This window comes from Enterovibrio coralii (genome assembly GCF_001559595.1).
Lineage (GTDB): Bacteria > Pseudomonadota > Gammaproteobacteria > Enterobacterales > Vibrionaceae > Enterovibrio > Enterovibrio coralii.
Genome location: NZ_LNTY01000018.1, coordinates 1 through 57,671, shown reverse-complemented (window position 1 = coordinate 57,671; position 57,671 = coordinate 1). Strand labels below are relative to the sequence as shown.

Sequence of the window (57,671 nt, the reverse complement as noted above, 5' to 3'; positions counted from 1 at the left end):
TCATACTTTTATTTGGGGCATCATTTGTCCAATCATGTTCGCCAAACAATGCACTCAGCGTGGTCGACTTACCGACGTTTTCCGCACCTACCATTAAGATATTGAGAGACTCAGAAGACAACGCGGCAATGCGTTGTTGAATACGTATTTTGTAGTCATCTTCGATGGTGGTAGAAGCACTGATGTGCTGGCTGACTTCAGCGAAAAAAGACAATGCGTGAGGCTGAACCTTTGCCGTATCACCCTTATCTTCCTTCATTAACGCCCTAAAAATTTGGGTGTCTACGTTGTTTTCCATGTGCATGGTGGTGGTTCTCCTCTTTGCTAGATTCACTGCTGAACCGGACACCTTTCCACTATATGCATGTATTGGCAGCCAAGACTGTCTCGCACTTGATAGAGACCGTAAGTTTTTCTGACTCTGCGTTATAAGGTATTGAAGTCTCTGAGAGAGGGAATTCGATGCCTGATGAAAATGAAAAAGCCCGCCAACGCGGACTTATCAAAAAGCACTAAAACTATAAGGAGGTGGGCTCCATAAAGAGCACTGGTTTTCCTGCTTTGACCTCTTTTTCTTGGTAGATCACCCAGTCAATTCGAGCACCATCGGCATCGTACAGCTCAAGGGTATCACCATTGTTGTTTAACTGAATCACACTAAGGTGCTGAACATGAGAGGCACCCGGCGCAAGTTTGGTGATAGAAAGTTGTTCGCGCTTACTGGCTCTATCAACCAAGGTCCAGCCTGTCATATCAATCTCATTGCCTGACAGGTTAATCATGCTCACCCATTCATTTCCTGCATCCACACCATCTGGATTGACCAAGGCAGCAATGAGGTAAACGTCTACATCATCATCGCGAATTGTCTTTCGAGTTTGCCCTGGCGAGATAATGTCTTCGTTTCGCGTGATCTCAATGCGTTCTGGTGTATCAACCACATTCATCGGATTACCGTCCGGTTGATTACTGAAGAACAAAGGATTGGCCGAATACATTTTCGGGTCAAAGATCAGCCCAGTCAGTTCTTCCACTTCCATCAAGCTGGTTTGATACACCACATTGTCATAGCCAACACGCCGAGATGCCTGTTTATCACGAAGTGCCTCGCGGTCTTGGTATTGGATAAAGGCGCGAACTTCCAACTCTCCTTCTTGATTCACGAACGCCAGCACCTTGAAAAAGCCCGCAGGAACCCGAGCGATAGGTAAACCATCTGGCGTAATTGAACGGTCGGTGTCGCCATAAATGCAGCCGTTGAAGCTCAGAACTTTTCCATCCTGTGCATCTTGCAAATTGCGGGCGTACTCTTCGAGCGAGAGCCATTCATCTTGATTGAGGTTGGCGTGTTGCAGCGCGGCATTGGTGTAATAAAAGGTTTCGTTCGCATTACGTTGCGCTTCGGTTTGCGTCTGACCAAATCCCGCCGTAGAGCGTCTAGCCAGATGACCTCGGTCGTAAGGATTTTGGTAATAGTACTCAGGACCCAGCACATCAAAATCATCGAACCTATAATCCATTCGCCATTTTCCGCGCCGCTTGGTGGATTTAAACAACGTCTGGTCAAACTGGAAGGCCACCACGGCAGCAGAACGCTTATCTTCATCAGCGTTGATCACAATGCTGAAATTGGGATAGTCGGCTATGTAGCCTTCTCTTAATTCGTCACTCCTTGCGACAGTCATGCTGAGATTTGAAGACAACTTGGGAAATTCAATGGTGAAACCATTGAGAAAATGCGGGTTGTAGCCTGTCATGAAATGTCCTCTACGCTGATTGAATTAGCCATACACGGCAAGGCTTAACCAGCGTAGAAGAGAAGTGCTGAATTTCGGTGACGGTCCGATGATAAAATGGCGTTGTCCAACTTATTTGTCAGATTTCCCAAAAAGTTACGTCACCCAATGTCGAGCTTGAGAATCAGTCTTCAGTACTGCACTTCACGCTGGATTCAAAGCAGGTGCCATCTTTTTCGGCACACTTTTCTAGGACACGCCCTTTTGCTTCTGCTTTGGTGTAGCCAGTGCCGTAAATACCACCTGCTCTCAAGTCGTCAAGGTAACATCCCCAGCGACTAGAGATTGAAGAATCGCCTTGTTCTCGCTCTAGCTGCCGTACTCTTCGTTCTAACTGCTTCACTTGTCTTTGCAGTTCACGAATTTCCTGACGTACCGAGTTATTACCTAAAAAATTTTCTTCCTCAAAGGCATAGGAAGAACTGGCCGCAAATACCGCAACCACTGCAATGATTATCTTAATCGTTTTCACAACGTCCTCACCCGATAACTAAACAAACCGCTTCTATCTTATTCCCATCGAGATCTTTTATATACGCTGCGTAATAGCCATCCCCATATTCAGCGCGGTATCCGGGTGCTCCATCGCATTTCCCACCCTGTTCAATCGCTGCTTGATGGAAGGCATTCACCGCCTCTTTCGAAGGCGCGGTCAAAGCGATATGTACGCCGTTTCCTGCACTCGCTTTGCCGGCATACGGTAAGCCAACCCAAAACTCGAACTGAGCCCCATACGCGGCAGCAACTCCCTCAATCGTATGGGTGCGAGAGACGGAAAGAGTTTCCATGACAGCATCGTAGAAACGCATGGCGGATTGAAGATCTGACGTTCCGACTGAAACATGATTGAGCATTTCCTTACCCTTATTCAATATTCACCAATTTGAATATTATCGCCAAAATACTGTTTATAAAAACAGTTATAATACGCTAATTCGTTGTGAAGTAAGCCGAAGTTTTGTTTGTATCATGGATTATTGATGACTCTGTAACCAAAACGACACACGCCGAAAATAGGTTGTACGCGCCCAAGTTAATAAGAAGTAGGTATGACTATGAGCGTACGCCAAAGGTTGCTGATCGCATTTACGTTATTCATTGTGTCGACGATAGGGTTAGCTAGCATGGCTCTCTGGATTTCGTCACGATCTTCCGATTCCTATTCGACGTACATTAACCAACAACTACCGGAAGTGTGGACCTTGATGGCGTTGGAGCGAAATCAGCGCACACTTGTGACGCTGTCACAAAAAGTGAAAGCGCAGTTGTTGTTTTGGAGTGAGGTTGAACAACAGTTTGAGCTTTTCAAAGTTGATTATGCGTACACCTGGAACGCCATTGACCGCTACCCCGAGCTTGCTGCTTGGCACCAACAGCATATTGGTGAGAAAGAAAAGCTCGATTTATACATAGAGAAGTTTGAGAAAACGATAAAAGACAAAAGCTTCTATGATGCAGGTCGCCTTGTCGATTTCGACATGTATCCCGCTGTTGATCCGTTACTTGCCTCTATTGATGAGAAGCTTGCCGACAGGCAAAAGCACGCTCGACTGTCTGCGAACAACTTGATCTCATTTCTCGACAATCAATCGTCTGTGATTTATGTCGTTGGAAGCTTGGCACTTGCGCTGTCCGTGGCTCTGATGCTTTGGCTCCGCAGAACCGTCATTGTAAGGCTGAACAATATTTCCCTTCAGCTTACAAATATCGATGTTAACTCTGATCTGACGGTAAGAATTAACGATAAATACCGCGATGAAGTGAGCGCAGTTGCAACCGCATCTAACAATCTCCTCGAGAAATTCAGTACTTTTGTCACGCACATCCAAGCGCGTTCTGGTGAGCTTGCTTTGCAGTCTGACACGCTTGATACCCAGCATCGCCATGTCTCAGACATCAATGTGAATACACAAAACCAAATCACCGAAGTCGCGCACTCACTCACCGTGATGGAAAGTGCTACATCGGAGATTGCGTCAGCAATGACAAATACCCGCGAATGCATCAGCAAGTTGGCAATAGACAACGAAGAGCTAACCTCTCAAATGAGCACGACGCAAAAATCCATCTCGCACAGCGTAGAAGCCGTCAGTAGCGTCGAACTCACCATGGACAGCCTTAAAGTTACCAGTGAGAAAATCGCGAAAGTGATGGGCGTTATCGAAGACATTGCCGAGCAAACCAACCTGCTCGCTTTGAACGCCGCGATTGAAGCCGCCCGTGCGGGTGAATACGGCAGAGGGTTTGCCGTTGTTGCAGATGAAGTGCGAAACCTCTCACTCAGAACCTCTGAATCAACAGGTGACATTCGCAACTGGATCAATGATTTGCTCAATCAAGTGGAGAAAGCAAGCAAACTCCTACAAGACACAAAACACGCAAGCGAAGAAAACCAAACCGCGGGTATCCAATTGCAACACTACTTGGCCGAGATGAACCGCACCTTCGCTGGGCTTGAGCAGTTGAGCGCAGAAGTGGAAGCGGCTTTGTCTTCACAACATCAAGAGCTTGGACAATTAACAGAAAGACGCCGCTCGCTGAAACACGACAGCCAATCACTCACCGAAGCCATTTCAACCACCAGCAATGTGAGCAGCCAACTGAGCACCCAATCTTCAACGTTAACGAAGTTGATCGAGCAGTTTAGAACGACGGAATCTCGTGCTGTCGCTTAAGCAAAAAGCCCAGAAACTCGCTGGGCTTTTCTTCTTTCAGACACAATGATTTGTCTGTTAGCAATGGATTTGCATCTTCGCCACACCTATCAAGGCTTCCAAACCAGCCTCGACTTTCGAACGCGCACAGCCAAGATTTAGTCGGACATATCCTCGTCCCATCTCGCCGTAGACACTGCCATCCATAATGGCGACGTTAAAGTGCTCAATCAGGTCCTTTTGAAGTTTTGCCATATCCAGATTCAGTGATGTTAAATCTATCCAGCCCAGATACGTGGCATCAGGCACGTGGTAGTTCACTGAAGGGAAAGCTTCTTTCAGTCGCGCACTCACATACTCATGGCTTTCACGCACATACGCATTTAGAGAATCCAGCCACTCTTCACCTTCATTGTAAGCCGCCATCATGCCAATCACACCAAGGATAGAGGGAGAAGACAGCCCATCCACTTCTTTTAACTTGAACAGGTAGTCATTGCGTGCTTTCTCATTAGGAATAAACGCATAAGCACCATTTAAAGCTGGAATGTTGAATGACTTCGATGCTGAGGTCACCAATGCCCAACGCTGGTCCATGCCGAAGCCCAGAAACGGTGTGTGCTTTTTAAATACAACATCCATATGAATTTCGTCAGAAATCAGTGCCACATCATGCAAATCACAAAGCTCTGCAACGCGTGTTAACTCATCACGCGACCAAACACGTCCGGTTGGATTATGCGGGCTGCAAAGGAGGAAGATTGTCGTGTCTGCCTGTGAGAGCTGCTCTTCTAACTGCACCCAGTTGATTTCCCAACCGTCAGCCGTTTTTAGCAGCGGGTTACGAATACAACGTCGGCCTGAACCTTCCACCAACTTATCAAACGCATCATAGGCCGGAGTCTGGAACACCACGCCATCACCTGCATGGCTCCACTTCTCAATTAACTTTGCGATGATGTAAATCACCGATGGCCCATAGACAATAGTGTCTTTATCAATCAGGGCATCAAAACGGCGTTGGTACCAGCTCTCAATCGCACCTTTAAAATCGTCATGATTCCAACGGCTGTAGCCCAATACAGGGTGCTCAAGGCGCGCTTTCAGCGCATTCATCACGGCTTCTGGTGCCGCAAAGTCCATGTCTGAAATGGTAAATGGCAGCAATCCCGCTTTGCCGAATCGGTCCTGAACATAATCCCACTGGGTGCAATAGGTGCCCATGCGATCAATTGGGGTATCAAAATCTATTTTGCTCATGAGTCTTTCAAACCTCATCTGAAACAGGAAAACCCTCGGGCCAATTAAGTCTCCGAGGGTTTAAAAGGGGGAACCGAGAGCTTAGCTCGCTGTCGCTGAAATCAATGCCTGCATTTCATTTTTAACCAAATGCACCTGCGTACCGATAACCACTTGTAGGTTGTGCGCATCAAGCTTCACCACACCCAGTGCGCCGTAAGCTTTTAGCTTCTTATCATCAACCAAATCCATGTTCTTCACTGACATACGAAGACGTGTAATGCAGTTATCCAGTGAGGTGATGTTATCTTTGCCACCCAGTGCCGCAAGGATAGCTGCGCCTTTGCCTGATTCATTGATGAATGCCGCTTCCAGCTCAGAATCCACCTCTGCAGTGTCTACTTCACGACCCGGCGTTTTCAGGTTGAACTTAGTAATGGCGAACTTGAACACCGCGTAGTAAACCGCAAACCATACTGCTGCTACAACAGGGACCAGATACCATTTGGTTGCTGTGCCTTGCAGTACACCGAAGACCAAGAAGTCGATGATGTTGCCGTCAGTGTTACCGATGGTCACATCCAGCAGACCCATCACCATGAAGCCAAGGCCGGTCAGGATTGCGTGGATGAAGTACAGTGCAGGCGCAACGAACAGGAACAGGAATTCCAAAGGTTCTGTAATACCGCCAACCACACATGCAACCACACCTGAGATCAGAAGTGCTTTAATCTTGCTGCGGTTTTCTGGTTTCGCACAGTGGTACATTGCCAGTGCCGCACCAGGCAGACCACCCAGGAATGCTGGCATCTTACCTTGAGACAGGAAGGCAGTGACTTCTGGCGTAAAGCCTGTTGTATCAGCACAAGACAGCTCTGAGTAGAAAATGGTCAGTGCACCAGACACTGTTTGGCCACACACTTCCATGGTGCCGCCCGCTTCAGTAAAGCGAACCAGAGCCACCAGAATGTGGTGCAGACCGACAGGAAGAAGAAGACGCTCACCAGTACCGAACAGGAATGGACCGAAAGCGCCAGCACCTGCAATCAGATTACCAATGCCGTTGATACCTGCCGCGAAGTAAGGCCATACGAACGGGATCAATACACCCACAACACCCAGTGTGATAGCTGAGATGATTGGAACAAAGCGCGCACCGCCGAAGAATGCTAATGCGTCAGGCATCTTGAAGGTGTAGAAACGCTGGTGCAGTTTCGCAACGATGATACCGACCATCACCGCGCCCAGAATCCCCGTATCGATTGATTCGATGCCGATGATACTTTTCACGCCGTACGCTTTGCGCTCAACGTCATCACCCAGTACACCGTTCACAGTAAGGAAGAAGTTAATCGCCAAGTTAAACGCTGCGTAGCCAACGAAACCCGCGAACGCTGCAACGCCTTTTTCTTCACGCGCCAGACCGAGAGGGATAGCAATGGCGAACATCACTGGCAGATAAATGAATGCTACCAAGCCAATCTTGGTCATCCACATAAACAGATATTGAAGCAGGGTGTTGTCTAAAAAGGGCATTGCTTCGCGAACTGCATCACTCGACAGTGAGCTACCTACCCCAAGCAAAATACCTGAGAACGCCAGCAATGCGACTGGCAGCATGAAGGTTTTACCTAGGCTTTGCAGAAATTCCCACATGGTGGTTTTTGTTGCTTTAGTTGTCATTACAACTCTCCGAATCATGAGAACATGACAGATGCGCGAGACGCTTAAATTAGAAAGCACCCTGCGCGGCATTTTGTGTTTCCGGGGCGGATATTATGCAAATAAAATTTTGATAAAACGTTTTATCAAAACAATTGTGATCTGCACACACACAGCAAAACCATAATTTTGATCTGGTTTAAATTTTGGGAATTTATCAGTATCCTTTACAGGTAAAACGTTTTATCAAGCGTAAACTGATGATTCTCTCCCCCGCCGGTTTAATATCCTTTTTGACATCACGCTTTGGGGGCATACAGCTTTAAGGAAGGCTCTTGAAAAAAGTGACCATCACGGATGTGGCCGAGCACGCTGGCGTATCTGTTACCACGGTATCCATGGTTCTAGGCAACAAAGGTCGTATCTCCCCGGATACCATCGAAAAGGTCAATAACGCTGTTAATGCGTTGGGGTATGTCCGTAATCGCGCTGCGGCAAATCTTCGATCAAACAGCAGTGAAATTATCGGCCTTATCTTAAAAGACATCAGCGACCCGTATTACGCGCAAGTAGCGGCAGGCCTTTGTGAGGAAACAGAAAAGCAAGGCTATATGGTGTTTCTGGCGCAAAGCGGAGATGACGAAAAATTCGAGCAATGCATTTTGACCATGGCGCGTCAGGGTGTCGGTGGTATTGCGTTTTGTCCAACCAACGAAAACCAGCAAGTTAACGCAGAGGCGCTTAAAGCTCACAATCTGCCACTGGTTTGCATTTCACGCGCTTCACTCAATCAGCCAATTGATTATGTCGGCCCAGACAACGCAAGTGCCGCAAAACTCGCAACGGAATACCTCATCAACCAAGGTCATCGCCGAATCGCCTACGTTGGCGGAAAAAGCAGCTCTTTGTGTCGCGCCGAGCGCGTTGGCGGCTACTGCAGTACCTTGATGCAGTTTGGCCTGCCGTTTAAGCCAGAGTGGGTGGTTGAATGCGATGCGGGTCAAGCTCCCGCGGCAAAAGCGGTTGAGGAACTGCTGTCCAATCATCCGCAAGTGACTGCGGTACTTTGCCATTATTCGTCCACGGCAGTAGGTGCTGTCCACGGCGTACATCGTGTTGGCGGCACGGTTGGCAAAGACAATATCTTCAACAAACAAATTTCGATTGTGGGTTTCGATGCAGTGCAGGAAGCGGAGCTCACGGAGCCACCGATTGTATTTGTGAACTCTGATGCCAGAGAGATCGGCCGCCAAGCTGCTCTTCGTCTCATTGAGCAATTAGAAAAAACCGATGGTACGAGCAGAAAAGTGATTGTTCCACCGCAACTGGTTAATAACGACTAAATCAAAAACCAAAGCGATAAAAGCACGGCAAGAACAAGCTGTTAGTGACCCGGAAGTTGATTTCCTGTTAGTCTGTTTCTAGTCAACTTTCAGGTGGTACTCTCAATGCGTAAAGATTTGTTCTTCAGTCTGGACCTCAATTTACTGAGAACATTTATGGTGCTTTGCCAAGAGCTGAATATGCGAAAAGCCGCAGACAAGCTTTTCGTCACGCAGCCCGCGGTCAGTCAGGCATTAAAGAAATTGCGCTTCCATTTCAATGATGAGCTTTTCACCAAATCACGAAACGGCCTCAAAGCGACACCGTACGCAGAGGAACTGTTTGCCCGATTGAAACCGCATCTGGATGGTTTGAGTGCGGCATTGAATGAGTCATCCGAATTTGACCCTGCAACCATTAATCGTCCACTGCGTATCGCCTTAGCCCCTCAAGTGCTATCTACCCTGGCGGGACGTCTGGTCACGCTGCTGAAAGAGAAAGCCCCGGGCATTGAGCTTCAGTTAGTGAACTGGAATCGCTCAACCTTGGATGAATTGATACAAGGCGAAATTGATTTTGGTATCAACTACGAGCTGGCTTCTACACCGAAAGAAGTCATGACCGAAGCTTTGATTGCCATTCAATCTGCTGTCATCGTGCGTACCGAACACCCGGTTAATCAACCAACCGTGACGCCTCATGATTTGGAAGGCTATGAGCTTGCTACCTTGATTATTCCTGATTGGAACAACAATCAATCATTGGCGGCACAAGTCATGGAGCAGCTTGGTTTGTCCTATTCCATTGGCTTTAGTTCTGAATTACCTTCCGCCATTTTGGACGTCGTCCAACAAACGGACATGTACTTCCCTTCTCATCATTTGTTCCCCATTGAGAGGTTCCCAAACCTACGCATGATGGATGTCGAAATTGACTGTGTTCCATCGACCTATGATGTACTCGGCTACTTCCATCAGAAAGACAGAAACAGTGACTTCACTCACTGGCTAAAAAGCCTTCTGGTTGACGCGTTGGAACAACAGAATCACTAATTACCACCTGGATAGACAATCGCACCAATAAGCATTGCTTATTACTAAGATAACGACGTCTATTTAGATTACAGTTACTTAGCTCCGTAAACTTCCAATCAATCGATAAGGAATCACGGAGTGCTTAGCACTCTCTTTCAACGAATGGATGCTCTTCGCTGATTGAACAATATAGAGAGCTAATTTTATGAAAAAGACTGTACTTGCAATGTCTGTTGCTACCCTTTTCTCCGCTGGCGCGATGGCAAATAACATCAATGTAGATGTCGACAATAGTGTGCCGCACATTCCTAACAATGGTATTGAATTGCCCGTTGATCGCCCAATGCCAGACAATACGCCATCTCGTCCAGAACCTGTGGATCCAAGCTTTGGCGTAAAACCTGACAGCAATGTGCCAGACCGAGACGGCCCGAACTACACACCAGAACGCCCGCAACCTGCGGATCCTGATTTTGGCGTAGATGTTGACTCAGCACCTGACCGCCCACAACCAGCAGACCCTGACTTCGGCGTAGATGTCGATTCAACACCTGACCGTCCAGAGCCGGTTGACCCATCTTTTGGTGTAAGCACACCAACAACCGGGGATTTGGTTGCCGACCTTGAAAAGCAGATGAATCACCGTTTTGATGAAATGTCAGAGCACATGGATGGTATTCGTGCTGGTCTGCACGCAGTGACTAACGCAAGACCGTTTGTCACACACGGTGAGTTTGCGGTAGGCGCAGGTATCGGTTTTGCTGGCAGCAAGGAAGCACTCGCGCTGGGCGGGGCATATGGTTTAACGGAGAAAATCAGCCTGTCCGGCACCTTCCACTATGAAACCTCTGGCAAGATTTCAGGCTCAGAAGTTGCCGGTGGCATGGGTATTCAATACAAGTTTTAGGCTCAATCAGCGCCTACGCCCCGGGAGACCGGGGCTTTCTCGTTTGACTTTTCACTAATGCGAGATTGAAAAAAGGTGATAGCATGCTCGCCTCAACGATTCACTGTAAACACGAATAAATGAATAACGAAAACCCAGTGCTCAACGACGTATTTGTCGCGTTCCAAGTCATTCCCCGTCTCAAAGAAGGCAACAACTTTGAAGTTGTCGATAAAGCCATTGATGTCGTCAAAGCCGCGAATGTGCCCTATCAGGTAGGTGCAATGGAAACCACGATGAAAGGCGAACTTAACCACCTGCTTGAAATCGTGAAGCAAGCCCAACAAGCGTGTTATGACGCTGGTGCGCTGGAAGTGATCACCAACATCAAGATCCATAGCAAAACAGAAGCCGCCACCGACACCTTCTGCACCTATGACCGTGGTGTTACCAAAGCGAACTATATGTTTGTCGATAAGTAATGCCATTTGTCGCCATAGCGAACATCGCTATGGCGGTAACGTCTCCTTACCACCAACTGTTTTCACTGCACTTCACCCAACCCCCTAAAAACGTTAAGATCCAAAGCCTGTTAACCGATGTAATGACACCAGTTTGGAACTATTTAATCTCTCCTGTTTGGGCAAGCCGCTTCGCTTAGAAGGCTCTATGGCTGGCTGGCAACAACTCTATTGGGACAACCAGCTCGTTTCTCAGCTAGCAGCAACTGCAGATAGCGAAGAAGCGAAAAACCACTCTTTTCAGCTTACCGCGGATGATCAAATTATCACTGTGGATGTGACATCCTCCGTCAACTGGCAGCCGTTCTTGGTGGAATATCAAGTCAGCGTTAACGGAGAAGTTGTCGAGTCTGGCTCTCGCAATGAAAAAGATATTGAGCGACAGCAGCCTGTCGTAACACCGCAAGTAAAACCGAAACTCAGCTTGATTGGTCTGGCTTCACTCGGTCTCAAACTCTTTAAGAGTGCCAAGGTCATTAAAGTGGTCTTGGCAGGTGCTAGTTTTGCCGCCTATTCTTGGCTCTTTTCTTGGCAGTTTGCACTGGCACTGATCGCTTGCTTGGTCGTTCACGAATACGGGCATATTCGTGCCATGAAATACTTCGGTATGAAGGTGAAAGGCTTTTATCTGATTCCGTTTATGGGCGGACTTGCGCTGTCTGATGAAAAAATAAACACGCGCTGGCAAGATGTCGTTATCTCCGTCATGGGACCGACATTTGGTCTGTTTATGTCGCTGGCTGCCATGGTGGCATATTGGGTGACAGGCAATGTCTTCTTCGCAGGACTGGCCACCTTTAACGCCCTCCTCAACCTGTTCAATCTGCTGCCTATTCTACCTCTCGACGGCGGGCACATTTTGAAAAGCATCAGCTTTTCCATGAACAGTATTGCGGGTCTGATTGCCTGTATCGCAGGTGCTGCAATTGGGGTGTTTGTCAGCTATGCCTTTGGACTGGCTTTGCTGGGCTTCTTGCTACTCATTGGCAGTGTCGAAATCATCTTTGAGTGGAAGTATCGTCATCACACGCACTTGCTTCCTCTCAACCGCTACGGGCAAATATTCAGTACCGTTTGGTATTTCGCCACGGTGGCAGCACTTGTCGGCGTGATCATCTACTTCGCGTCAAAAGGTGACGACATGTTGGCTTTGCCATTGATGATCCTGCAAAGCTAAACGCTTTTCCTACCAAAAAAACACCGGCCAAGGCCGGTGTTTTTGTATCCCGTGTATTAGCTTGTCAAAATGCCAATGTCCACAACAAGAAAATGTTGAGCGACAGAACAAACAGCACCACAACAATACCGATATATGTGGTCAGTTTCTTGTTCGCAAACTCTCCCATCAAGCTGCGATTATTGGTAAACATCAGCAGCGGAATGATGGCGAGTGCAATCCCGAAACTCAGAATCACCTGGCTCAGTACCAATATCTGGGTAGTGTTTACGCCCAAAGCAATCACCACAAACGACGGCACCATGGTCACCAGGCGTCTAACCCAGAGCGGGATCGAGAACTGAACAAATCCCTGCATCACCACGTCGCCCGCTAATGTGCCAACAACTGTCGATGACAAGCCTGAAGCAATCAAAGACAAGGCAAACAGATGCGCTGCGAAATCACCCAAAAGTGGCGTTAACGTCATATATGCTGTTTCAATCGACGCAATGTCTTCACGGCCAGCTTGGAAGAATACCGCGCCTGCCATCGCCACAATGGCAATGTTTACAAAGCCAGCAACCACCATGGCCACCATCACATCGAGACGTGTCGAACGGAGGCGATAGGCTTTAGACAGCCCGTAATCATTTTTAAAGAGTGCTGAGTGCAGGTAAATAACGTGCGGCATGACTGTGGCACCCAGAATGCCCGCGGCAAGATACACCTGTTCTGCGCTATCTAAGGTCGGCTCAAACAACCCTTTGACGACTGCACCTGTCTCTGGGTGCGAAAAGAACAACTCAACGACATAAATACCAGCGACCAATAGAAGTAATGAGCCAACCACCAGCTCAAGCGGCTTCTGGCCACGCTTATTCAGTGCCAAAATGACGATGGTCGCCACAGCGGTGATCATCGCGCCTTCCATCAAACTCACACCGAACAGCAACTGGAAGCCTACCGACGCACCAATAAACTCAGCCAAGTCTGTCGCAATTGCGATGAGTTCAGCCTGAATCCAGTAAAGTCGTGTTGAAAGCTTGTTAGGCAGGCGGTCTCGAAGGTGTTCGGCAAGATTTTTACCCGTCACTATCCCCAACTTGGCAGAGAGATATTGGATCAGCATCGCCATTAGATTGGCAAATAGCACAACCCACAAGAGTTGGTAGCCATAAGATGAACCGGCTTGAATGTTTGTGGCGAAGTTCCCAGGGTCGATGTAAGCAATCGCCGCGATGAAGCAGGGCCAATCATCAGAAGTTTTTGACGCAGGAATCTGTTTCCTGTCTTTTCAGAAGGGGTTTGTTCGTCTGACATATGAGCTACAACAACCTGAGTGATGGGAAAAACCTAGGTGCTCACTCTATGTTGTTCAACTCAAGACTACCAATCGGTACGACTTATCGAATCAATTCTCAAAAGGCCGACAAATTCTAAAATTACGGTTCAGACCACGTTTGATATAAATTCCGCTTTTCACACGAAGGGGAGCACTTAAACATGTAAAATCCTTCGACAGTTGCGCGCTTGCGAAACTTAGCGACTTATTCGCTAGGCATTTATACCCTTGATTTATAGATATAATCACCTCAACATTCGAATACTCACTTAACCAATGATTTTATTAAGAATATTAGGTGATTCTTAATCACGAAATGGCCATTCTCAATCTGGCGACTTATCGCATCGAAATACCCCTATAAACTGTGCTCATACTTTTCACCTCCTTTTGTTCTCATCTATGAGTCATCTCGTTTATGAGACATTTTTTACTTCACAGATACACGTATCTTGGGATCTCAAGGAAGCGTGAATTGGTTTGCAAAAAACAAATCCAGTTCTGAAGTAAGTAAGGGGATACACATGAAAAAGTCGACGTTAGCAACATTGGTGCTTTCAACCGTTTTTGCGCATCAAACCTACGCTGCGTGTCTAGGTAACGTTTACTCTTTAAATGCGGGTCGTGGCGACGTGGGGATATTGGTTGATGTTCAAGAAACCAATAAGTTCACGGGGGTATACAATGGCAGCCGCGCACTTGCGGTATCGCGAGCTGAATTCAGCGCATCGGCAATGACGTATGACAGTATCAATAATCGCATCTACTATGTGAGTGCGCCTCGACCCAAAACCTACCATGTTGAAGGCTTAGAGAATTTTGTCAGTGATGATGAATTTAATAATCTCAGCTTTCACGGAGCGACTTACGATCCCGTCCAACTTGCTTACTATGACCCTGACACAAAGACTCACACGATTGTAGGAACAGTGCCTGCTGTTTTCAGAATGGCGTTCAATGCTACCACAGGACAAATCGTCGCTTCGGACAACATGAAAATCTTCTCGATTGATCCTGCATCAGGCACGACAACGCCAATCGCAGATTTTGACTCGGGCCTGATTAGTGGAGGCTTCACGTCTTGGGGCGACTTCATTTATTACAAAGGAGAACTGCTGTTTGTCAGCAATACGCGCACCTTTGTGATTAACGAATCAACAGGCGCAGCTACCATCAAAGCGTTTCACTACATCGACTTTGTCACTGGTGCCACCTTGGACCAAAACGGGCAAATGCTTGTTGCAGCCAAAAACCAAAATGTCACGGGCAATATCAACAGCACCTGGCTTTGGCGCCTTAATCCCGCCACTGGCGAAAAAGCGTCTGTGGGCTTAATACCCGCAAGGTTAAGTGCACTCGCGACGAACACGCAAGAGGACCATACCTGTTATCCGCCAACGGTCTTCCCGAGTGAGAAAGTGAACGACGTAGGCAGTATCACCACAGCCAATGTCGAAGAAGGGCAAACAGCGACCTTTACGGTGAACTTTGATAAAGACACTGCCGCAGCACTCGACATCAATCTGCAGCTTAACAATGGCAGCGCGGTAATCAACAGCGACTACAGTGGCTCTGTCACTATCGAGTTTGAAGATGGCACCTCAACAACGGCGAGCTAAGCAGCACAGGGACCAAAGTAAATGTGCCTGCGGGTAACGGTTGGTTAAAAGTGAAAGTGAATACCATTGAAGACTCGACGTTCGAAAACAACGAAACCTTCTCGCTCAAAGCTTGGTTTAGAGACGATCAAAGCGATGTGAAATCCGCAACCGTCACTATCACGAATGACGATTATCAAGTGATGCAACTGCTCGGCAACCCAGAGATGAACTATCGCGGTGTGTGGGGCGAAATTGAAAACGGCCTGAACGCACGAAACCTCAATCACAGCAATGGCTCCTACAACTTTAACTGGGCAGGCCAAGGACAAGGTGCAGCAGTTTATCAATACTTCAATGTTGTTCCTGGCCAACAGTACTCGGTTCAGACAAGATTCTGGGCGCAAAACAGCGGTACTGGAGGCACACATGGTGGTGAAGTCAGAATCACCAATGGTTACAACAACAGCACGATCACTTCTAGAAGCTTCTCGCTGCGTGAAGGTAACTCGACCAATATCAATTTCAACTTCACTGCACCGTCGAACGTGAATTACTTGCGGATTCAAATCACTAACACCAGCGTGTCTTGTTGTGTGGAGAGCACGGATTTGAACGTCGACTACGCACGCGTGACGGGTCCTAAGCCTTAATCTATAGGTTAAAACCGACAAACAAAGCCACTCATCTTGAGTGGCTTTGTTTTTACGTCACGCTCACCTCATCCACCCAATCAATACACCGCACTGTAACTGGAAAATATTTGCACAGACTAAGCGATATTTGCTTCGCATTTTTTTGCAATCGATATAGTATGCGCCACCTCCATTTTTCTGGTGAATTCAAGCGATGACTCAGGCATCCACTGCCCTTTATTCTGATTTGTCTGGTTACTACGATTTGATGTGTGCGGACATCAACTATCAATCACAAAGCGACTGCGTACGTCGACTTCATAAACTGTTTGGTAATGAAGCAAACGCCACTTGGATCTCGCCTGTGGTACGGGCCCTCACGTGCGCTTTTTCTTGGACAGTGGTTTTGAAAGCAATGGTCTGGATTTAAACCAACCTATGCTTGAGTTGGCGAAGCTTCGCTGTCCGGAAGCTGAGTTCTCTTTGCAGAATATGTGCGAATTTTCAGTTGATCAGCCCTATGATCTGATCACCTGTTTCCTCTATTCAATTCACTACAGTGGCAGCTTGGAAAACCTTGAAGCGGTTGTTAAAAATGCCCATGCAGCATTGAAACCAGGCGGTATGTTCTGCTTTAACGCTGTCGCGAAAAACATGATCAACAATGACTCTTTCGTGGCGCATAGCGTGGAACATGAAGGCAGTCACTTCACCTTCAAATCAGGTTGGTTTTATGGCGGCGAAGGCGACAAGCAAGCGTTGAGACTTCGTATCGAAAAAACCACCAACAAAGTGACAGAAGAGTGGAACGACAATCACCCAATGGTGGCTGTGAGCTTCGATGAGCTATCCGCTATTTTGGCACCTTACTTCGACGTGACTGTGCTTGAGCATGATTATGAAAAGCTGTTGCCGTGGGATTTGTCATCCGGTAACGCTATCTTTGCCTGCGTAAAACGTTAATGGGGAAAAAGCCGAGTATCAAACTCGGCTTTTTAATGCTATTGCACCGGAACGCCATTAATTGTGGCTGATGTCAGCTCATCGACAAGGTTGAGGGTAGTACCATTCTCACTAATCCCTGTGTAAGCTTCTCTGACGGTCAATCCATTTCCTACCGCAATGTTCTGAGTGAAGGTGGTTTTAGTTTCCTCTCCGTTCTCTACCAAAGTAAATTCCAGCGTCACTAAACACGTTTCAAACGTTCCCGCCGCTACTGTTACTGTCTCGCGCTTTACATAGGTCTGCTTGAGATCCAAGGTGCTGGTTTGCACACCATCTGTAAACACCGAAATAGTCGGCTGTGTGATTGATTCGCCAGACTCAAGTCCGTAGGAAATCTCAATGCCGCTCGGCTTATAAACCAGATTGTTGCCGTCGAAAAACTGCCCCAGAGTTGTGAGCGTGAGGTTGGATTCATCGAGTACAACGTAATTGAGGTTTTCGTCGGTATCATCGTACAGGCGCATTTGTCTGACATCACTTTGCCCCTCAAACGTCACGATGCCTTCTACGACTGTTCGCTCGGTCGCATTCAGTCTCGGTACGCCATTGACTGAGGTTGAAATCATTTCAACAACGTCTGTACCCACTTCATACAATGCACGATTAAAACACGCCGTCGATGTTGTGCCATCACCACGCGGAATAACGATACCTCCGTCGCCATCACCGCCACCACCACACCCGATGAGGGTGAGAGCAACTATCCCTGTTATGTATAGCTTCACCTAAATACCTCGCTAGATAGGCCATGTCCTTATGGTCTAAGCGAGTATAAGTTTCTGGATTTACATAATTTGACGAAATAATGAGACAGTGCGTAAATTAGCCTGCGCTGAAATGGTGGAAATATAATGGGTTACTGCGCGCCTTTGTAATGTGAAATTATCTCAGACTCCGAGAGAAGAGACGAAGACTTAGACCCAAGGAAATACACGCCATTGGCAGCATCAATGTTATAGCTTTCAGGAATAATAAAATCGAAAAACATTATCCAGAAAAGCAGCACTTTGACGACTTTTCCTGCATATTTTGTTCTGAACAATCCGGTAAAAAAGCCTTCTAACGCCCACAACAACTGAGTCCCTGCGCCAGAACATGCCCCCGATTTAATCAAATGAAAGTGCCTGAACAACAAACGGTGACCACTTTCCGTATATCGCGTGAAATCGTATGCGCCTTCATGTACTTGCTGTAAAAACGGTGTTTCCGCATAAACCAATCCATCGGGTTTTAGCACCCGACTTACCTCTGCGATAACGCGCTCAGGATAAAAAACATGTTCTAAAACCGCCTGCACAATCACTGCGTCAAAGCTATTGTCTTTCAATGGAATACAGTGTGCGTCCGCGATAAATTGAACATAAGGCGTTCGGTAAATATCAAAAGAAACGAGTTCAATATTACTGTCATCGTAGAAAGGCTCCATGCCTTCCCCAATCGTCGCGCCACCAACAATGAGCACTCGCGGCGTGTCAGAGTGAGCAAACAGTTGTTCAAGGAGAAGCGAAACATTTTTGCGGGTCACAAATGGCGGTGGGCAAACCAAACGCCTTAAGTTGCGGAAGATGCCATTGTACTGCACCCTCTGAATGGCAGATGTATGAGGTGAAAACGATTCGCCAACCCCAGACTGATGTTCGCTACAAATGAGGATCGGGAAGTCATCCACATGAGAGGTTGCCGTCAGGCTCTCCTCACTCGTCAGATTTGCTCGTTTATTCTCTGTGCCGCAGCATGGGTAGCGCAATAACCCAAGTACATTTTTATGGTCCAACAGCATTGTCGTCCCCAACCTTGTTATACGTCTTCAGTTCGAATAAATCCCTAAGCCACCTGAAGATTGTAATAGGAATATTTTGAGTACGTTTGCTATTCGAAAGGCAACACGTTATCGTCTTAATCTCTCCAAGGCCAATAAGTGCAATTTGATTCGTAAAAAAATCAAACTTAAAGATGACTGACCGAAAGGCAGGTATTAGTGAAAAACCAAAAGAAGGTTCATATTTTTGTGATAACACAAAAAGATAAGCATCTGGCACGCAATGACAAAATCTGACGTTTAATTAGCATAGGATTGACATAAGAAATTCGCCAAATTAATTAAAGGACAAAATTGAAAAACTATTTTTCTCAAACATCGTGAATATAGCAACGAATTTAAACGAAACACCCACCTGTAATTTAATTAGACAGCCTGTATATGTAGTCTTTCTTTTACATCTTTAATCAACGACCATATAAAATAGGCAATCTGACAATGCAATATGATGCTTTGTTGTGATCATAAATAGCTTTGCAGGATGCTTTAAACGAAGCTCTCCGTCGTTTTCATAGAACAAATCAGAGATGGGATGCTTGCCTTCACCATCATTGGTCGTCATCGCATCGAGTCCACGCTCTCCCAGCCAGCCAATCAAACTGTCTGCCGCCATCCAACCGAAATTGTGGCGATCAATATCCGGCGGTAAGGTGAGATCCGATTCTTCAACAAATCGATCGTGATAGCAGAGCGTTAAATCCGGTTTCAATTGGACACGCACGGGATGATAGAGACGCTCTACCGGCCAAAAGCCCGTGTGATTCAAGAACAAATTTTCTGCTGTCATAAAGTGGTGCAGGCCGTTCTTGGCCACTTCCACAGCGTTATGATCTTGCACACCGCCACATTCGATGGTGACAAACGGACTTTGTGCCATTGTTTGCTCCATCAAAGCGCCAAGCCTAACGCTGGTGCAAAGCATACGTTCCGTAAACAAGGAAGCGATTTGCTGGTGTTTTTCGTCATCATTAATGGTGACGGCAAAAGCTGGGCTGGTGCCGGATGTATTGTGAATATCAACGACGGCTTCAGGCTCAAGTGCTTCGATGCGAGACAAAATCTCTGCGGCCAAGGTATAACTCGCATCGTCACCCGACACACCAAAACAACGGTTCATGTCCGGTTTATTTTCTAAATGGCGTGTCGTAAAAGGCTGGTCATTCAAGGCCGCGTCGATGTTTACGATGCAAAAGTGGATGTTCACCGCGCACGCTGGCGGTGACAATGCGAAATGCCAAAACGCATTCACGCCCGAAGGTTCATTGCCATGGAGCAAAGTCACCACGACGCGGTGTCTGTCTGCATTTGTGCCCGGAAGCGTAACCCAAACAGGACCTCGCTGGGCTTCCAGCCAAGATAGCATTCCTCGCTCGTACTCTTCTTGTGTCGGCAACGGCACGTCGTGAAGCTTCATTCTCATTCCTTGCAAAAACCAGTGTGCGCTTTTTATCGCATCATAAAGTCGGCCATTGTGAAACCGGCACTCCTGATAAATATTGTTTTTGATACAGTCCAAACATACGGCTCAACGCTTCTCTGGCATCGTACTTTCTTTCTAACTCGACCAAGGTGTTCAATTGCCAGCTTGCACCATTTTGTCTTTTCGCGAGTCTGTGCTCGATAACCACCATCAGCATATCGGCTTCTTGGCGAGATACCCCTAAAGCCACCAACGAGTCTGCAACACCGGGAAGTAGCTTCGCTAAGACATCCACGAGGGCGTATTCTTCGAGTGTGCCATTGGGCGATTCCCACAGAATATTGGCATTCACACCATATTGCGCCGCTCGATAGAAGTTGTACTTCGCAAACTCAAAGGGCAACAAATCCATCAAGCGGTCAAGGTCATCTCGCATGTGATGCGCAAGTCCAATGCACAGTGCCGCATTTGCCACCATGTCGATAGTCGTTGGTCCGGCAGGTAAGCTTCTGAGTTCCACTCGCAGATGACCGCCATCGGCATCGTCATAAACCGCACGGTTCCAACTCCAAATCGTGCTTTGATGAAGGCGTAGTGCATCCAATATCGGGCCACTGCTGGCTTTGGGTGCTCGGTCAGTGACATCGGGTAATAAAACAGGTTGAAGACTCACACCCTGACGAAAAAGCTCAAGAGCACTCTTGCGTACATATCCCTTGCCATAAGATACCCTCGCAGGGATATGCCAATTCATTCCGCACTGATTCCTGCTATCTATGGATTGCTTAAACAGCGGCACGCGTGTTTCGTGCCAAAGCTTCTTCTCAAGAAAGATCGGCGAATTGGCTCCCATCGCAAGAGTAAAGATGGATGCAAGCTGAATGCCGTTATACCAATCGGCAAACTCATCCGGTTTCACGCGATAGTGAACTTGAAACGAGGTGTTCGCTCCTTCAAGCGTCAAGTCGTCAGCGTCGACTTCTAAGCTTTCCGCACCATGAATTCGGATGTGAAAAGGCCCGCCACGGGACTCACAAAGAATATCGGTCAAGGCATGGTAACGCGGCAAATCTGTCATCGACGCTAGCCCAAAATCACCTTGCCGAAGTGTCGGCAAAATACCAATCGGGGTGACATCAACCCCCATGGTTTGTGCGAGGGTTTGGAGTGACAACAGACGGTCGTCCATGTGCTTTTTGAGAAAAGTAAACGGCGCACCGGTAAAGGTGGTGTAAGGGCAGTTGTATTCAAGGTTGAAGCGGTTGATCTCAGCCGTCATTAAGGGGTCAGCGGCTTTATCAAGGAGTTCGAGGTTACAATGAGACGGTCGATGGTCTTTGTCGGTGAGGTAGAGCTCTAGCTCCGCCCCTAAGGTACAATCGCCAACGCCCCACCCCGGTGTTGCGATGAGTGCTTCCAGTTGCTCCAGCTCATCTTTAAGCTGTTTAGCGAACTGCTCGTGATCGTTTGCACTAAACGTGGTTTTATTAACATTCTGTCCCACGGCGGTGTCCTCGCGTTACTCATACCACAGCGCGAAGAAATGGAGACTCTCAACACACTCGGGTAAACATATTTAACATAGAACAAAAACACCCTAGTTACAGGAAGCTAGCTGCCTTCAGTTCACCTTGCATGCCTATATTCGCAAAGTTAAGCATTTACTCGGCTTTTTCTCGGCAACTATGTACATACTTTTCCTTTCTATCTCGGTAGCTTGACCAGCAAAACACCTTGTTGCTCTGGTCAGCTAAGCTTGCTTGGGTATCGACAAGCATTCTGATAAACTCGCGCTCCTTTTTGGTGACCGGATTTACATTCATGTCTGACAACGCGTTTTCGCTATTACACCCAACGTTGCAAGAGACACTGGCCTCTCTCGGCTACTCACAACCTACTGATATTCAGCAACAAGCCATTCCACAAGTGCTTGCTGGCAAAGACGTAATGGGTGCGGCGCAGACAGGTACCGGAAAAACAGCAGCATTTACCTTGCCGTTAATCCACCAACTTCTTGAAAATGGCGCGAAGAAAACGACGCGCGTGCTCGTGGTTACCCCAACGCGAGAGCTTGCACAACAGGTTTACGACAAAGTGGCTGAGTACAGCCAAAACACCTCACTAAGATGTGTTGCCCTTTATGGCGGTGCGAATATCAATCCGCAAAAAAGCCAGCTCGCCAAAGGCCCTGAAATTGTGGTTGGTACACCAGGCCGTTTGCTCGACCATCTGCACATCGGCACATTGAGCCTGAGCAGTCTGGATGCGTTGGTGCTTGATGAAGCTGACCGCATGTTGGATATGGCTTTATTTCTGACATCAAACGTCTGATGAAAAAAATGCCAGCAGAACGTCAAACCTTATTCTTCTCTGCCACTTATCCAAAACAAGTGATGGACTTGGCGTATCGATTGCTGAACAACCCAGTGCGAATCGAAGTGGCTGCGGCCAACAGCACCGCGGATACGGTTAATCAAATGGTTCACCCTGTTGACCGCAAGCGTAAACGCGAACTGCTGTCTTACTTGATTGGAAGCCGCAATCTGCAACAAGTTCTGGTGTTTGCGAAAACACGCCAGAGCACTGAAGCACTGGCGAATGAGCTAAAGCTCGACGGCCTCGCCGCCGAAGCGATTCATGGCGAAAAAACACAAGGTGCACGTAACCGCGCACTCGAAGGCTTCAAAGAAGGCAAAGTCAGGGTCTTGGTGGCAACCGACGTGGCGGCGCGTGGTTTAGATATTCCTTCGCTCGATACGGTCTTCAACTATGAATTACCGCATCAGCCAGAAGATTACATTCACCGAATTGGCCGCACTGGCCGCGCTGGAAAGTCAGGCAACGCCATTTCATTGGTAAGTCGTGAAGAAGAAGGCATGCTCAATGCGATTGAAACCCTGATCGACCAACGATTGCCACAAGAATGGCTGGAAGGATTTGAACCGGACCTCAATGCAGACAGAGAGCACCACGAAAAGCGCGGTGGTCGCGGCGGTGAAAAACGCCGTTTGAAGCGTCAGTTGCTGAAAAAGTCTGGTGCGAATAAACGCTAAACAATAAAGGGCGCAAAGGCGCCCTTTATTTCGTTTAATCGTTATATCAAAACGGCTGCGTAAAACTGCTAAATGCCACAACGACACACAAGATAAACGCTGGCATTCCTGCTACGAAAAACTTAAGAAATAGAGATGGATCAGCGTTCACTTTCGCAACAATTGACGCCGACGAACGCACAGTAACGTTGGCATCTTCACCGCCTTTCTGCTGCATACTCAATGTGAACGCAGAACCTGCCCAGAGCATTAACACCACAGCAAACGCATAATCAACCCAATGCGACATACCCAAAAGGCCAGTAGCTGCATCAAAACCGCCGACTAAACTCGCAGCGACTACATTCATCACCAACCCAAAATAGAAAAAAGAGAGCACTTATCCCCCAGCTTTTGTTTCTGACTTTATTTACACTCGCTCGTGTTCGTATAAGCATACAACGTACTTTATTTAATCCATAAATTTCAACGATGTTTGTCACACCACCCAATGCAAAGTGATAACATTCTCGCAAACAATACACTTTATTGTGACGTCAAAGCACAACTCACAAACGTTGAATTATGAGGATTTTTTGTCCGAGCTGGCATCATCCACACAATGCAACTGACGACTAGGAGCCATCTGCACGCGGTTTCTGCCTTCAAGTTTTGCCTGATACAGTGCTTCATCAGCGGCATTGAAAAGATCATGATGACCGACATTTGGACTTGGTACCATTTGCGCGCAACCCACACTGATGGTCACCACCCCCTGAGAGGATTGAGGATGCTCAATCCCAAGTTCAACGACGCGTTTGCGGCACTTTTCAGCAACGCTGATGGGGTCAGTGGTATCAGGGAGTATCGCGACAAACTCCTCGCCGCCGTAGCGACAAAGAACATCTTGTGCGCGTAGCAATGACATCTTCAAGGACAAGCCGATTTTGGTTAGGCAATTGTCTCCGGCCAAGTGACCGTTGTGGTCGTTAAATTCTTTGAAATGGTCAACGTCAAAAATCAGGATGGTAATGGGTGATTGGTTTCGCAGCGCCCTCGACCATTCTTGCTCTATCTGACTGTCGTAATAACGACGGTTATACAACCCGGTCAGGGTGTCTTTTTGGGTTAATTGACGCAAAGAGTCGTTGGCTTCGTCAAGGTCTCTCGTTCTATCGATCACTTCTTTTTCTACCAGCTCAGCATGGCGAAATACCAAGCGCATATACGCCGTAAAAAACAAGGTAACACCGACGCCACCTAACAAAATGACTATAGGTAGCAAGCTTTGCTTTTTATCGACGTACTGTTGTGTAGCAGAAGCGCGCATGAACCATTCTCGCCCCAAGACACTAATGTATTCCGATTGGTAATCCAAACCGGACATCAAAAGCTTGCCCTTCCCAGGCATATATTTGTAAAGCACGTCACCGTTAGCGGATTCGGTGACATCAATAATCTCTATCTCTATTTCTGGCGGCAGTTCCCCAAGTTGGGAAGCGATGAAAATGTCTCGGATTCGGAAGACACCAAGCACAACGCCTTCGAGGTTTTGGCGCCTGTCTTGAAGCGTAGAAATCGGCCCTCGATAAATCGGCACCATGGCAAGAAAGGCTTTCTCATTTGAAGTCTCTTGCACCAGCGTAATGCTTTCTGATGCGGCGGGATGACCGGAATCCCTTACGTTATAAAGTGTTGCCGATCTGGCTGGATTCGCCGTGAGATCGAAGCCCAAAGCTTTCTCGTTACCAATGTAAGGCTCGATAAAATACACCGGAAAATACTCTTCCCTTTCCCCCGCTTCGATCATTTCTCTTTCAGGAGAAAGCTCGGTGAATTTAAAGCCCGGAAATTCGCCCTGAAATGCGCGTTCAAAACGTTCCCTTTCTTCTTTTTTCACCGCAGGAATCCATTCCAGAGCCTGTATCTCTCTGTGGCGCTTTAGGATTCGCCTAGCTTCTTGCTGAAATTGTGTGTAGCCCGTGTCTGGATTACTGCGAAATAGTGTCGCGAGGGAATGCAAGGCTTCAAAGTTAGTGAAAAGGCTTTTAGAAAGAGAAGCTGCGCGTCTGTCGATGTCATTTTGAAACTCAAAGACGATGGCTTTTTTTTCTGTATCGGCTACAACCCAAGCCATTAATACAGAGAAAAAAATCCCCACAAGGACCGCTATATATTTGGTATAGCGATATGTCATAAGTAACATGCTTTCACCTAAATCACTCCGATTTCAGACACCGCATACTTATGGATAGTACAAAAAGTGAGACAATGCCCTTACTTACATGAAATTCATTGATATTTTTCCTTTCTGGAATCGATTCGAATCACACTAATCGCCACTTTTGTCTTCGCATAGATTCATAGACACAGAAGAACGCACAAAAAAGCCCCGATGAATCGGGGCGTAGAATCTTTATTTCTCAGCGGCAACATCAAACCAATGACGGGTTCGATTCGCAAACCACACCAGCGAAAGCATCACTGGCACTTCAACCAATACACCGACTACTGTCGCAAGGGCTGCCCCCGAATGAAGGCCAAAAAGGGAAATAGCCACGGCAACAGCTAACTCGAAGAAGTTTGACGTCCCGATCATGCCAGCCGGTGCGGCAACGTTGTGCGGCAGTTTCATCCACTTCGCTAAGCCATAGGCAATCGCGAAAATGCCATAGGTTTGAATGAGAAGGGGAATGGCAATCAGTAATATGGTCTCCGGTTGGCTAACGATGGTTTGCGCCTGAAAGCCAAACAGCAATACCACTGTGCCCAACAATCCGATGATTGACCAAGGCTTCACGTTTGCCAGAAAGCCCGTCAGTGCTTCATCACCTTTATTCAGCAAGTATTTGCGCATTAGCGCACCCGCAACGAGCGGCAGCACGACGTAGAGCACCACAGACAGCAGCAGCGTTTCCCAAGGTACCTGAATATCGGTGACTCCCAGCAGCAGCGCCGTGATCGGAGCAAAAGCAAAGACCATGATCAGGTCATTGACCGATACCTGAACCAATGTGTAGTTTGCATCCCCTTTGGTCAGTTGGCTCCAAACGAATACCATGGCGGTACAAGGCGCAACGCCCAACAAAATCATCCCCGCAATATATTCACTCGCGGTTTGCGGATCGACCCAGTCAGCAAAGACGCCTTTAAAGAAAAGCCAGCCAAGAGCCGCCATAGTAAAGGGCTTGATAAGCCAATTGATGACAAGCGTCAGTGCCAGACCTTTTGGCTTTTTGCTACGTCTTTAATGGCACCAAAATCCACCTGAACCATCATTGGGAAAATCATTACCCATATCAGAACCGCGACGACCAAATTTACGTGGACAAACTCTAAATCCGCCACAAACGCGAATGCTGACGGAAAAAGGTTCCCCAGCAAGACGCCACCTGCGATACACGCCGCCACCCAGACAGACAAATAGCGCTCAAACAATCCCATGTATCACCTCATATATATGTTTTTTCATATGTCTTAAATTAAAATTTTTAGCAGCATGCACCCGCGCGCGTTGGGCGATCACCCATACGACAAAGACGTTGCATACTTTCTTCAAGGAATACCTGATTAGATTTGGTCGTTAATGCAACCACCTCTTTCGTCCAAGCAGGCAGGTTTTCATTAATGCGGTAAAACACCCATTGGCCTTGGCGACGATCGGTGAGTAAACCGCACTTACGCAACTGCGCGAGATGTCGAGAGACTTTGGGTTGGCTTTCATCGAGGGCTGCCATTAACTCGCAAACGCATAGCTCGCCTTCCTGATTCAACAACATCAGAGTTTTAAGACGGGTTTCATCCGCGAGGCATTTATAGAAATCGACTGGCGTCATTAGGACAATCTTTGAATACATTAAAATATATGCCAAATCATATATATGATTTGGCATATATGAAAGAGAATTTTTACCGTTAAAGGTCAATGTCATCAAGCAAGCGAGATTTCGATACGCTCTTTGCCTTTTCCGATGTTCTTTCGTTTCAGCTTCAATGCGCCAATCTCGCCCGTTGTGTGCAGGTGGGTACCGCCACAAGAGACAGGTTCAAAACCGTCTATTTTCCAGTAACGTCGCTGCGCTTTTTCGTCACTGAAGCCTTTATCGATAGAAAGGTTTTGGTGGATGATGTCGTTGAGAGCGTTCTGAAGCCAAGGGAGTTGTGCGCAGATAGATTCAGGAAACATGAAGTCGATGCGAGAGCGGGATTCGCCGATATGTGACCCGATCTTTTCAAGATCTGGGTATTTGTTCATCATCAGCAAAAGGGTTAATTCAGCCCCGAAATGGAGTTTCATAAGTGCATGGCGTCGCGCCCAATCAATATCGACGTCAACACTATCACCGGGGTTGAGGGTATGGTTCTCAGGCAACGTGTAGAAAATCTGAGTATCTTTCTTCTCAGCCTGCTCAACAACGAAGCCACCAATCGTGCCGGCATCACTTTCCTGACCACCCGAAAACGCGAAAAATATCGTTTTATCGAGCGTAATGACACAGCCATCGACACTTGAAACCGTCGCTTCCAATTGCGTGAGATACGGATTCTGCCAAAAAACTTTTTCCACCACACCAGACATAAGCACTCCTTTGCGTCTATCTTAAATCAGGATTTTAAGGCTTTCTCCACCGCTTTTAATGAAAATCCATGAAGAATTTGATCGCCAATTTTGATCACGGGTACACCTCTAGCACCCAATGCAGCATGCTCTTTCTTTCCCCTTGGCGAACCAACATCACACAGGCGATAAGCAATTTTTTTACTGTCGAAATACTGCTTTGCTGTTTGGCAATGTGGGCAGTTTCGACTGGTATACAACACGATACGCTTCAAAGAGATACCTCTTGATATTGAAATGCGAGACAAGCTCTGTTTATCACCAAACTTTTATGACAAGTCGGCAAGGTAATACCCGCCATTTAACCACGAAAACAACGTATCACAAGTCTCAGCAACACGGTTTCAACACAGAACATTTATTGGCCTCTCCCTAAAGTGCAATTACAGTCACTCTCAATAATGAGAATTCACCAAGAATCAACGCACTAAACAGAACGGCAGACGGACCCATTATTCTCAATATTTCAACAACAAGGCTTCATTTAAGAAGAAAATAATACGCTAATGTAAACACTGTCTCACTGGCGAGACCTACTTCCTTATTTTGACGGATTTAAGCTCTCTGGAGCGTCACACACAAGGACATAAATTAAGGAAAGTGTTATGAAAAAACGGATACTCGCCAGTCTCATTCTTGCATCTGTAACATCCGCTGGGGCTTATGCGAATTGCATCGGTAATGTGTATTCGATGAATGCGGGCCGTGGTCATGTGGGATTTTTGATTGATCTGCAAGAAGACAAAAAGCTCACTGGTGTTTATGTCGGAAAAGACCGTGCGCTGAAAGAATCCAGATCGCTTTTCAGCTCGTCCGCTATGGCGTATGACAAAGTCAACAACCGAACTTATTACGTGAGTGTCCCGAGACCAGAAACCTACCATGTAGAAGGCTTAGCTTCAGATGTCACGACTGAGGAGTTCAAGAGCCTAGACTTCCACGCTTCAAAAAGCTTTACCAATCAGCTTGCCTACTATGATCATGGTTCAAACCAAAATGTGATCGTAGGAAACATAGGTAAAAACGTTTATCGCATGGCGTTTGATCCGTCATCCAATTCGCTGATCGCCTCAGATCAAAGCAGCGTCTTCACCATCAGCACATCAGACGGCTCAACAACCGCACTCGGTGACTTTGACAACGGCATCAAGGCTGGCGGTTTTACCAGCTGGGGCGACTTTGTGTTTTACAACAACAAGCTGCTGTTCATTACTAACAACCGTACGTATGAATTGGATACCTCGACCAATCCAGTATCAGTAAAATTTCCTGCCTTCCACTTTATCGATTTTGTCACCGCGGCAACGCTGGACCAAAACAACCAAATTCTCGTGGCAGCAAAAAATCAGAACGTAACTGGTAACACCAACAGCACTTGGCTGTGGCGCTTGAACCCAACCACTGGCGAGAAAGTTTCCGTAGGCCTGTTCCCAAATCGCATCAGTGCGATGGCAACCAACACGCAAGAGACACACAACTGTTATGACTCGACGGTATTTCCGAGCGAAACCATTGTCGAAGTGACGGGTGTATCTGGCGACACCGTTACAGAAGGTCAAAACGCCACATTTACAGTCAATTTCGACAAAGAATTGAAAGCAAGCAAAGAAGTCACCCTCGCATTGAAAAATGGCACAGCAACAGAGGGGGCAGACTTCCGCGCTGCCGTAACAGTCAAATATGGCGATGACAGCGAAAACGTCACGCTAAACAGCACTGGCGTTAAAGTGACGATCCCACCTGGCGTCAGCAGCATACAAGTCGTGGTGGCAACGATCGATGATGATGACGATGAGAACAACGAAACCTTCTCATTGGAAGCATGGATCAAAGACGATCAAAGCGACAAGGCCTCAGGGACGGCAACAATCAATGACAATGATGAGCCGAAAGGTGCATGTAGCACAGGCGTTGTGCTTCAAATGTCTGCTGGTGGTGATGGCGCATGGTCATACTTTGGTGTGGATTGTGGCAAATCGGATGTTTACTTTAACGCTGCCGGTCTGTATCACAGCTCCGCAAGGCACACCCGCGTAAGCTGGACGACAGACTACGGCAGCAACTCAACAACCGACTACAACCGCTACAACGGCGGCATCAGAGGTTATGTTGGTGTCACTGAGGTGAAAACCTTGAAAACGCTCACCGTAAACGGTAGCTCTGTGGTTCGGGACCGCTGTTATCACGGTGACGTTCGAGGAACGCCATTGTCTTATGTGTATAGCGGTACCATCACGATCAAAGAGGATGGCACCCAACAGTGCTACTTGCGCCTGAATTACGATTTCTGTGATGGTGCAGATAACCGTGTCAGAAAAGTCGCGACAAGTACCAGTTGTAACTAGTCACCACGACAAAAATGCTCCCTCGCTAAACGAGGGAGCAAATCTTTGAAATCAAGTGACGCTGTCTTTCCAAACCTGAGCAATGATTAGCTAAATGGCTATCAGTGCCTTTCACTCTGCCATGTCAGACAAAGCCCCACACCTACTCATGCAAACACCAATCGCATGATTTGCAAGACCTATAGCAAAGACATGTCTATTTAACCTGTCTCCACAAATACATCTTCCGTCTGGATTTCTAAGCTTCTAATTTTCAGAGGTTCTTACATATGAGAATCAACCTAGGTTACATCTGCTATACAGAATGTCCTCCCATCGTGAAAGTCTTACTAATTCAACAATAAGGCTTAATTTAAGAAAGTAAGAATGCACTAATATAAACCATGTCTCATTGACGAGACTCACTTCCTTTTTTTGACGGATTTAAGCTCTCTGAAGCTTCAAACCCAAGGACATAAATAAAGGAAAGTTTTATGAAAAAACGGATACTCGCCAGTTTCATTCTTGCATCTGTTACATCCGCTGGGGCTTATGCGAATTGCATCGGGAATGTGTATTCGATGAATGCAGGACGAGGTCACGTCGGTTTTTTGATTGATCTGCAAGAAGACAAAAAGCTCACTGGTGTTTACGTCGGAAAAGAGCGGGCAGTAAAAGAATCCAAATCACTTTTCAGCTCATCAGCCATGGCGTACGACAAAGTCAACAACCGTACCTACTATGTGAGCGTACCAAGACCCGAAGCCTACCATGTTGAAGGCTTGGAAGCTGATGTCACCAGTGAAGAGTTCAAGAGCCTAGACTTTCACGCCTCGAAAAGCTTTACCAATCAGCTTGCCTACTATGATCACAGCTCAAACCAGAATGTGGTTGTAGGAAACGTCGGTAAAAACGTCTATCGAATGGCGTTTGATCCGTCATCCAACTCACTTGTCGCCTCCGATCAAAACAGCGTGTTCACCATCAACACATCCGACGGTTCAACCACAGTGCTCGGCGATTTTGACAACGGCATCAAGGCTGGCGGCTTTACGAGTTGGGGCGACTTTGTTTTTTACAACAACAAACTGCTGTTCATTACTAACAACCGCACGTACGAACTGGACACGTCCACCAATCCGGTGTCGGTGAAATTCCCTGCCTTCCACTTTATCGATTTTGTTACCGCGGCGACGCTGGATCAAAACAACCAAATTCTTGTGGCAGCGAAAAACCAGAACGTCACCGGTAATGTTAATACTACTTGGCTATGGCGCCTGAACCCAACCACCGGCGAAAAAGTCTCAGTCGGCTTGTTCCCAAACCGCATCAGTGCGATGGCGACCAATACGCAAGAGACACATAATTGCTATGACTCGACGGTTTTCCCAAGCGAAACTATTGTCGAGGTGACGGGTGTATCGGGTGACACAGTAACGGAAGGCCAAGACGCCACCTTCACGGTCAACTTTGACAAGGAGTTGAAAGCCAGCAAAGAAGTCATTTTGGCGTTGAAGAATGGTACCGCCACGGCAGGCAGCGATTACAGTACCAACGTGAAAGTGAAATACGGGAGCAGCAGCGAAGATATCACGCTGAACGACTCTGGCGTGAAAGTGACCATTCCGCCGGGTGAAGATGACATACAAGTTGTCGTTCCGACGACAGATGACAGTGATGACGAAAACAACGAGACATTTTCACTCGATGCTTGGATCAAAGATGACAAAACTGATCTCAAGTCAGGCACGGCGACCATCAACGACAACGATGAGTCTTCCTTTACCTGTGGTGGAAAAAATACTCTTTACGCCTATGCGGGCAAGAGTGGCTTCTGGTCTTACTTAGGTATTCGTTGTAATAAAGCCGAAGCTACTTCATTGCAGCTGGTAGCAGCAAAGCCAGCGGCACACTTGCATGGGATTCAGAGCTAGGTGGCAAGAAAAGCGTCAGTGGCGGTCCTAACAATGGGGCTGAGTATCAAGGAAATATAGGTATTGCAGAGACCAAGACACTGAAAGAAGTCTCGTTCTCTGGTTCGTCAACTGTACTCAGCTACTGCTATCATGGCACCACTTATGGCACCCCGCTTAATTACTCCTATAGCGGCAAAATCACCATGGATGATAAAGGGCAAGCGAGCTGTCAGCTCTCTATCACGTCAACCTTCTGTATCGGTGATGGTTTGAAAACGAAGACTGAAACAGACACGAGATATCAATGTACCGTCACTGACTAATGCGGTTTATCAATGTGGGTACTGTAGCACTAAGCTACAGTACCCCGTCTTTTTTGAGCTGAGCAATGATTGCCTCTGCCCCCTCTTGTGCAGAGACATTGCTAAGAACAGTGCCGCCTGACGATGCTTGCGCAGCGGTCGCTGCGAGGAAACGGTCTCGACTCGAGGCATTGGCAGCCACTGCTTTGGTGCGCTTGGGACGCTTTTTCGCGGCGTGCCACTGCCAACTCTCTTTCGCCGTATCCGTTTCAGCTTTCACTTCCCAAACGTTGATGACTCCATCGCGTGCCACCGTAAAAGCACTTTGCCTTGGTGCGGGAGCAGACGCACTGGCAATCAGCACCGCAGGCAAGCTGACACGAAGCTTTCTTCGTTGCCCGCCCGCTAACGCTTGTAGCACTTCAACGTGGCTATCTGATTGCGTAAGCACACCAACCACTTCCGGGACTATTGCAGCCCCTACCGCCTCTCCAACGATATAAGGCACCATACCGGAGGACTCACCGTGTTCGGCTCTTGCACCGCAAAGTATCACCGAGAATTGACCTTGCTTTGCGTAAACAGACAAAGCCTTTGCATAGTCGGCATTGTCTGACACAGAAAGAACATTGAGCTTTTTGAGTCCCATGCCCAAGTATTCTCTGAGTGCTGCCGACGAAGCATCACCAGCAAAGACAACCTCAAGCGAGTCATCTTGTTGAAGCGCCATTTCCAGCGCTCTAGCATCGCCTTCGGCGCGCCTTGCACGAGATGAAAGCGGGTGCAGTCCTTCGGATACCAGCACCAAGGTTTTATTACCCGACATCATCAAATGCCTCCTCTGCGTTGGTGCCACCCATCACATTGATCAGAGCCTGCATCACGTCGCTGCTATCGGCAATCACACTCAGATCCGCCCGCTTCACCATGTCACAATTAGGATCCGCGTTGATCGCAATGACGGTGTCACAGTGGGTCATGCCCTGAAGATGTTGGATTGCTCCGGAAATACCTACGGCGATATATACTTTGGCATTCACATAAGTGCCTGTCGCGCCCACTTGCGTCGCTCTTGGCATGTAGCCATTATCGACGGCAACACGGCTTGCTCCTTCCGTCGCACCCAGTGTTTTCGCACACTGATGGAACAAGGCCCAATTACGGACACCGTTACCCGCAGAGAGAATAAAGCGTGTTTCTGCGAGAGGAATATTGGCGGGATCTACCGCCACTTGGCCAAGATCGTCAATATCTCGCTTCACCGCCATCTCTTCCATTGATGGAAGCGGCTCCGCTTCTGTCGTAAACCCAGCAATTGGATCGGCCACTTGTTCTTCGACCAACAGGATCTTTGTAACCTCGCGTTCTACGCTTTTTGACACATCACCAGAACCGCAATTGATCCTGCCTTCTGCATAGTATTTTCCGCGCGTAACAGGTCGCTCATTGAGTTTAACCGCCAACCTTCTTGCTAAATCACTGCCACACAAGGTGCCATCGGCAAAAATCCAATGTTTTGGATTCAAGCTCTCCTCAATCCCCAAGAGATGAGAAAGCCACATCTCTGGCGAATAGTCTTCATTGATGAGGGTAAGGACGCGATTCGCCCCGGCAGCGGAAAAGTCATCGCTTCGCGGATAAAGCGAGATAAACAAGACCGCCGTCGACACAGAGTTCGCACTCGCGAATTGATGCGCCAACCCCAGCATGTCTTTATCCAAAACGGTGAGTCTCTCGGAGTCTGCATCGGAAAATACGACGATATATGCCTCTGGTGATTCGACGGCCTGAAGCGGTAAACGGTTTTCTTGCTTTGTTTCGCCATACCTTTCGCAATGGCGGCACCAGAGCGATCAATACGCTTGATGCCTTCAGCACTGAGAGTGCCAATATGATGCGGATCTTTTCGGTTTATCCCGCCCGCCAACAGATTGGAAGCGGCAGATACCTCATCAAACGCCGGATGCAGACGATTTCTTACGATGCGTTCTTTTCGGGGGTCTCGCCGTAAAATCTCGTTCATTTTTGCCCCCTATCCCACTTTCTGTTCCAACTGAGTGTCCTCAGCCAAGGACTCCAACAACATGACTGCGATGTCTTTCACCTCCGGCCTTGGCATTACAACCCCTTCCAGCATGACCGCACACTGAGGACAGGCTACCGCCACCAACTCAGCATTCACGTCTCTCACATCTTGCATACGCATATCAGGTATACGGTTTTCACCGGGAATATCAGTGACTGGCGCACCGCCACCGCCGCCACAACACCGCGAGCGATAGCCTGAACGTTCCATCTCTTTTACCTCTATACCCATCGCATTAAGAAGGTAACGAGGCGCGTCGTAACCACCGTTATATCGCCCGAGATAACAAGGGTCATGGTAGGTTGCGGCCTGAGATTTCCCTTCGTTGAACGCAAGCTTTCCTTGCTCGGTAAGCTTTGCGAGATACTCGGTGTGATGCATCACGTCATAGTTGCCACCAAAATCGGGATACTCATTTTTGATTACATGGAAGGCATGTGGATCGGGCGTGACAATCAAGCTGAACTGGTACTTGTTCAGCGTCTTTACATTGGCAATGGCGAGTCGCTGAAATGTAGCTTCGTCACCAAGGCGTCGCGCTAAATCGCCACTGTCTAGTTCTTCATTGCCAAGAATGGCAAAGTCGACATTCGCCGCGCGAAGTAGCGAAACCACGGCGCGCAGTGTGCGTTGATACGCCAGATCAAACGCGCCATCGCCCGCCCAAAGTAAGACATCGGTTTTACCCACTTCTTTAAGCTGATCGACCTTTAAATCCACCGACCAATTCGCGCGGTTAGTGGGTGAAAAGCCATTTGGATTATCTGTGGTAATGAGATTGTCGAGTGCTTGGACACCTTTACCTGCCGTTTGCCCTTTGCCTAACGTTAGGTGACGTCGCATGTCGACAATGGCATCAACGTGCTCAATCATCATGGGACATTCTTCAACGCATGCGCGACAGGTTGTGCACGACCAAACCGTATCAGCACTAAGCAACCCTTCAAACAAAGGTTTATCGGGTGCGCCCTGACAGGGCGTGTCAGGCTTTCCGGGATAAGGGCTTCCAGCATACTTTTCGGTAGTGCCGCCAGCCATGCCGACGACCAGATCTTGAATCAGCTTTTTCGGGTTCAATGGCTGACCTGCCGCAAACGCAGGACACACCTTTTCGCAGCGACCACATTGCACACAGGCATCAAACCCTAACAGTTGATTCCAATAAAAGTCTTTGGTTTTCTCCACCCCGAGCGTTTGTTCATTGAGGTCAATGGGTTTTAATCCGGTTGAACGCCCGCCGCCAAAACGTTCTTGTCGACGGTGGAACCCTAAATGCATCGCGCCCGAAAACGCATGCTTCATCGGCCCGCCACTGAATACGCCAAAGAAGAGTTCAGCAAGACCAAAAATCACGCCTGCCAAACACAAAGCGACCAACACCAGAGGTTCGCTGTGCGCACCGAATAATAATAAGACTGACAAGATAAAACCGGAACTTGCAAACGCGAGCAGCGAAAAGGGCAGTCTTTGCCAGTTACCTTTTGATAGGTTGGACGGTGGGTTGTCTCTCCGCTTTTTCACCTTCATGGCACCGTAAGCCATGCCAGCAAACGTTAGTGCCATGAGTGAATACGTCACCAAATTACCGATGCCAAAGACAAACACGACGAGCATCAATATCACTGACGCGACTAACCCTCCGGCGGTTGCCACATGGGTGTTGGCGAAGGTTTTATCTCTTGCTACCACATCATGCAGATCGACCAAATACCGCCTTGGGATCGACGATATAGCGGCAACAAAGGGAACGGGATTAGATTTGCCCCGCCGCCACAATCGAACCCGCTTTAACGCCCCAACAATGAAAAGCACAATGGCGATGACAAGAACCACGCCGACGATTGATGACCACATGCGCTTCTACCTCGCAGACATTTAGAGATCTTTAAATATCCGCAGGGCATCGTAGATGGCTGCATGGATGTTTCTTGGCGCGCCGCAATCACCAATTCTAAAGAGCAGATAACCGTCGCCGGATTCAGAAAACGCAGGTTGCGGTTCAAAGGCAAAGAGCGCATTGATATCGACCTGCCCTTTGTTTCGCGCGCCATCTTTCAGCGCGTAATAGAGTGCCTCATCCGGTCTCACGCCATTCTCAACCACTACCTGGTCAACCACACGTTCTTCTCTAACGCCAGTGTATTCGTTCTCAAAACGAGCGATGATTTTGTCGCCTTCCCTGTAAACCTGCTCCAGTGTGAGGTCTGGTGTCATAATCACTTCTCGCTCATAGAGGCTGCGGTAATAAGTAGGGAAACTTGTACCGCCTACCGCGACACCCGGCTTAATGTCATCGGTGACCAGCTCAACGAGAGAACCTTTTGCTGCAAGGAAGTCGGCAACAGACATACCAGCAAACTCACAGATGGTGTCATAAATCACCACATTCTTGCCCGGTTCAACTGCACCACTCAAAATATCCCACGTAGACACCACCAAGCCGTCATCGCCACCCCATTCAGGCATTTGATTGATAAATGGCTTACCGCCAACAGCCAATACAACGACGTCAGGGTTTTCGCTTAGAATCGTTTGCTCATCTGCCGCGGTATCGAACACCAGATTGACGCCCAACCGACGCAGTTCTAAATCAAACCAGCGTGTGATCCCTGCGATTTGTTCGCGCTGTGGCGCTTGAGCAGCCAAGGAGATTTGTCCGCCAAGTTCGCTGCCCTTTTCATATAGCGTGACCTTGTGCCCTCGCTCTGCGCATACGCGCGCGGCTTCCATGCCGCCAGGGCCACCACCAACGACAACAACCTTACGGATTGGGCCATCAGTTTTAGAGATGTTATGCGGAAGGTGTGACTCGCGAGAGGTCGCGGCATTTTGTACGCATAACACATCGATGCCTTGGTACTGGCGATCGATACAATAGTTTGCTCCCACGCATTGGCGAATTTGATCCGTCTGCCCCAGCTTCACTTTGGTGATGAGGTGCGGATCGGCAATGTGCGCCCTTGTCATACCGACAAAATCGACCAACCCGCTTTCCAGTGCGCGTGCTGCTTGAACCGGATCTTTAATGTTCTGCGCATGCATGACAGGCACGCTCACCACACTTCGGATACCAGCCGCCAAGTGGATAAAAGGCTCTGGGGGATAAGTCATGTTGGGAATAACATTGGCCAAGGTGTTGTGGGTGTCGCAGCCTGAGCCGACAACACTGAAGAAATCAATCAAGCCAAGGCTGTCGTAATAAGCTGCGATCTCTTTCATCGCTTCATGGTCTAGGCCATCGGGATGAAATTCATCGCCAGTCATGCGAATGCCGACTGCATAATCTCGCCCAACTTCTGCTCGTACGGCTTTCAATACCTCGGTGCCGAAGCGCATACGGTTTTCAAAGCTTCCGCCCCACTCATCGGTGCGACGATTCACCCGTGGGCTCCAAAACTGATCCACTAAATGTTGGTGCGCAAAGGACAGTTCAACACCATCTAACCCACCGTCTTTCGCACGCTTCACTGCCTTGGCAAAGTCATCGATCACGCGCCAAATTTCCTCTGGTTCGATGGTTTTACAGGTCGCACGGTGTACTGGCTCACGAATACCACTCGGGCTCATCAAGCTAGGCCAATTTCCACCGTCCCAACGAGAGCGGCGTCCCATGTGGGTCAACTGAATCATGATGTGTGCGCCATGCTTATGCATGGCATCCGCGAGGTTTTGAAGATGTGGAATGACATCATCCGATGCCATGTTGACCGACTTCCACCAGCCTTGAGGACTATCTATGGATACAGGCTTGAACCGCCACATACACAGAGTCCAATTCCACCCTTGGCTTTTTCTTCGTAGTACTTGATATATCGCTCGGTGGGCATGCCGTTTTCTGTCGCATAGACCTCGGCGTGCGCGGTGCTAATTACACGGTTTCGGATCGTGAGCTTATTGATCGCGAGCGGCTGAAAAATCGCATCGAACTGAGACATTGCACTTCCTTATACGCAATGGAAGCAGACTTCTTTCCTGAGCCTTTTTGCTTCCTTTTGGCATTACCCGATAGGCTTCACCTCAAACAGGCCAAACTCCACCCCATCCTCTGATGCGCTTTGCAGCTGGGTGGCAACGGTCTTGATTGGGAAACCTACACTTTCCGTGACTTGATCCATGGCACCAGCAAACCAACCCGTGAACATGTAGTCCACCTTGCGGTTTACCTTGCCGTAGTAATAAACAAAGGCTGAATTCTCTAGGCGCACCTTGGCAGTACCTTGCGCCACATCTAGCTGCTCAATGAAGAACTGCCCCCAACCGCGCTGGGATAGGCGTTTCATGTAATGGTCAAACACCTCGGCACCCGAGATGCCGTGCGTTTCCCCTTCCTGCTCACACCAAAAATAAGCAGATTTATAGCCCGCTTTGTAGAGCAAATCTGCATAGACTTCCTCGCCTATCGCATCTTCGACTGCCGCGTGGTTGTTGATGAAAAAGTGTCTCGGCACATACAGCATGGGCAAGCCATCTGTACTCCAAACGCCAGTCTCATCGTCCACTTCAATCGGTATCTCAGGGGCATGCTTTCCCATTATTCAATCCTCTCTGTTAACGCTTCTATTCGCCCCAAACGTCTCTCAATACGTTGACCCAGTTACCGCCCATGATTTTCTGGACTTTCTCTGGTGACCAGCCATTCGCGAGCAGTGCTTCAGTGAGGTTTGGAAACTCTCCAACGGTACGAATACCTTTCGGATTGATGATCTCGCCAAATCGCGTCAGCCTTCTGGCATAGCCCTTGTCATGGGTGATCCATTCGAAAAAGGCTTGGTCATGACCTTGCGTAAAGTCCGTGCCGATCCCCACGCAGTCTTCACCAACCAAATCCACGATGTAATCTATTGCTTCGACATAATCTTCAATCGTTGAGTTGATGCCGTTTTTAAGGAAAGGGGCGAACATGGTGACGCGATAAAGCCACCGTGGTCGGCAATAAACTTCAACTCTTCATCGGATTTATTTCGGGGGTGCTCTTTCAAGCCAAGCGGCAAGCAGTGGGAGTAACAGACTGGCTTTTTCGACTCGAGAATGACTTCTTCAGAGGTTTTAGGGCCAACGTGGGAAAGGTCACACATGATGCCGACACGGTTCATTTCCGCGACCACTTCGCGGCCAAAGCCGGATAACCCACCGTCTCGCTCGTAGCAGCCAGTGCCCACCAAGTTTTGGGTGTTGTATGCCATCTGAGCAATGCCAACACCAAGCTTTTTAAAGATTTCTATGTAGCCCAGTTTGTCTTCAAACGCGTGGACGTTTTGGAAGCCAAGCATAATGCCTGTTTTCCCTTCCTCCTTGGCGCGGAAGATATCCTCGATGGTGCGAACGGGGCGGATTAGGTCATTGTTTTCCTGCATCAGTTGATTGAACTCAACGATGTTGTCGACCGTGGCCTGAAATCCCTCCCACACAGACACGGTACAGTTCGCTGCCGTGAGGCCACCTTTCGCCATGTCCTCAAACAGAGCACGGTTCCATTTCGCAATAATCAGCCCATCAATAATGATGGAATCCCGATGCAAAGCGGCTGCAATTGGATTGTTGTTCGACATCTTGTCTACCCGCGTTGGTTTTCTCTTTATATGTAGTTCAAGTTAACCAACAAGGGGGTGAATCAGCGGTGCGATTGCGACAGGAACTATCAGGAATGCGTCAGTCAATCGCACGCAAAGAGTGTTGTTAAGCTCTGTTTGTTTTGAGCATTTTTAAAACGGCTTTCAAAGGATAAATCGTCTGCCCGATGATGGATTTTGGCAGCGGCTTGGTGGTGCCGTATTCAGCAGGCCAATGCTGTTTTGGCATATGCATGGTGCCAAATAGCCAATCAAACAACACAAGATGTGCACCATAGTTTGTATCAATCGCAGGCTTTTCTGAGCCGTGGTGCCAATGGTGAAATTGCGGGGTCACGAAGATGTACTTCAGTGGACCAAATGACAGTCTGGTATTGCAGTGAATTAGTACCGCCTGCAGTGCGGCAAATACTACATATACATTCAACACCGATTCTGACGGCCCCAGCAAGTAGAGCGGTACTAACACCATGGCACGCTCCGAGAACACCTGAATAAAGTGACCACGTGACCCTGCCAGCCAATCCAAGTTTTCGACAGAATGGTGCACGGCATGGACAGGCCAGAACCACTTCACCTCATGGAACAAACGGTGCTCCCAGTACAGCACAAAATCTGCAGCAACAAGCACAATCATGAACTGAGCAAGGAAAGGTAAAGATTGAAAGCTAGATTGGAAAGAAGCACTTACCGCCCAATCGAAATGGCTGGTGTGATAGTTGGCGTAAATCAGGATGGCGGAAATCGCGAGATGGTTGAAGCAAAAATACAGGAAATCAGTTTCCCATTCAGGGCGCAAAATAACCTGATTTTTATACTTGGGTAAAAGCTTTTCTAATGTCACGAAGATAGCTGCAGAGCCGAGCAATGCCAATATCAACCAATCCACGCCCAGTGACAATGTTTGGGCATCAACAGGGCCGACCGGCACCTTGTATCCACCCAATGCAAACGCGATGAGGGTCAGAAGAATACCTGTGCATCCATAACGGCGATACTTTTTCAAAAAGTGCGTCATACTGCCGAAGAACAGGGAAAAGTACATGCCGTACTTCAACACTTCCTGCAACTTTTCAGCATCGTACGCTTGGCGAAGTTCCGTCGTGGTCAGAACCGACGGGTAAAGATAAGCAAGCACGGCCAGTAAGCTGAGTGCCCCCAGCAAAACGGAAAGGTAGCCACTGATTTTGCCTTCACCGATACGAAACTGACGCTCAGTGTCCAGTTCTACAAGACGCTCTTTGTAAGTGTATTCTTCCTTGTTGCTCATCACTGCATACTCTTTTCTTCGTTGGTTAAAGAGCATGTTAGCTATGCATTTGGGTTGATTCCTGCCCTATGCGCCAAGTAACAAAAAACGCCACATGACGTGGCGTTTTTTAATACCTTTTTTGTTGATGCGACTTAAAACAAGCCGACAATCTCGCCATCATCGTCCAGCGAAATGTTTAGCGCAGCCGGTTTTTTCGGTAAACCCGGCATGGTCATTACATCACCGCATATTGCGACAACAAAGCCTGCACCTGCCATCAATCGTAATTCTCTTACTGGCAAAACATGCCCTTCTGGCGCGCCCAACTCACTGGCCTCTGAAGAGAAGCTATAAGGCGTTTTGGCGATACAAACCGGCAAGTGACCAAAGCCCAGCTCATGAATTTCATCCAACTGCTTTTGCGCTGCGATGTTAAATTGCACATCCGCTGCTCCATAGAGCTCGGTAGCAACCGTACGAATTTTTTCGTCGATTGGCTGCGCATCCTCGTAGAGGTAGTTAACGTTTACCTCTTCGGTTTCAAGTACCGTTTTCACCGCCTCTGCGACCGCTTTCGCTCCTTCGCCCCCTTCTGCCCAGTGCGTGGCTTCTTCAACGCGTGCTCCCATCTTCAAACACACTTCTTTGATAGCGGTGAGTTCTTGCGCTGAATCGGTTGGGAAACGGTTAACCGCCACAATAGGGTTCAGGCCAAACTTCTGCATATTTTGGATGTGGCGTTCAAGGTTCACTACACCTTTTGACAGTGCGTCCAAGTTCGGTTCATCAAGCTCGGTTTTCGCCAAACCTCCCTGCATTTTCAATGCGCGCACAGTACAGACAAGTACGGCGACATCGGGTTCTAACCCCGAAATACGTGACTTGATATGGATAAACTTTTCAGCGCCTAAATCCGCACCAAAACCCGCCTCTGTCACGACCACGTCTGACAATCCCATCGCGGTGCGCGTTGCCATCACAGAGTTACAACCGTGGGCAATATTAGCGAACGGGCCGCCGTGGATGAGTGCAGGGTTATGCTCTAGTGTTTGGATCAAGTTCGGCTGGATCGCATCTTTCAGCAGTACCGTCATCGCGCCGTCTGCGCCCAACTCGCGAGCAGTGACAGGTCTGCCACTGGTATCTCTGCCAATGATGATGTTACCCAAGCGACGCTGCAGGTCTTTACGGTCTTCAGAAAGGCACAAAATCGCCATGATTTCGGAGGCAACCGTGATATCGAAACCTGACTCGCGCGGCTGACCGTGCGCAGGACCACCAAGGCCGACCAACGTATGGCGAAGCGCGCGATCGTTCATGTCCATGACGCGACGCCAGGTGATCCGGCGCGGGTCTAAATCGAGTTCATTGTCCCAGTGAATGTGATTATCAATGAGTGCTGCCAACAAGTTATGCGCAGACGTAATCGCATGGAAGTCACCGTTAAAATGTAAATTCAAATCTTCCATCGGGATCGCTTGCGAACGACCACCACCTGCGGCACCGCCTTTAACGCCAAAACAAGGCCCAAGTGACGGCTCTCTCAAACACACACTGGCATTCACGCCGATACTGTTCAGCGCATCGGTTAATCCGATACTGGTAGTTGTTTTCCCCTCTCCCGCAGGTGTGGGTGTAATCGCTGTTACCAGAACAAGCTTTCCTTGCTTGGTCGCATCAATCTGCGCCAAATCCAACTTTGCTTTGTAATGTCCATAAGGAATGAGTGCGTGCGGTGCAACACCCAATTTACGCTGTGCCACCTCAAAAATCGGCCAAGGTTTCACTGCACGCGCAATGTCGATATCCGGCGAACCCGGTGGAGGTAAAACTGTCATAGATGATTCTGCCAGTACTGCATTATTGTGATTATTCATACCTGCTATCCCAACTTCATTACGACACAAGCAAATGTGCCGATGACAACCATTGGTTGGACTGCTGCAAGCCGCCAAAAGGAAAAAGGTGAACCCCCTGAAGCGGCGTCGCTGAATGCGACGCTTTGTACTTACTCAAGGCTTGGAATAGCGCATCAGGTTTCCAAGGCCTAAGCAGCCTCATTGCATTCATGTTTTTACTCAACGCTTTCGCCGACGTTGCGACTCCGCACTGTGCGGCATAGGCCAGTAAGTTTTTAAGCCGAGTTGGACCCGCGAGGCCCAAGTAGACAGGAACGGATTCGAGAATGGCTTGATGTCGGTCAAGCCAGCTAATGAGTGATTCCTCATCAAAAGAAAACTGTGTGACGACCCAAAAATCTAGGTCATGTGCCACTGCGTAATCGCGTTTATAGCGCATCGCATTCAGCAATGCCTCGTCGTCGGCATGGGGATGCCCTTCCGGGTGTCCGGCGACGCCAAAACCTGTCAGACCATACTCAGAAAGTAACCCTGATTTTATAAGTGCAAGCGTATCAGGAAACGGTCCTGCTGGTGTTTCTGTATCCCCGGCGATAAGCAGTATTTCTTTCACACCAATACGCTGCATAGATGCTAGCCAGCCGGTCAGCGTTTCAGTGTCTGGCACAATTCGCGCGGGAAGATGAGGCACAGGTTTCATTCCCCAAGCCAGAAGGGTTTCACTGGCCTTTATCGCATCACCAAAATCTGCATTGGGCAAAGCAGGAACATAGATGCGCATACCCTCTTGCATCCAATCCGGTGCTTTATTGCCCAGATCAGCAATTTGTTTTGGTGTGGCCTCAATCGATGCATTCGCCACAAGCGATGATGCTGCTTTAGCAAGATCGGCTTGATGCGGCACTCGATTATCGCTGCCAGAGAGTGAATCCATGATCATTAAATTGTCGCCTGAGGAGAGTAGTGGGTGCAGCAAGGGCGGCACCCACTGCTGTTAATCGACGAAGTCGCTGCCGCGATCTTTCGCCACTTCACGAGAATTTGGATTAACGGAAGGGCGGAAGGGTACATCAACTACCTCTGCATCGACAACTTCTCCACCATATTCAGACGGCAGAGCCACCTTCAATTTGGTGCCGACATCCCTCATGCCCCAAGGCACATGGCAAAGTGCGATGTTCGTTTCTAACTCTGGGCTGTACCAAGGTGATGTGACGTAACCGATCGCGTCACCGCCATCTTCGCCGTGAATGAGCCAAAAGTCGTTGGCGTAGTCCGTAACAGGTTCGCCACCGAACACTATGCCAACCATACCTAGCTTGTAGGGTGAATTTCCTGCTTCAATCTCATCTCTCGCTTTCTCCAACGCGGCTTTGCCGATGTAGTCGCCGTCTTTGTTGCGCGGTACTTGATAGGCAAGGTTGCACTGGAATGGCGAGACTTCCTGATCGAGATCTTGCCCCCAGGAAAGAATGCCCGCAGCAATACGGCGATGGTGGGCAGGTGCAATAACCATAAGATTATGAGCTTTACCTGCCTCTAATACGGCATACCAAACGGTCTCAGCATGCAGCGTGGCGTCTTTACAGTAGATTTCATACCCTTTTTCGCCGGTAAAGCCGGTCTGCGAGATAATGACATCCGCGCCATTTAGGTTACCTTCCATCAGGCCATAAAACGGAATATCACTGACTCCAGGGCCAAAGAGGTCGGCCATCAGTGCCTCCGATTTCGGTCCCTGAATTTGTAGAGGCGCAACGTCAATTTCGGCGATGGAGACATCGAAGCCTTTACCAATGTTTACGCCCTTGAGCCAAAACTCCAAATCACTGTCTGAAATGGAGAACCAGAACTCATCCTCTGCCGGGCGCAGCAGCACAGGGTCGTTGAGGATCCCACCTTCTTCATTGCAAAGAATGACGTATTTCCCGTGCATCGGTTTTATCAGGTTTGCGGCACGTGTGATCACGAAATCGACAAACTTTTCCGCGTCTGGCCCTTTGACCTGAATTTGTCGCTCAACAGCCACGTTCCACATCGTCACATGGTTCACGAGCGCATCGTACTCGACCATGGCTCCACCGTCTTCGGGAAGCACATAGCCACGAGGGTGGTAAATTCGGTTATAAACGGTTGCACGCCAGCAACCCGCTTCAAAAGCGAGGTGCCAATAGGGGGACTTACGAACGCGAGTGGATATCAGCATTTCAACGGGTGTGGGACCCGATTGCCGTAAGTTAATGGGAACGCGTCGGGTGGATTGATCGACGGAGGTGTTGTGTCTTGCCGCGCCTGCTCTTGCTTGGAGGAGACTTTTGTCACTGTCTGTCATGGCTGAACCCTCATTAGTGGCCTAGCTTCCATACCCAAACAACCTGCTCTCACGTTGTTTGGGTATATCTCCGTTAACATGGGCGTTTTTATTCATGACGAGTGTTCAACAGGCGACATGCCAAAAAGTAAAAGCGTCAAAAAACGACACCAAATATCCGGTTTTCTCCTCCTTAATTGTGCAACTTGGGTATAAACTGTATGGCTGTGACTGGAAAGAGGAAGAACAATGCCACGGATACTATGCTTCGGTGATTCAAACACTTGGGGCTACAACCCGACCAATGCTCAGCGTTGGCCTGAAGGTGTAAGATGGACGTCTCGATTGGAGGAGCACCTCAACCAAAATACGTCGCCTGAAGAACATTGGTATGTGCTGGAAGAAGGATTGAACGGTCGAACTACGGTGTGGAACGACCCAATGAAGCCTTACCGAGATGGCAGTGCAGCCCTACCCATGGTTCTGCTCACGCACCGCCCTCTCGACTGGGTAGTCATAATGTTGGGGACGAATGATCTGAAATCCCAGTTCCCGTCTGAGCCTGCTTGGGTAGCCGAAGGTATCCGTAAACTCATTAATCAAATACGCGACACAGACAATGCCTCTTACCCCATGCCTCAAATCCTGATTGTCTCTCCACCCCCTATGCACGATGACAATAACTGGGCGTTGGGTTTTCGCAATGGTCGAGAGAAATCCCTCGAACTGTCTGAACATTTCAGCGTCGTGGCGCAAGAGGAAATGTGTGAATTCCTCGATGCCAGCGAAGTGTGCGAAGCCTCTCCCATTGATGGCCTGCACATGGACGAAGAAGGACACGCCGCGCTTGCAGAAGCCATTGCCGAATTGCTGATTGAAAGAAACAGTGATCAATAACGTACGCAATCTCGTAACTAACTCTAAAACCAAAATAAAAGAGAGTTTCTATGTTTAAACGCTTCCTTATCTTACTGTCAGTTTTTGCGCTCACTGCTTGCCAGTCCATTCCTGAAGGCGTTGCGCCCGTCACCCAATTTGACGAGTCTCGCTACCTCGGTAAATGGTATGAGATTGCAAGGCTTGACCACTCTTTTGAACGTGGCCTGACAAAAGTCACCGCAGAATATGTCCCAAGAGAAGATGGCGGCATTAACGTCATTAACCGTGGTTTTAATGCTGAAGACAACGAATGGTCTGAAGCAATCGGCAAAGCTTACTTCGTGGACGACCCGAGCATTGGCCACCTTAAAGTCTCGTTCTTTGGCCCGTTTTATTCTTCTTATGTGGTTTACGAGCTTGGAGAAGACTACGACTACGCCTTTATTTCTGGCTACAACAAAGACTATCTCTGGTTACTTGCAAGAACGCCTACCGTCTCTGATGAATTACTTGCCCGATTCCTACGTGTTGCGGGTGAGAAAGGCTTTAACGTAGAAGAAGTCATTCTACCTCAATAAGATATCGGCCACTCAGACTAGGGATTTTCAGCTCTTTTGAGCTCAAAATCCCGTTTTTCGCTTAATTTAGCAACAAACTCGGTCGCATTTTCCATAAAGCACTAAACTTCATTTTTGCTTTTTGCTTAAATAGCCCTGTAATAACAAGTAAATCAATAAAAATGCCAATTACGACCGATACCCAAGCGATGCGAAATACGCTCATTCGCTTAAACAATGATGCCCTTGATTCCATGAACAACGACGGTGAATGCACCATCAAAGTTGCAGATCTCTCTACGCTCATGGCCGCATACAAAATTGAACTGAACAAAAATCGTGGACTTAAGAAAACGCTCGCAGCATCGGAGCAAAGTTGACGTTAACATTCAGCTAAAATTGCATAATCCGCTCTACAGTTGAGACCTAAAATGCCTTACACGCTGACCAAATCATCCAACCCTGAAGATTGGGCTCTGATACACCGTTATCTGATGCAGGCTATCCACCGTTTGAGAACGGCAGGAATCCCGCTATGGGAACCGGAAGAAGTCTCGATTGAGGCACTGGTGGGTGCTTATGGTGCGGACAGCCTGTATATGGTGATGGATAAAGGCCAAGCCATTGGCGGCGTTTTTGTGTTGGAGGAAGATGAACTCTTCTGGCCAGAAATCACCACCAATGACAGTCTTTTCTTTCATAAGCTCGTCATCGGTGATGAATTCATCACGAAAGGTATCGGGCATCGCGTTCTCGATGCATGGTGACAATGGCGAAAGACAATGGAAAACGCTGGCTACGCTGCGACTGTCATGGCGACAGGCCACGTCTTCGTAATTTCTATGAATCTTTTGGCTTTTACTGCATCGATAGGAAAGAAGTCGATGGCTTTGATGCCGCGCGCTACGAGTATCCTTGCCTTTAGGACAAACGACTGGATTTAATTATATCTTGCTCAACCAACTGGTTAAGTAACGCCTCACACTTGTCTTTCAGCATCTCTCTGAGCAATCTCGCCGCTGGAGTGATGGATTGTCTGCTCGGAAACACAAGCCAAAGTTCCGAGGATATCGGCGGGTAATCCTCCATCAATGGAACAACCTTACCTTCTAACAAATCGCCAGACATATCGAGTGCGGATTTCGCCGCAATACCCTTGCCCGCTGCGCACCAGCGTCTCACTAACTCGGCATCATCCGATGCACGATTTCCGCTCACTTTCACTTTGTGTTTATTCTGACCATCATCAAACTCCCATACATCATGCAGGATGTTTTGCAGCTGAAATAGCAGCGCATTGTGACCTTTGAGATCCTTTGGGTGCGAGGGTACACCATACTTTTCAAGGTATGACGGTGCGGCGCAGAGCAGGCGTGGAACATTACAAAGCTTAAACCCAAAGACATTGGCTTCTCCCGGCGACCCGTAGCGCAGTGCCATGTCTATCGAATCGCGATAAAAATCGACATTGCTGTCACTGACGCTGGTGCGCAAGCTAACACTGGGGTAAGCATCCATAAATTCGTCTAGCCAAGGTAGAACCCTGTTTCTACCCAAATCTGAAGACATTGAGATTCGTAGCTCACCATCAATAACGTCGAGGCCTTCTTTGACATTCCGTTTGGCCTGCTCAAGCATTTGCAGAGCTTGTTCACACTGAGGCAGATACCTTTCGCCCGCCGAAGAGAGCCGCAGACTGCGCGTTGTTCTGACAAACAACTCAATGCCCAACGTGCGTTCAACGCGCTTCACTGCTGCACTCGCTGCCGCTACTTGCATGTCCAATTGTGTCGCTGCCGCCGTAATACTCCGCAGCTCTGCCACTTTAAGCACAATTTTCAAATCGTTAATTTGCACACTGCCCTTCCTCATTATCAAAAATATTTTGATAATCATTTAAAGATTAGTCTGTTTATCCCAACAGCAGAAACACCTAACCTTTGTACATCGAAACACCAATGGCTCACACAATGACAGGCGATTCAGAACGAGATACCAGAGAGCGTTAAGCCAAAATTTTCCCAATACAGAAATAAAAAGGAATAACACGATGAGTAAATTAACAATTGTCGCGAATATCATCGCCAAAGAAGACAGCATCGAACTGGTTAAAGCTGAACTGCTAAAGCTTATCGATATCACGCGAGCGGAAGAAGGGTGCCTCCAATATGACCTTCACCAAGACAATGACAACCCTGCGCATTTTGTCTTCTATGAAAACTGGGTAAACCGCGAACTTTGGCAAAACCACATGAATGCACAACACCTTAAAGATTACGTGGAAGCGACATCTGATGCCGTTGAAACGTTTACGGTGAATGAAATGAGCATCATCGGATAGGCAAAACAAATAACAGTGCTCGTAGCTAGCGGGCACTGTGTATAAGACTCGAGTCCAACACGACCATTCATCTCTCACTTTTAGCCCACCATAAACCACGCCTAGATAGACACAATGTAGCCAGACATTAGCCTGCACCTGAAATCACACATTGAGGTGTTACAACAAAAGCGAACAATGAGCGCAATATTTCGTCGGCCTTTACCTGATGGTCGCACAACACTTGTGATACAAAACTGGATACGTTTTAATCACTTTGCAAGCCGTTAATTCACGTAAGCACAAGGATTGTCGCCCATGCTGAAGACTGCCATCCCCTTCATCTTCGTTGTTTTGTGGAGCACTGGGTTTATTGGCGCGAAGTTTGGACTTCCTTATGCGGACGCAGCCACCTTCTTGTTTATTCGCATGGTGCTGAACGTCATTGTCTTTATCGTCATCCTTGGTTTAATGAAACCTACCATGCCTCAAGGGCGAGCCCTTTTTCATGTGCTCGCATCTGGACTGATGATCCACGGGTTCTATTTAGGCGGCGTTTTCGCCGCGATTGGCTTTGGCATGCCTGCGGGTCTCTCTTCCTTGTTGGTTGGCTTCCAACCGATTTTGACAGCACTCATTGTTAATAACCTTTCCAGCGAACGTCTAAACCCCGCGCAGTGGATAGCTTGGTCGCAGGCATCATTGGTATTGCCTTTGTGGTTCAAGGCAAGATGACATGGAACGCTGATGCCCAACCGTTTTACGCCTACCTTTTCGTATTCACAGCCTTGATCGGTATTACCATTGGCACCTTGTATCAAAAGCACTTCTGTCAGGGTGTCGATTTGGTCGCATGCGCAATGTGGCAATATGTTGCAGCGGGAGTGTCTTCCTTCCTCTTGCTTGGTTCGTCGAAGGGTTTAACGTGACGTGGTCATTGACCTTTACCCTGACCATGGTCTGGTCAGTATTGGCACTGTCAGTGGTTGCAGTTCTGCTCTACCTATACATGGTTGGACAAGGTGCAGCCTCCAAAGTGACCTCGGTGATCTACCTCGTCCCACCAATCACAGCCATTCAAGGATGGCTTTTCTTTGATGAAGCATTCAGTACAGCAACTGTTATTGGTTTCACCATCTGTGCATTGGCCGTTTATCTGGTGATGCGCGGACCAAAACTTGGCTTCACGAAGTAGCAATCGCCTTCATACATAGAAATAACGCATTGAATGGGAAAGCGGGCTCACCTTCCTATAAGTACATTTTTCATCCACTCTTTTAATGAATACCCCCTCTTTTTCAGTTCAATTTTTATTCAACCTTACATGCTGTTTTTGCTTCAAATTAAGGATTAATTGAATATATCGTTAGCAATATGAAAATGAATTGACTTCTTATTCTATTTTTACGACATTTTATGCCCCTTTTACTTTTGAGAATGATGGAATGTCTCAAACACACCTTTCGACTCAAGACCAGTCGTCAGCGTCGTCAAAGTGGCAAATGCCCGACACCCTGATCCTGATCTTTTTTGTTGGCCTTTTTGCCGCAGCAATGACGTACCTGATCCCTGTGGGTCAGTTTGACAGTCAACAAGTAACGTATATGGTTGATGGCGCAGAAAAATCTCGCACCGTTATCAACCCAGAATCATTCCGTTATGTCACCGATGAAAATGGCGATGCGGTTTACAATCGCGTTCAGTTCTTTGCATCTGGCGGTGGCATTGGCCTGATGAATTTCCCGTTTGAAGGACTGGTTTCAGGTTCTAAATGGGGTTCAGCCATCGGTGTAATCATGTTTATGCTCATCATTGGTGGTGCTTTCGGTATCGTTATGCGTACCGGCACCATTGATAACGGCATCCTGAAACTGATCGATAAAACCAAGGGCAGCGAAGCACTCTTTATCCCTGTACTCTTCTTGCTGTTCTCTTTGGGCGGTGCCGTATTTGGTATGGGCGAAGAAGCGGTGGCATTTGCATCATCATCGCACCTCTGATGGTTCGCTTAGGCTACGACGGTATCACCACTGTGATGGTGACGTACGTCGCTACACAAGTTGGTTTTGCAACATCTTGGATGAACCCATTCTCTGTGGCTATCGCGCAGGGTATTGCGGGCGTTCCTGTTCTGTCAGGCATGACATTCCGTATGATCATGTGGGCTGGCTTCACGCTGGTCGGTATCGCGTTCACCATGATGTACGCAGCGCGCATCAAAGCAAACCCAGAGGCGTCATACAGCTTCCACTCTGATGCTTACCTGAAAGACAAAAAAGTCGAAGACAGTGAAGTGCGCTGGAACCTCGGTGACACACTGGTTATCTTGACCGTTATCGCCACGACCATCTGGGTTGTTTGGGGCGTTGTTGCCCACGCTTGGTACATCCCAGAAATCGCTTCTCAGTTCTTCACCATGGGCTTTTTCGTCGCCATCATCGCGATGATCTTTAAGCTGAATAACATGACGCTGAACGACGTAGCAGCTTCTTTCAAAGAAGGCGCAGGCATCATGCTGGCACCTGCACTGCTGGTAGGTTGTGCGAAAGGCGTATTGTTGCTGCTGGGCGGCGGTTCTGCTGAGCCAAGCGTACTGAACACCATCCTGCACAATACTGGCGGCGCAATCAGTGAGTTGCCATCAGCCGTTGCAGCATGGTTGATGTACGTGTTCCAGTCAGTGTTCAACTTCTTCGTAACGTCTGGCTCTGGTCAGGCAGCGCTGACAATGCCGCTATTGGCACCTTTATCTGATATCGCGGGTATCACGCGTCAGGTAGCCGTTCTGGCATTCCAGCTGGGTGACGGCTTCACAAACATTATCGTCCCAACGTCTGCGTCTTTGATGGCGACGCTAGGTGTGTGCCGCATTGATTGGGGTAACTGGGCGAAATTTGTATGGCGTTTTATGCTTTTGCTCTTCGTCATCGCAAGTGTCACTGTTGTGGGTGCACATTTGGCTGGCTTCGCGTAAGCTTACCTAGTTAGCAAATAACAGAGTTATCAATAAAGGCGAGATGAAAATCTCGCCTTTTTCAAAACAAGAAAAAGAACATGACGACGTATATTAAAGGCAACAAAATCGACGGTCTGGACGTGATCAGCTCTCTCGACGTAGACCAGCTAGAATCAGGCCAACACAAGTTTTGGTTCCGCGCCGCGACGGATGCATTGGCACAATGGCAGCACCTGCCTGTGTGGGTTTTTAAAGGAACAAAGCCTGGTAAAAAAATTATGATCACCGCGGGTGTTCATGGCGACGAATACAATGGCGTCCTGTCAGCACAGGCAATCGCTCGTAGTCTGAAAGGTAAAGAGATTGCGGGCAGCATTACTATCGTCCCAACCGTTAACCTGACCGGCATGCTGCATCATAGCCGTGACTTTTTCTCTTCAGACCCAGATGTGTCTGACGGTAACCTCAACCGTTTCTTCCCAGGTAACGCACACGGTAATGAGCCACAACGCTACCTGTACACCATTTGGCACAACTTGCTAAAACCAAATGCAGAACTGGCAATTGACCTTCATACCCAAACATCTGGCACCGTATACCCTCTCTACGTATTCGCTGATTTCCGTTTGGAAGACGCCTTGAACATGGCGCGCCTGATGAATCCGGACGCGATTTTGAATGACCCAGGTGAGGCGGGTGTGTTGGAAACCGTATGGAATGAAAACGGTATTCCTAGCATCACGGTTGAAATCGGCATGGGCCGTTACACTGACATGGCAATGGTTCAGCGAACGCTGGAAGGCGCAACCAATATTCTGATGCACTACGGCAACCTTTCAGGTTCTGTCGATGCGCTGACACCTGCCATCGAAAGTGCACGCGTGACGAGCCTGCGTGCTGAACAAGGCGGCTTCATTCTGCCAGAAGTTTCATTGATGCAATCCGTGAAAAAAGGGCAGATCTTGGCGCGTCAATACGACAGCTTTGGCGAAGAAGAACATCAGTACCTTGCCCCAGAAGACGGCATTGTATTGAGCCACAATATCGAGTCGATGCGCGCTGCTGGCTCGTTGGCTGTACGTTTGATTCACCCAGAAGCGTAATACGTTTCATCGCTAAAAAGGCCGCAATTGCGGCCTTTCTTATTTATGTAAACAAGCTTGTCGCTACCGAACGGTAATGGTGATTTTCTCCGACATCACAGGCTTGTCGTGCGGAATATGCAGATGGTCGCCCAGCAACAATTGCAGCGTATGCTTGCCTTTGGGCAAGGTCAACAAAGTCTCGGTTTGCCCGCCACCGAAATGCCGAATGTTGTCAGTGGCTGGTAACGGTAAGCTAAAGTCCACCAACGAATCGACATTGATCAGCAAATGATGATGGCCTGAGTTCGGCTGATTATCACCCGCAGGGGCAATCGTCATTCCTTTTAAGCCAAACACGACCTTAAACGTTTCGGGCACAATTTCGCCATCACTAGGTGCAACAAAATATAATTTAGCCTTGGGTGAAGATGGCGTCGCGCTAACCGCAGACGTAGGCATCAGACAAACAGAAAACAGCGTGAGCAGAGCGATAACAACATTTCTCATAAGACTACCTGTATGACCTCAACTCCCTGTTAGCATGGGCAAGTTCACGTCGATACAAGTGTCAGATATTCGGAATTTGGCAAATTTCTATCGTGCTATCTAGCTAGCAAGCATCCCGTCTCCTCGTTCACCTTCCCTACACGCTAAGCTCTCGCTTTCATCCTCTCCGTTTAATGGACAACGCTGGCATTTCACACCCTTAATTAGTATTAACTTAAATATAAATATCTATTTTAGCATTGACTAATATACCAAGTGTTTTTATAGTGAAATGAATTCGAAGAAATGAAGAGAGGCAAGTATGTGGGGTGTGTTTCCTTGGGAAGCTCTGTTTGGTGGTATGTTGCTGGGCCTGTCCGCACTGATCCTTTTGTATTTCAACGGCAAGGTTGCTGGTATCAGTGGAATCGTTGGCGGGCTCCTCTCACCTAAGCGCGGTGATATCGATTGGCGATTGTTCTTTATCGCCGGAATGATCGTGGCTGGCTTAGCCGCCAATAGTATGGGAATCCCTTTCCCTGAACTTGCCTCCACACCCGCAGACCAATCGTCTCTTGTCGCAGTTATTGCAGGCCTTCTTGTTGGCGTTGGAACCAAACTCGCCAACGGATGTACCAGCGGACACGGTATTTGCGGTATTGGTCGATTATCTCCACGCTCGCTTATCGCCACCATCGTCTTTATGGCTTCAGCGATGATCACCGTTTTTGTTACCGCGTTTATCTAAAGGAGGCAGACATGTTGTTTCGTTTTATCGCTTTGCTTTCCGGCCTGCTGTTTGGTCTCGGTATGATGGTCTCCGGCATGGTCGACCCAGTAAAAGTTATTGGCTTTCTCGACGTATTCGGGCAATGGGATCCTAGTTTAGCCTTTGTGATGGGCGGTGCGCTGATGGTGTTTATCCCCGGCTATTTCCTTGTCATCAAGAAACAAAACGTTCCTAAACTTGCAGCAGCGTTCACGCTGTCTAGTCACACCAAACCAGACACTAAGTTACTCAGCGGTTCTGCGCTTTTTGGTATAGGTTGGGGACTCGCGGGTATCTGCCCTGGGCCTGCAATTACTCTCGCTGGCACTCAAAGCCCGACAATCGGCCTCTTTATCATCAGCATGCTTGCGGGTATCTTTATTGTTCAGGTTGGCGCAAAGAAATCGTCCAAGATGATCGAAAGCGCAACGCACTAAACACACCCAACTCGAACAAAAGGACAAGCATGATTAAGTGTTCCGATTATGACTACATTGAGATCGTTTGCCTGTTTCACTATCCGGTTCGATTGACGTTGAAAACAGGTGAACTCATTGAAGGTGTGGCGCAAGATACAAGGCGCAACGAGAACAAAGATGAATGTGTCTTACTGGATGTAGAAGGCTCCGAGCAGCTTGTTGTCTTAGACACCATTTCAACGATTGAGGTATTGGTCGACAATCCGCACTTTAAACATGCAAGCTTTGAATAGGTTATCTAAGAAATCCTTTACGGAAAAACGCCCCAAAATTGGGGCGTTTTTACTGCTCAATCGACGCATTAAATATGGCTAACAATCCAGTGCGATACCGTATTCATCAGCCGCATCTTGGATCCAAAGCCCTACATAGTCTGCAAAGCTTCGTCTGACCACCAGCTCATACGTATTTTCGCTGCTGTGCTTCAAAAATACCTGAGCCTTGGCAAACGTTGTGCCGACACAGCGACCAACATGAAAGTGCCTATCGTCGACATCGTACGAAGTAGATTTTTTCAGGACATCAATCGCATGTGATCCTGTCAACGTCAGTAACGTCTGTCCGCCCGTTACATCCGTGATGGAAAAATGCCCTTCCAATGCATCTCGCAAACTTTGTTCAATTTGCTCCGCACCGCGCTCTTGGCTGACGATAAGCCATTCATCAGGGGCTAACCACCAAACCTCTACGTCCTCGGCGGCCGCTGTCGTACATGGCTGCGACGGCAATGCCACGCCAAGCGTTTTCTCAACAGCACCTGCGAATGCTGGCGTGGATTCTCCGCGCAGCACAAGCTGTGAGACATTCTTGTGTTCATGAAGGTGAACACCTGCCGCTTGTTGTGGTTTGACTTTGCCCAAGTGGCTCAAAGGAAGTTCACGTAATGGCGAAAAGTCCGTCTCAACTTTCACTTCGCTGTCATGAGCTTTGCCCGGTTTTTCATTCTTCATGTCATAAAAAACAGAGCTGCAAATTTGCGCTTTCAACGTTGTCCCGTCTGCCAGCGGGAAGTAAACGTAGTCGCCCATTCGGTTTAAGCCGTTTTTAATCAGACCTAAAGCCACTGAACAACCCAGTACGGCACTGTAGTACGAAGACGTAACATGCCCAACCATGGTCATTGGAATTGGTTGGTCTGGGTTATCGACAGCTTGCGCTCCTTCCGGTATCACCTTGCTTGGCTCAGTGGTTTTCAATCCAACCAATTGCTTTCTGTCTGTGCGAGACGTGTCTTCTCGTTCCCAAGAGCGACGGCCAATAAAGCTGAACGTTTTCTGTTTGCCCGTTATCCATCCCATGTTGAGATCTTGAGGTGTTACCGAGCCGTCTGTGTCTTGACCTACAATGATGAACCCTTTTTCCGCACGAAGAATGTGCATGGTCTCGGTGCCGTAAGGCGTAATTTCATACTCCTCGCCAGCATTCATCACTTGTTGCCACACATACATGCCGAAGTTGGCATTCACGTTAATCTCAAACGACAGCTCTCCGGTGAAACTGATACGGAACACCCGGGCATCCACACCTGCCACTTTCATGGGTTTCCAACTCATAAACGGCAGCGCGTCTTCTGAAATGTCTTGATCACCCACCAGCTTTTTCAGCAGATTTCGACTGTTGGGCCCAGAGATGGTCATCGTTGCCCAGTGGTCAGTGACACTGCTGAAGTAGACCTCCAGCTCTGGCCATTCTGTTTGGTGCCAAAGCTCTAGCCAACGCAAAACCCCCGCAGCACCGCCTGACGTTGTCGTCATCAAGAAGTGGCTGTCGTTAATACAAGATGTTACGCCGTCATCGAACACCATGCCGTCTTCATGACACATCAAACCATAACGGCATTTTCCAGGGGCCAGCTTATCCCAGCCATTGGTGTAGATCCGGTTAAGGAAGTCTCTCGCGTCTTTACCTTGAATATCGATTTTACCCAGTGTCGAGGCATCGAGGATCCCGACGCTTTCCCGCGTTGCCTTGCATTCTCGGGCCAGAGATTCCTCCATGGTTTCACTCCCTTTCGGGTAGTACCACGGACGTTTCCACTGACCGACATTCTCAAACTTTGCGCCGTTAGCGACGTGCCATGCATGCATCGCAGTGTAACGCTCTGGGTCGAACAAATTGCCAACTTCGCGCCCAGCCAACGCACCAAACGTCACTGGCGTATACATGGGGCGGAAAATCGTGGTTCCCGTTTCTTCGATCGTTTTGCCCATCGCATTTGCGGCAATCGCCATACCATTGATGTTGCCGGTCTTGCCCTGATCGGTACCAAAACCCATCGCCGTGTAGCGTTTGATATGCTCAATCGACTCATAGCCTTCTCGAACCGCAAGCTCAATCCCTGCCGCCGTCACGTCATTCTGAAAATCGACAAACTGCTTTGGCGCGCGGCTCACAGGCAAACGGTGAGGCAATAAATACAGGTGCATAGCAGGTGACATTTGGAAGGTCTCAACAGGCGGCAATGTCGCCCCATCGCGCTGAACCTCTAATGCTGTCGCGATTCTATCGGCAGCATCCAAACCGCTTTGCATGACATCTAGCAAGGTTTGCTCACCGATGACAGCGCCTGCGTAATCCATGCCTTCAACTGTATTGGCAGGAACAAACCCTGCGACGTCATCTCGCCAGACTGGTCGACTGCCCGTATGGCAGCTTAAATGCAACGTTGGGCTCCAGCCACCGCTTGATGCCACAACATCACACGGCAACACGTGAATAGGCCCAATAACCTCCCGCCCTTCTTTATCGATAGGCGCGACTTCAGCTCCCGTCACATG

General features: G+C 48.3%; 46 protein-coding genes and 8 pseudogenes (1 of these 54 running past the window's edge). 24 read left to right on the top strand and 30 right to left on the bottom strand.

Going from position 1 to position 57,671, the window contains the following annotated elements; translation table 11 throughout:
- The 4 genes from ATN88_RS06225 to ATN88_RS06210 all read right to left on the bottom strand — a co-directional run.
- Positions 1–304 carry the 5' portion of a GTPase family protein gene (locus ATN88_RS06225; RefSeq protein ID WP_067412996.1) on the bottom strand. 737 nt of this gene lie to the left of the window's left edge, so only the first 304 of its 1,041 coding nucleotides appear in the window; the start codon lies at positions 302–304; its stop codon lies beyond the left edge, outside the window.
- A 214-nt stretch (positions 305–518) separates the two neighbouring features.
- A complete protein-coding gene (locus ATN88_RS06220; RefSeq protein ID WP_067412993.1) occupies positions 519–1,757 on the bottom strand; it encodes a DNA/RNA non-specific endonuclease in 1,239 nt (412 codons plus the stop codon).
- Between the two features lie 163 nt (positions 1,758–1,920).
- Positions 1,921–2,268 carry an FtsB family cell division protein gene (locus ATN88_RS06215; protein WP_067412989.1) on the bottom strand — a complete coding sequence of 116 codons (348 nt, stop codon included), beginning with the start codon at positions 2,266–2,268 and terminating at the stop codon, positions 1,921–1,923.
- Between the two features lie 7 nt (positions 2,269–2,275).
- Positions 2,276–2,650, bottom strand: a complete 375-nt coding sequence (locus ATN88_RS06210) for a VOC family protein (RefSeq protein ID WP_067412985.1) — start codon at positions 2,648–2,650, stop codon at positions 2,276–2,278.
- Between the two features lie 201 nt (positions 2,651–2,851).
- Between ATN88_RS06210 and ATN88_RS06205 the strand changes: the two genes are divergently transcribed.
- Positions 2,852–4,471, top strand: coding sequence for a methyl-accepting chemotaxis protein (locus tag ATN88_RS06205; RefSeq protein WP_067413078.1), 1,620 nt, complete (start codon positions 2,852–2,854; stop codon positions 4,469–4,471).
- 57 nt (positions 4,472–4,528) lie between these two features.
- Here ATN88_RS06205 and ATN88_RS06200 read toward each other — a convergent pair whose 3' ends face one another.
- Both ATN88_RS06200 and malX read right to left on the bottom strand, forming a co-directional pair.
- Positions 4,529–5,710 (bottom strand): MalY/PatB family protein, encoded by a 1,182-nt coding sequence (locus ATN88_RS06200; RefSeq protein WP_067412982.1) that lies wholly within the window; start codon positions 5,708–5,710, stop codon positions 4,529–4,531.
- A gap of 81 nt (positions 5,711–5,791) precedes the next feature.
- Positions 5,792–7,372, bottom strand: a complete 1,581-nt coding sequence (gene malX, locus ATN88_RS06195) for a maltose/glucose-specific PTS transporter subunit IIBC (protein WP_067412978.1) — start codon at positions 7,370–7,372, stop codon at positions 5,792–5,794.
- A 314-nt stretch (positions 7,373–7,686) separates the two neighbouring features.
- Here malX and malI point away from each other — a divergent pair, with 314 nt between their 5' ends.
- The 5 genes from malI to ATN88_RS06170 all read left to right on the top strand — a co-directional run bounded on the left by malI (position 7,687) and on the right by ATN88_RS06170 (position 12,292).
- Positions 7,687–8,694 carry a Mal regulon transcriptional regulator MalI gene (gene malI / locus ATN88_RS06190; RefSeq protein ID WP_067412975.1) on the top strand — a complete coding sequence of 336 codons (1,008 nt, stop codon included), beginning with the start codon at positions 7,687–7,689 and terminating at the stop codon, positions 8,692–8,694.
- Positions 8,695–8,799: 105 nt separating this feature from the next.
- Entirely contained in the window at positions 8,800–9,726 is a 927-nt protein-coding gene (locus tag ATN88_RS06185; RefSeq protein WP_067412970.1) for a LysR family transcriptional regulator, read from the top strand.
- A gap of 187 nt (positions 9,727–9,913) precedes the next feature.
- The gene (locus ATN88_RS06180) at positions 9,914–10,615 is read left to right on the top strand and encodes a YadA C-terminal domain-containing protein (protein WP_067412966.1); all 702 of its coding nucleotides are present in this window, start codon (positions 9,914–9,916) and stop codon (positions 10,613–10,615) included.
- A 119-nt stretch (positions 10,616–10,734) separates the two neighbouring features.
- Entirely contained in the window at positions 10,735–11,076 is a 342-nt protein-coding gene (locus ATN88_RS06175; RefSeq protein WP_067412962.1) for a thiamine-binding protein, read from the top strand.
- Between the two features lie 133 nt (positions 11,077–11,209).
- Entirely contained in the window at positions 11,210–12,292 is a 1,083-nt protein-coding gene (locus tag ATN88_RS06170; RefSeq protein WP_067412958.1) for a site-2 protease family protein, read from the top strand.
- 64 nt (positions 12,293–12,356) lie between these two features.
- Here ATN88_RS06170 and ATN88_RS06165 read toward each other — a convergent pair.
- Positions 12,357–13,594 (bottom strand): annotated as a pseudogene (locus ATN88_RS06165) (Nramp family divalent metal transporter).
- A gap of 546 nt (positions 13,595–14,140) precedes the next feature.
- On the opposite strand from ATN88_RS06165, the gene ATN88_RS06160 reads away from it, so the two are divergent.
- From ATN88_RS06160 to ATN88_RS06150, 3 genes and pseudogenes are all read left to right on the top strand, one after another.
- Positions 14,141–15,235: an SMP-30/gluconolactonase/LRE family protein gene (locus ATN88_RS06160; protein ID WP_067412950.1), complete on the top strand. Its 1,095-nt coding sequence runs from the start codon at positions 14,141–14,143 to the stop codon at positions 15,233–15,235.
- Between the two features lie 23 nt (positions 15,236–15,258).
- Positions 15,259–15,867 carry a hypothetical protein gene (locus ATN88_RS06155; protein WP_067412946.1) on the top strand — a complete coding sequence of 203 codons (609 nt, stop codon included), beginning with the start codon at positions 15,259–15,261 and terminating at the stop codon, positions 15,865–15,867.
- Positions 15,868–16,063: 196 nt separating this feature from the next.
- Positions 16,064–16,812: pseudogene (locus ATN88_RS06150) on the top strand (class I SAM-dependent DNA methyltransferase).
- Between the two features lie 38 nt (positions 16,813–16,850).
- Here ATN88_RS06150 and ATN88_RS06145 read toward each other — a convergent pair.
- The 4 genes from ATN88_RS06145 to ATN88_RS06130 form a co-directional block, all read right to left on the bottom strand.
- Positions 16,851–17,579: a hypothetical protein gene (locus ATN88_RS06145; RefSeq protein WP_067412942.1), complete on the bottom strand. Its 729-nt coding sequence runs from the start codon at positions 17,577–17,579 to the stop codon at positions 16,851–16,853.
- A 131-nt stretch (positions 17,580–17,710) separates the two neighbouring features.
- The gene (locus tag ATN88_RS06140) at positions 17,711–18,634 is read right to left on the bottom strand and encodes a class I SAM-dependent methyltransferase (RefSeq protein WP_067412937.1); all 924 of its coding nucleotides are present in this window, start codon (positions 18,632–18,634) and stop codon (positions 17,711–17,713) included.
- 442 nt (positions 18,635–19,076) lie between these two features.
- Complete coding sequence (locus ATN88_RS06135; RefSeq protein ID WP_067412934.1) at positions 19,077–20,087, bottom strand: M14 family metallopeptidase; 1,011 nt, start codon at positions 20,085–20,087, stop codon at positions 19,077–19,079.
- Positions 20,088–20,127: 40 nt separating this feature from the next.
- A complete protein-coding gene (locus ATN88_RS06130; protein ID WP_067412931.1) occupies positions 20,128–21,597 on the bottom strand; it encodes a glutamate--cysteine ligase in 1,470 nt (489 codons plus the stop codon).
- A gap of 317 nt (positions 21,598–21,914) precedes the next feature.
- Between ATN88_RS06130 and ATN88_RS06125 the strand changes: the two are divergent.
- A pseudogene (locus ATN88_RS06125) lies at positions 21,915–23,146 on the top strand (DEAD/DEAH box helicase).
- Between the two features lie 46 nt (positions 23,147–23,192).
- Here ATN88_RS06125 and ATN88_RS06120 read toward each other — a convergent pair.
- The 6 genes and pseudogenes from ATN88_RS06120 to ATN88_RS25470 form a co-directional block, all read right to left on the bottom strand.
- Positions 23,193–23,495, bottom strand: a complete 303-nt coding sequence (locus ATN88_RS06120) for a hypothetical protein (RefSeq protein WP_157490668.1) — start codon at positions 23,493–23,495, stop codon at positions 23,193–23,195.
- Positions 23,496–23,708: 213 nt separating this feature from the next.
- A complete protein-coding gene (locus ATN88_RS06115) occupies positions 23,709–25,331 on the bottom strand; it encodes a CHASE domain-containing protein (protein WP_083539427.1) in 1,623 nt (540 codons plus the stop codon).
- A gap of 210 nt (positions 25,332–25,541) precedes the next feature.
- Positions 25,542–26,569 (bottom strand): annotated as a pseudogene (gene arsB, locus ATN88_RS06110) (ACR3 family arsenite efflux transporter).
- A 47-nt stretch (positions 26,570–26,616) separates the two neighbouring features.
- Positions 26,617–26,961, bottom strand: a complete 345-nt coding sequence (locus tag ATN88_RS06105) for a metalloregulator ArsR/SmtB family transcription factor (protein WP_067412921.1) — start codon at positions 26,959–26,961, stop codon at positions 26,617–26,619.
- Between the two features lie 95 nt (positions 26,962–27,056).
- On the bottom strand, positions 27,057–27,695 hold the full coding sequence (locus ATN88_RS06100; protein WP_157490671.1) for an alanine--tRNA ligase-related protein: 639 nt from the start codon (positions 27,693–27,695) through the stop codon (positions 27,057–27,059).
- A gap of 35 nt (positions 27,696–27,730) precedes the next feature.
- Positions 27,731–27,958, bottom strand: coding sequence for a glutaredoxin family protein (locus ATN88_RS25470; RefSeq protein ID WP_083539426.1), 228 nt, complete (start codon positions 27,956–27,958; stop codon positions 27,731–27,733).
- 390 nt (positions 27,959–28,348) lie between these two features.
- Between ATN88_RS25470 and ATN88_RS06095 the strand changes: the two genes are divergently transcribed.
- Together ATN88_RS06095 and ATN88_RS06090 are read left to right on the top strand one after the other, a co-directional pair.
- Positions 28,349–30,088, top strand: a complete 1,740-nt coding sequence (locus tag ATN88_RS06095) for a hypothetical protein (RefSeq protein WP_067412915.1) — start codon at positions 28,349–28,351, stop codon at positions 30,086–30,088.
- Between the two features lie 473 nt (positions 30,089–30,561).
- Positions 30,562–32,001 carry a hypothetical protein gene (locus tag ATN88_RS06090; protein WP_157490667.1) on the top strand — a complete coding sequence of 480 codons (1,440 nt, stop codon included), beginning with the start codon at positions 30,562–30,564 and terminating at the stop codon, positions 31,999–32,001.
- A gap of 339 nt (positions 32,002–32,340) precedes the next feature.
- Here ATN88_RS06090 and ATN88_RS06085 read toward each other — a convergent pair whose 3' ends face one another.
- Positions 32,341–33,114 (bottom strand): electron transfer flavoprotein subunit beta, encoded by a 774-nt coding sequence (locus tag ATN88_RS06085; RefSeq protein WP_067412911.1) that lies wholly within the window; start codon positions 33,112–33,114, stop codon positions 32,341–32,343.
- A complete protein-coding gene (locus ATN88_RS06080; protein WP_232312858.1) occupies positions 33,101–34,006 on the bottom strand; it encodes an electron transfer flavoprotein subunit alpha/FixB family protein in 906 nt (301 codons plus the stop codon). The genes ATN88_RS06085 and ATN88_RS06080 overlap by 14 nt, the downstream gene beginning before the upstream one ends.
- Before the next feature lie 44 nt (positions 34,007–34,050).
- On the opposite strand from ATN88_RS06080, the gene ATN88_RS26845 reads away from it, so the two are divergent.
- Entirely contained in the window at positions 34,051–34,296 is a 246-nt protein-coding gene (locus ATN88_RS26845) for a hypothetical protein (RefSeq protein ID WP_232312856.1), read from the top strand.
- Between the two features lie 21 nt (positions 34,297–34,317).
- On the opposite strand, the gene ATN88_RS06075 is transcribed toward ATN88_RS26845, so the two are convergent.
- The 8 genes and pseudogenes from ATN88_RS06075 to ATN88_RS06040 all read right to left on the bottom strand — a co-directional run bounded on the left by ATN88_RS06075 (position 34,318) and on the right by ATN88_RS06040 (position 45,384).
- Positions 34,318–36,225, bottom strand: coding sequence for a (Fe-S)-binding protein (locus ATN88_RS06075; protein WP_067412907.1), 1,908 nt, complete (start codon positions 36,223–36,225; stop codon positions 34,318–34,320).
- Between the two features lie 21 nt (positions 36,226–36,246).
- Positions 36,247–38,306: pseudogene (locus ATN88_RS06070) on the bottom strand (oxidoreductase).
- A 63-nt stretch (positions 38,307–38,369) separates the two neighbouring features.
- On the bottom strand, positions 38,370–38,903 hold the full coding sequence (locus ATN88_RS06065) for a DUF5943 domain-containing protein (protein WP_067412903.1): 534 nt from the start codon (positions 38,901–38,903) through the stop codon (positions 38,370–38,372).
- A gap of 25 nt (positions 38,904–38,928) precedes the next feature.
- Positions 38,929–39,920: pseudogene (locus ATN88_RS06060) on the bottom strand (dipeptidase).
- Between the two features lie 127 nt (positions 39,921–40,047).
- Positions 40,048–41,211 (bottom strand): sterol desaturase family protein, encoded by a 1,164-nt coding sequence (locus ATN88_RS06055; protein WP_067412899.1) that lies wholly within the window; start codon positions 41,209–41,211, stop codon positions 40,048–40,050.
- Positions 41,212–41,345: 134 nt separating this feature from the next.
- Positions 41,346–43,070 carry a formate--tetrahydrofolate ligase gene (locus ATN88_RS06050; RefSeq protein ID WP_083539425.1) on the bottom strand — a complete coding sequence of 575 codons (1,725 nt, stop codon included), beginning with the start codon at positions 43,068–43,070 and terminating at the stop codon, positions 41,346–41,348.
- Between the two features lie 19 nt (positions 43,071–43,089).
- Complete coding sequence (locus ATN88_RS06045) at positions 43,090–43,992, bottom strand: methylenetetrahydrofolate reductase (RefSeq protein WP_067412896.1); 903 nt, start codon at positions 43,990–43,992, stop codon at positions 43,090–43,092.
- Positions 43,993–44,046: 54 nt separating this feature from the next.
- On the bottom strand, positions 44,047–45,384 hold the full coding sequence (locus ATN88_RS06040) for a glycine cleavage T C-terminal barrel domain-containing protein (RefSeq protein ID WP_067412892.1): 1,338 nt from the start codon (positions 45,382–45,384) through the stop codon (positions 44,047–44,049).
- A 228-nt stretch (positions 45,385–45,612) separates the two neighbouring features.
- On the opposite strand from ATN88_RS06040, the gene ATN88_RS06035 reads away from it, so the two are divergent.
- The 4 genes from ATN88_RS06035 (at position 45,613) to ATN88_RS06020 (ending at position 47,566) form a co-directional block, all read left to right on the top strand.
- On the top strand, positions 45,613–46,260 hold the full coding sequence (locus tag ATN88_RS06035; RefSeq protein WP_067412883.1) for an SGNH/GDSL hydrolase family protein: 648 nt from the start codon (positions 45,613–45,615) through the stop codon (positions 46,258–46,260).
- A 50-nt stretch (positions 46,261–46,310) separates the two neighbouring features.
- A complete protein-coding gene (locus ATN88_RS06030) occupies positions 46,311–46,820 on the top strand; it encodes a lipocalin family protein (RefSeq protein ID WP_067412880.1) in 510 nt (169 codons plus the stop codon).
- A gap of 161 nt (positions 46,821–46,981) precedes the next feature.
- On the top strand, positions 46,982–47,179 hold the full coding sequence (locus ATN88_RS06025; RefSeq protein WP_067412877.1) for a hypothetical protein: 198 nt from the start codon (positions 46,982–46,984) through the stop codon (positions 47,177–47,179).
- A gap of 51 nt (positions 47,180–47,230) precedes the next feature.
- Positions 47,231–47,566: a hypothetical protein gene (locus ATN88_RS06020; protein ID WP_067412873.1), complete on the top strand. Its 336-nt coding sequence runs from the start codon at positions 47,231–47,233 to the stop codon at positions 47,564–47,566.
- Positions 47,567–47,720: 154 nt separating this feature from the next.
- Here the strand turns inward: ATN88_RS06020 and ATN88_RS06015 are convergent, their stop codons facing one another.
- The gene (locus tag ATN88_RS06015; RefSeq protein ID WP_067412870.1) at positions 47,721–48,656 is read right to left on the bottom strand and encodes a LysR family transcriptional regulator; all 936 of its coding nucleotides are present in this window, start codon (positions 48,654–48,656) and stop codon (positions 47,721–47,723) included.
- Positions 48,657–48,849: 193 nt separating this feature from the next.
- Between ATN88_RS06015 and ATN88_RS06010 the strand changes: the two genes are divergently transcribed.
- The 4 genes and pseudogenes from ATN88_RS06010 to ATN88_RS05995 all read left to right on the top strand — a co-directional run bounded on the left by ATN88_RS06010 (position 48,850) and on the right by ATN88_RS05995 (position 53,178).
- The gene (locus tag ATN88_RS06010) at positions 48,850–49,140 is read left to right on the top strand and encodes a putative quinol monooxygenase (RefSeq protein WP_067412867.1); all 291 of its coding nucleotides are present in this window, start codon (positions 48,850–48,852) and stop codon (positions 49,138–49,140) included.
- A gap of 297 nt (positions 49,141–49,437) precedes the next feature.
- Positions 49,438–50,314, top strand: a pseudogene (locus tag ATN88_RS29065) (DMT family transporter).
- A gap of 307 nt (positions 50,315–50,621) precedes the next feature.
- Positions 50,622–52,093 (top strand): annotated as a pseudogene (yfcC, locus tag ATN88_RS06000) (putative basic amino acid antiporter YfcC).
- An 80-nt stretch (positions 52,094–52,173) separates the two neighbouring features.
- Positions 52,174–53,178 (top strand): succinylglutamate desuccinylase/aspartoacylase family protein, encoded by a 1,005-nt coding sequence (locus ATN88_RS05995; protein ID WP_067412863.1) that lies wholly within the window; start codon positions 52,174–52,176, stop codon positions 53,176–53,178.
- Between the two features lie 63 nt (positions 53,179–53,241).
- Here the strand turns inward: ATN88_RS05995 and ATN88_RS05990 are convergent, their stop codons facing one another.
- Entirely contained in the window at positions 53,242–53,667 is a 426-nt protein-coding gene (locus ATN88_RS05990) for a DUF4399 domain-containing protein (RefSeq protein WP_067412859.1), read from the bottom strand.
- A 301-nt stretch (positions 53,668–53,968) separates the two neighbouring features.
- Between ATN88_RS05990 and ATN88_RS05985 the strand changes: the two genes are divergently transcribed.
- The 3 genes from ATN88_RS05985 to ATN88_RS05975 are packed head-to-tail and all read left to right on the top strand — an operon-like array spanning position 53,969 to position 55,127.
- Positions 53,969–54,394 (top strand): YeeE/YedE family protein, encoded by a 426-nt coding sequence (locus ATN88_RS05985; protein WP_067412856.1) that lies wholly within the window; start codon positions 53,969–53,971, stop codon positions 54,392–54,394.
- Between the two features lie 11 nt (positions 54,395–54,405).
- A complete protein-coding gene (locus ATN88_RS05980; RefSeq protein ID WP_067412852.1) occupies positions 54,406–54,852 on the top strand; it encodes a YeeE/YedE family protein in 447 nt (148 codons plus the stop codon).
- Between the two features lie 29 nt (positions 54,853–54,881).
- A complete protein-coding gene (locus ATN88_RS05975; protein WP_067412847.1) occupies positions 54,882–55,127 on the top strand; it encodes a Rho-binding antiterminator in 246 nt (81 codons plus the stop codon).
- 78 nt (positions 55,128–55,205) lie between these two features.
- Here ATN88_RS05975 and ATN88_RS05970 read toward each other — a convergent pair.
- On the bottom strand, positions 55,206–57,671 hold a 2,466-nt coding region (locus ATN88_RS05970), incomplete at its 5' end, for a sarcosine oxidase subunit gamma family protein (RefSeq protein WP_067412844.1).

What these genes read in the sequence shown, in the direction of transcription:
- ATN88_RS06115 (WP_083539427.1), bottom strand. Translation starts at nt 25,331, where the DNA reads ATGTTACTTATGACATATCGCTATACCAAATATATAGCGGTCCTTGTG.
- ATN88_RS06205 (WP_067413078.1), top strand. Translation starts at nt 2,852, where the DNA reads ATGAGCGTACGCCAAAGGTTGCTGATCGCATTTACGTTATTCATTGTG.
- ATN88_RS06220 (WP_067412993.1), bottom strand. Translation starts at nt 1,757, where the DNA reads ATGACAGGCTACAACCCGCATTTTCTCAATGGTTTCACCATTGAATTT.
- ATN88_RS06090 (WP_157490667.1), top strand. Translation starts at nt 30,562, where the DNA reads ATGAAAAAACGGATACTCGCCAGTTTCATTCTTGCATCTGTTACATCC.
- ATN88_RS06085 (WP_067412911.1), bottom strand. Translation starts at nt 33,114, where the DNA reads ATGATGTCGGGTAATAAAACCTTGGTGCTGGTATCCGAAGGACTGCAC.
- ATN88_RS06200 (WP_067412982.1), bottom strand. Translation starts at nt 5,710, where the DNA reads ATGAGCAAAATAGATTTTGATACCCCAATTGATCGCATGGGCACCTAT.
- ATN88_RS06175 (WP_067412962.1), top strand. Translation starts at nt 10,735, where the DNA reads ATGAATAACGAAAACCCAGTGCTCAACGACGTATTTGTCGCGTTCCAA.
- ATN88_RS06055 (WP_067412899.1), bottom strand. Translation starts at nt 41,211, where the DNA reads ATGAGCAACAAGGAAGAATACACTTACAAAGAGCGTCTTGTAGAACTG.
- ATN88_RS06210 (WP_067412985.1), bottom strand. Translation starts at nt 2,650, where the DNA reads ATGCTCAATCATGTTTCAGTCGGAACGTCAGATCTTCAATCCGCCATG.
- ATN88_RS06135 (WP_067412934.1), bottom strand. Translation starts at nt 20,087, where the DNA reads ATGAAGCTTCACGACGTGCCGTTGCCGACACAAGAAGAGTACGAGCGA.
- ATN88_RS06095 (WP_067412915.1), top strand. Translation starts at nt 28,349, where the DNA reads ATGAAAAAACGGATACTCGCCAGTCTCATTCTTGCATCTGTAACATCC.
- ATN88_RS06185 (WP_067412970.1), top strand. Translation starts at nt 8,800, where the DNA reads ATGCGTAAAGATTTGTTCTTCAGTCTGGACCTCAATTTACTGAGAACA.
- ATN88_RS06065 (WP_067412903.1), bottom strand. Translation starts at nt 38,903, where the DNA reads ATGGGAAAGCATGCCCCTGAGATACCGATTGAAGTGGACGATGAGACT.
- ATN88_RS06010 (WP_067412867.1), top strand. Translation starts at nt 48,850, where the DNA reads ATGAGTAAATTAACAATTGTCGCGAATATCATCGCCAAAGAAGACAGC.
- ATN88_RS06025 (WP_067412877.1), top strand. Translation starts at nt 46,982, where the DNA reads ATGCCAATTACGACCGATACCCAAGCGATGCGAAATACGCTCATTCGC.
- ATN88_RS05985 (WP_067412856.1), top strand. Translation starts at nt 53,969, where the DNA reads ATGTGGGGTGTGTTTCCTTGGGAAGCTCTGTTTGGTGGTATGTTGCTG.
- ATN88_RS05990 (WP_067412859.1), bottom strand. Translation starts at nt 53,667, where the DNA reads ATGAGAAATGTTGTTATCGCTCTGCTCACGCTGTTTTCTGTTTGTCTG.
- ATN88_RS05980 (WP_067412852.1), top strand. Translation starts at nt 54,406, where the DNA reads ATGTTGTTTCGTTTTATCGCTTTGCTTTCCGGCCTGCTGTTTGGTCTC.
- malX (WP_067412978.1), bottom strand. Translation starts at nt 7,372, where the DNA reads ATGACAACTAAAGCAACAAAAACCACCATGTGGGAATTTCTGCAAAGC.
- ATN88_RS06050 (WP_083539425.1), bottom strand. Translation starts at nt 43,070, where the DNA reads ATGAATAATCACAATAATGCAGTACTGGCAGAATCATCTATGACAGTT.
- ATN88_RS06040 (WP_067412892.1), bottom strand. Translation starts at nt 45,384, where the DNA reads ATGACAGACAGTGACAAAAGTCTCCTCCAAGCAAGAGCAGGCGCGGCA.
- ATN88_RS06140 (WP_067412937.1), bottom strand. Translation starts at nt 18,634, where the DNA reads ATGCTGTTGGACCATAAAAATGTACTTGGGTTATTGCGCTACCCATGC.
- ATN88_RS06105 (WP_067412921.1), bottom strand. Translation starts at nt 26,961, where the DNA reads ATGACGCCAGTCGATTTCTATAAATGCCTCGCGGATGAAACCCGTCTT.
- ATN88_RS26845 (WP_232312856.1), top strand. Translation starts at nt 34,051, where the DNA reads ATGCCTCTGGTGATTCGACGGCCTGAAGCGGTAAACGGTTTTCTTGCT.
- ATN88_RS05975 (WP_067412847.1), top strand. Translation starts at nt 54,882, where the DNA reads ATGATTAAGTGTTCCGATTATGACTACATTGAGATCGTTTGCCTGTTT.
- ATN88_RS06120 (WP_157490668.1), bottom strand. Translation starts at nt 23,495, where the DNA reads ATGAATGTAGTCGCTGCGAGTTTAGTCGGCGGTTTTGATGCAGCTACT.
- ATN88_RS05995 (WP_067412863.1), top strand. Translation starts at nt 52,174, where the DNA reads ATGACGACGTATATTAAAGGCAACAAAATCGACGGTCTGGACGTGATC.
- ATN88_RS06180 (WP_067412966.1), top strand. Translation starts at nt 9,914, where the DNA reads ATGAAAAAGACTGTACTTGCAATGTCTGTTGCTACCCTTTTCTCCGCT.
- ATN88_RS06160 (WP_067412950.1), top strand. Translation starts at nt 14,141, where the DNA reads ATGAAAAAGTCGACGTTAGCAACATTGGTGCTTTCAACCGTTTTTGCG.
- ATN88_RS06030 (WP_067412880.1), top strand. Translation starts at nt 46,311, where the DNA reads ATGTTTAAACGCTTCCTTATCTTACTGTCAGTTTTTGCGCTCACTGCT.
- ATN88_RS06045 (WP_067412896.1), bottom strand. Translation starts at nt 43,992, where the DNA reads ATGATCATGGATTCACTCTCTGGCAGCGATAATCGAGTGCCGCATCAA.
- ATN88_RS06075 (WP_067412907.1), bottom strand. Translation starts at nt 36,225, where the DNA reads ATGTGGTCATCAATCGTCGGCGTGGTTCTTGTCATCGCCATTGTGCTT.
- ATN88_RS06035 (WP_067412883.1), top strand. Translation starts at nt 45,613, where the DNA reads ATGCCACGGATACTATGCTTCGGTGATTCAAACACTTGGGGCTACAAC.
- ATN88_RS06020 (WP_067412873.1), top strand. Translation starts at nt 47,231, where the DNA reads ATGCCTTACACGCTGACCAAATCATCCAACCCTGAAGATTGGGCTCTG.